At 36.1% G+C, this 57,671-nt stretch carries 63 protein-coding genes (2 of these 63 running past the window's edge); 37 read left to right on the top strand and 26 right to left on the bottom strand.

Going from position 1 to position 57,671, the window contains the following annotated elements; genetic code table 11:
- The 3 genes in view from D0T53_RS04190 to D0T53_RS04180 are tightly spaced (at most 53 nt apart) and all read left to right on the top strand, a layout consistent with a single transcriptional unit that may run on beyond the window.
- A protein-coding gene (locus D0T53_RS04190; RefSeq protein WP_255489386.1) for a site-specific integrase crosses the window boundary here: on the top strand, positions 1-310 show its end. Its footprint begins 878 nt before the window's first position; 310 of the gene's 1,188 nt are visible here — the last part of the coding sequence; its start codon lies off the left edge, out of view; its stop codon occupies positions 308-310.
- A 21-nt stretch (positions 311-331) separates the two neighbouring features.
- Positions 332-700, top strand: a complete 369-nt coding sequence (locus tag D0T53_RS04185) for a protein-tyrosine kinase (protein ID WP_185152970.1) — start codon at positions 332-334, stop codon at positions 698-700.
- A 53-nt stretch (positions 701-753) separates the two neighbouring features.
- A complete protein-coding gene (locus D0T53_RS04180; protein WP_163265378.1) occupies positions 754-1,560 on the top strand; it encodes a KilA-N domain-containing protein in 807 nt (268 codons plus the stop codon).
- 268 nt (positions 1,561-1,828) lie between these two features.
- Here D0T53_RS04180 and D0T53_RS04175 read toward each other — a convergent pair whose 3' ends face one another.
- The 5 genes from D0T53_RS04175 to D0T53_RS04155 form a co-directional block, all read right to left on the bottom strand.
- Positions 1,829-2,125 carry a helix-turn-helix domain-containing protein gene (locus tag D0T53_RS04175; protein ID WP_163265376.1) on the bottom strand — a complete coding sequence of 99 codons (297 nt, stop codon included), beginning with the start codon at positions 2,123-2,125 and terminating at the stop codon, positions 1,829-1,831.
- The gene (locus D0T53_RS04170; RefSeq protein ID WP_163265374.1) at positions 2,122-2,433 is read right to left on the bottom strand and encodes a helix-turn-helix domain-containing protein; all 312 of its coding nucleotides are present in this window, start codon (positions 2,431-2,433) and stop codon (positions 2,122-2,124) included. Before D0T53_RS04170 ends, D0T53_RS04175 begins: the two co-directional genes overlap by 4 nt.
- 213 nt (positions 2,434-2,646) lie before the next feature.
- Positions 2,647-3,237, bottom strand: coding sequence for a hypothetical protein (locus D0T53_RS04165; RefSeq protein ID WP_163265372.1), 591 nt, complete (start codon positions 3,235-3,237; stop codon positions 2,647-2,649).
- Entirely contained in the window at positions 3,237-3,656 is a 420-nt protein-coding gene (locus D0T53_RS04160; protein ID WP_163265370.1) for a DUF3408 domain-containing protein, read from the bottom strand. The genes D0T53_RS04165 and D0T53_RS04160 overlap by 1 nt, the downstream gene beginning before the upstream one ends.
- Positions 3,656-4,432: a ParA family protein gene (locus D0T53_RS04155; RefSeq protein ID WP_163265368.1), complete on the bottom strand. Its 777-nt coding sequence runs from the start codon at positions 4,430-4,432 to the stop codon at positions 3,656-3,658. The genes D0T53_RS04160 and D0T53_RS04155 overlap by 1 nt, the downstream gene beginning before the upstream one ends.
- 624 nt (positions 4,433-5,056) lie before the next feature.
- Here D0T53_RS04155 and D0T53_RS04150 point away from each other — a divergent pair.
- The 12 genes from D0T53_RS04150 (at position 5,057) to D0T53_RS04090 (ending at position 17,166) form a co-directional block, all read left to right on the top strand.
- Positions 5,057-5,431, top strand: a complete 375-nt coding sequence (locus tag D0T53_RS04150) for a hypothetical protein (protein ID WP_163265366.1) — start codon at positions 5,057-5,059, stop codon at positions 5,429-5,431.
- Positions 5,421-5,771: a MobC family plasmid mobilization relaxosome protein gene (locus tag D0T53_RS04145; protein ID WP_163265364.1), complete on the top strand. Its 351-nt coding sequence runs from the start codon at positions 5,421-5,423 to the stop codon at positions 5,769-5,771. The genes D0T53_RS04150 and D0T53_RS04145 overlap by 11 nt, the downstream gene beginning before the upstream one ends.
- A complete protein-coding gene (locus tag D0T53_RS04140; protein ID WP_163265362.1) occupies positions 5,761-7,065 on the top strand; it encodes a relaxase/mobilization nuclease domain-containing protein in 1,305 nt (434 codons plus the stop codon). Before D0T53_RS04145 ends, D0T53_RS04140 begins: the two co-directional genes overlap by 11 nt.
- Before the next feature lie 93 nt (positions 7,066-7,158).
- Positions 7,159-7,362, top strand: a complete 204-nt coding sequence (locus D0T53_RS04135) for a hypothetical protein (protein ID WP_163265360.1) — start codon at positions 7,159-7,161, stop codon at positions 7,360-7,362.
- A gap of 62 nt (positions 7,363-7,424) precedes the next feature.
- Positions 7,425-7,919: a 3'-5' exonuclease gene (locus tag D0T53_RS04130; RefSeq protein ID WP_163265358.1), complete on the top strand. Its 495-nt coding sequence runs from the start codon at positions 7,425-7,427 to the stop codon at positions 7,917-7,919.
- Between the two features lie 6 nt (positions 7,920-7,925).
- Positions 7,926-9,686, top strand: coding sequence for a DUF262 domain-containing protein (locus tag D0T53_RS04125; RefSeq protein WP_163265356.1), 1,761 nt, complete (start codon positions 7,926-7,928; stop codon positions 9,684-9,686).
- 15 nt (positions 9,687-9,701) lie between these two features.
- Positions 9,702-12,041: a DUF262 domain-containing protein gene (locus D0T53_RS04120; protein ID WP_163265354.1), complete on the top strand. Its 2,340-nt coding sequence runs from the start codon at positions 9,702-9,704 to the stop codon at positions 12,039-12,041.
- A gap of 8 nt (positions 12,042-12,049) precedes the next feature.
- Complete coding sequence (locus tag D0T53_RS04115; protein WP_163265352.1) at positions 12,050-12,655, top strand: metallophosphatase domain-containing protein; 606 nt, start codon at positions 12,050-12,052, stop codon at positions 12,653-12,655.
- Between the two features lie 10 nt (positions 12,656-12,665).
- Positions 12,666-12,881, top strand: coding sequence for a hypothetical protein (locus D0T53_RS04110; protein ID WP_163306589.1), 216 nt, complete (start codon positions 12,666-12,668; stop codon positions 12,879-12,881).
- A gap of 447 nt (positions 12,882-13,328) precedes the next feature.
- Entirely contained in the window at positions 13,329-15,029 is a 1,701-nt protein-coding gene (locus D0T53_RS04100; protein ID WP_163265346.1) for an ATP-binding protein, read from the top strand.
- Between the two features lies 1 nt (position 15,030).
- Positions 15,031-15,975: a YafY family protein gene (locus D0T53_RS04095; RefSeq protein WP_163265344.1), complete on the top strand. Its 945-nt coding sequence runs from the start codon at positions 15,031-15,033 to the stop codon at positions 15,973-15,975.
- Positions 15,976-16,308: 333 nt separating this feature from the next.
- On the top strand, positions 16,309-17,166 hold the full coding sequence (locus D0T53_RS04090; protein ID WP_255489385.1) for a site-specific integrase: 858 nt from the start codon (positions 16,309-16,311) through the stop codon (positions 17,164-17,166).
- Between the two features lie 413 nt (positions 17,167-17,579).
- On the opposite strand, the gene D0T53_RS04085 is transcribed toward D0T53_RS04090, so the two are convergent.
- The 8 genes from D0T53_RS04085 to D0T53_RS04050 form a co-directional block, all read right to left on the bottom strand.
- Positions 17,580-18,038, bottom strand: a complete 459-nt coding sequence (locus D0T53_RS04085; protein ID WP_163265342.1) for an AraC family transcriptional regulator — start codon at positions 18,036-18,038, stop codon at positions 17,580-17,582.
- A 124-nt stretch (positions 18,039-18,162) separates the two neighbouring features.
- The gene (locus tag D0T53_RS04080; protein WP_163265340.1) at positions 18,163-18,588 is read right to left on the bottom strand and encodes a KilA-N domain-containing protein; all 426 of its coding nucleotides are present in this window, start codon (positions 18,586-18,588) and stop codon (positions 18,163-18,165) included.
- Entirely contained in the window at positions 18,548-19,498 is a 951-nt protein-coding gene (locus tag D0T53_RS04075; RefSeq protein WP_370457785.1) for an IS1595 family transposase, read from the bottom strand. Before D0T53_RS04075 ends, D0T53_RS04080 begins: the two co-directional genes overlap by 41 nt.
- A gap of 56 nt (positions 19,499-19,554) precedes the next feature.
- Positions 19,555-20,418: an IS3 family transposase gene (locus D0T53_RS04070; protein ID WP_255489384.1), complete on the bottom strand. Its 864-nt coding sequence runs from the start codon at positions 20,416-20,418 to the stop codon at positions 19,555-19,557.
- A 20-nt stretch (positions 20,419-20,438) separates the two neighbouring features.
- Positions 20,439-20,735, bottom strand: coding sequence for a transposase (locus D0T53_RS04065; RefSeq protein WP_163265334.1), 297 nt, complete (start codon positions 20,733-20,735; stop codon positions 20,439-20,441).
- A gap of 422 nt (positions 20,736-21,157) precedes the next feature.
- Positions 21,158-23,062 (bottom strand): molecular chaperone DnaK, encoded by a 1,905-nt coding sequence (dnaK, locus tag D0T53_RS04060; protein WP_163265332.1) that lies wholly within the window; start codon positions 23,060-23,062, stop codon positions 21,158-21,160.
- Positions 23,063-23,211: 149 nt separating this feature from the next.
- Positions 23,212-24,351 carry an acyltransferase gene (locus tag D0T53_RS04055; RefSeq protein ID WP_163265330.1) on the bottom strand — a complete coding sequence of 380 codons (1,140 nt, stop codon included), beginning with the start codon at positions 24,349-24,351 and terminating at the stop codon, positions 23,212-23,214.
- A 103-nt stretch (positions 24,352-24,454) separates the two neighbouring features.
- Entirely contained in the window at positions 24,455-25,594 is a 1,140-nt protein-coding gene (locus tag D0T53_RS04050; protein ID WP_163265328.1) for an acyltransferase, read from the bottom strand.
- Positions 25,595-25,716: 122 nt separating this feature from the next.
- On the opposite strand from D0T53_RS04050, the gene D0T53_RS04045 reads away from it, so the two are divergent.
- From D0T53_RS04045 to D0T53_RS04030, 4 genes are all read left to right on the top strand, one after another.
- Positions 25,717-26,412 (top strand): YjjG family noncanonical pyrimidine nucleotidase, encoded by a 696-nt coding sequence (locus tag D0T53_RS04045; protein ID WP_163265326.1) that lies wholly within the window; start codon positions 25,717-25,719, stop codon positions 26,410-26,412.
- Between the two features lie 10 nt (positions 26,413-26,422).
- A complete protein-coding gene (locus D0T53_RS04040) occupies positions 26,423-26,980 on the top strand; it encodes a sugar O-acetyltransferase (protein ID WP_163265324.1) in 558 nt (185 codons plus the stop codon).
- Between the two features lie 18 nt (positions 26,981-26,998).
- The gene (locus D0T53_RS04035; protein ID WP_163265322.1) at positions 26,999-28,456 is read left to right on the top strand and encodes a sodium:solute symporter; all 1,458 of its coding nucleotides are present in this window, start codon (positions 26,999-27,001) and stop codon (positions 28,454-28,456) included.
- A gap of 112 nt (positions 28,457-28,568) precedes the next feature.
- Positions 28,569-28,859 (top strand): hypothetical protein, encoded by a 291-nt coding sequence (locus D0T53_RS04030; protein WP_163265320.1) that lies wholly within the window; start codon positions 28,569-28,571, stop codon positions 28,857-28,859.
- 72 nt (positions 28,860-28,931) lie between these two features.
- Here D0T53_RS04030 and D0T53_RS04025 read toward each other — a convergent pair whose 3' ends face one another.
- Positions 28,932-30,344, bottom strand: a complete 1,413-nt coding sequence (locus D0T53_RS04025) for a DHA2 family efflux MFS transporter permease subunit (RefSeq protein WP_185152969.1) — start codon at positions 30,342-30,344, stop codon at positions 28,932-28,934.
- A gap of 156 nt (positions 30,345-30,500) precedes the next feature.
- Here D0T53_RS04025 and D0T53_RS04020 point away from each other — a divergent pair, with 156 nt between their 5' ends.
- The 11 genes from D0T53_RS04020 to D0T53_RS03970 all read left to right on the top strand — a co-directional run bounded on the left by D0T53_RS04020 (position 30,501) and on the right by D0T53_RS03970 (position 38,138).
- Positions 30,501-30,923 (top strand): VanZ family protein, encoded by a 423-nt coding sequence (locus D0T53_RS04020; protein WP_163265318.1) that lies wholly within the window; start codon positions 30,501-30,503, stop codon positions 30,921-30,923.
- The gene (locus tag D0T53_RS04015; protein WP_163265316.1) at positions 30,920-31,447 is read left to right on the top strand and encodes a TlpA disulfide reductase family protein; all 528 of its coding nucleotides are present in this window, start codon (positions 30,920-30,922) and stop codon (positions 31,445-31,447) included. The genes D0T53_RS04020 and D0T53_RS04015 overlap by 4 nt, the downstream gene beginning before the upstream one ends.
- A 41-nt stretch (positions 31,448-31,488) precedes the next feature.
- The gene (hisH, locus tag D0T53_RS04010) at positions 31,489-32,079 is read left to right on the top strand and encodes an imidazole glycerol phosphate synthase subunit HisH (RefSeq protein WP_163265314.1); all 591 of its coding nucleotides are present in this window, start codon (positions 31,489-31,491) and stop codon (positions 32,077-32,079) included.
- Positions 32,076-32,801: a 1-(5-phosphoribosyl)-5-[(5-phosphoribosylamino)methylideneamino]imidazole-4-carboxamide isomerase gene (hisA, locus tag D0T53_RS04005; protein WP_163265312.1), complete on the top strand. Its 726-nt coding sequence runs from the start codon at positions 32,076-32,078 to the stop codon at positions 32,799-32,801. The genes hisH and hisA overlap by 4 nt, the downstream gene beginning before the upstream one ends.
- A gap of 1 nt (position 32,802) precedes the next feature.
- On the top strand, positions 32,803-33,555 hold the full coding sequence (gene hisF, locus D0T53_RS04000) for an imidazole glycerol phosphate synthase subunit HisF (protein ID WP_163265310.1): 753 nt from the start codon (positions 32,803-32,805) through the stop codon (positions 33,553-33,555).
- Entirely contained in the window at positions 33,555-34,151 is a 597-nt protein-coding gene (gene hisIE, locus D0T53_RS03995; RefSeq protein ID WP_163265416.1) for a bifunctional phosphoribosyl-AMP cyclohydrolase/phosphoribosyl-ATP diphosphatase HisIE, read from the top strand. The genes hisF and hisIE overlap by 1 nt, the downstream gene beginning before the upstream one ends.
- Before the next feature lie 17 nt (positions 34,152-34,168).
- Complete coding sequence (locus D0T53_RS03990) at positions 34,169-34,852, top strand: cell division ATP-binding protein FtsE (protein ID WP_163265308.1); 684 nt, start codon at positions 34,169-34,171, stop codon at positions 34,850-34,852.
- Positions 34,853-34,883: 31 nt separating this feature from the next.
- Positions 34,884-35,426 (top strand): GNAT family N-acetyltransferase, encoded by a 543-nt coding sequence (locus D0T53_RS03985; protein ID WP_163265306.1) that lies wholly within the window; start codon positions 34,884-34,886, stop codon positions 35,424-35,426.
- A 92-nt stretch (positions 35,427-35,518) separates the two neighbouring features.
- Positions 35,519-35,911, top strand: a complete 393-nt coding sequence (locus D0T53_RS03980; RefSeq protein WP_163265304.1) for a DUF1573 domain-containing protein — start codon at positions 35,519-35,521, stop codon at positions 35,909-35,911.
- A 106-nt stretch (positions 35,912-36,017) separates the two neighbouring features.
- On the top strand, positions 36,018-37,124 hold the full coding sequence (gene meaB, locus D0T53_RS03975; protein WP_163265302.1) for a methylmalonyl Co-A mutase-associated GTPase MeaB: 1,107 nt from the start codon (positions 36,018-36,020) through the stop codon (positions 37,122-37,124).
- A 54-nt stretch (positions 37,125-37,178) separates the two neighbouring features.
- Positions 37,179-38,138: an ROK family protein gene (locus tag D0T53_RS03970; RefSeq protein WP_163265414.1), complete on the top strand. Its 960-nt coding sequence runs from the start codon at positions 37,179-37,181 to the stop codon at positions 38,136-38,138.
- 65 nt (positions 38,139-38,203) lie between these two features.
- Here D0T53_RS03970 and D0T53_RS03965 read toward each other — a convergent pair whose 3' ends face one another.
- The gene (locus D0T53_RS03965) at positions 38,204-38,464 is read right to left on the bottom strand and encodes a hypothetical protein (RefSeq protein WP_163265300.1); all 261 of its coding nucleotides are present in this window, start codon (positions 38,462-38,464) and stop codon (positions 38,204-38,206) included.
- A 196-nt stretch (positions 38,465-38,660) separates the two neighbouring features.
- On the opposite strand from D0T53_RS03965, the gene D0T53_RS03960 reads away from it, so the two are divergent.
- The 7 genes from D0T53_RS03960 to rodA all read left to right on the top strand — a co-directional run bounded on the left by D0T53_RS03960 (position 38,661) and on the right by rodA (position 47,551).
- The gene (locus D0T53_RS03960; RefSeq protein ID WP_163265298.1) at positions 38,661-39,905 is read left to right on the top strand and encodes a hexokinase; all 1,245 of its coding nucleotides are present in this window, start codon (positions 38,661-38,663) and stop codon (positions 39,903-39,905) included.
- A 154-nt stretch (positions 39,906-40,059) separates the two neighbouring features.
- Positions 40,060-41,583: a bifunctional phosphoribosylaminoimidazolecarboxamide formyltransferase/IMP cyclohydrolase gene (gene purH, locus D0T53_RS03955; protein ID WP_163265296.1), complete on the top strand. Its 1,524-nt coding sequence runs from the start codon at positions 40,060-40,062 to the stop codon at positions 41,581-41,583.
- A gap of 35 nt (positions 41,584-41,618) precedes the next feature.
- On the top strand, positions 41,619-42,647 hold the full coding sequence (locus tag D0T53_RS03950) for a rod shape-determining protein (protein WP_163265294.1): 1,029 nt from the start codon (positions 41,619-41,621) through the stop codon (positions 42,645-42,647).
- Between the two features lie 131 nt (positions 42,648-42,778).
- Positions 42,779-43,633: a rod shape-determining protein MreC gene (gene mreC / locus D0T53_RS03945; protein ID WP_163265292.1), complete on the top strand. Its 855-nt coding sequence runs from the start codon at positions 42,779-42,781 to the stop codon at positions 43,631-43,633.
- The gene (gene mreD, locus D0T53_RS03940) at positions 43,623-44,138 is read left to right on the top strand and encodes a rod shape-determining protein MreD (protein ID WP_163265290.1); all 516 of its coding nucleotides are present in this window, start codon (positions 43,623-43,625) and stop codon (positions 44,136-44,138) included. Before mreC ends, mreD begins: the two co-directional genes overlap by 11 nt.
- Complete coding sequence (mrdA, locus tag D0T53_RS03935; protein WP_163265288.1) at positions 44,131-46,056, top strand: penicillin-binding protein 2; 1,926 nt, start codon at positions 44,131-44,133, stop codon at positions 46,054-46,056. Before mreD ends, mrdA begins: the two co-directional genes overlap by 8 nt.
- A gap of 37 nt (positions 46,057-46,093) precedes the next feature.
- Positions 46,094-47,551 (top strand): rod shape-determining protein RodA, encoded by a 1,458-nt coding sequence (gene rodA / locus D0T53_RS03930; protein WP_163265286.1) that lies wholly within the window; start codon positions 46,094-46,096, stop codon positions 47,549-47,551.
- A gap of 10 nt (positions 47,552-47,561) precedes the next feature.
- On the opposite strand, the gene D0T53_RS03925 is transcribed toward rodA, so the two are convergent.
- The 11 genes from D0T53_RS03925 to D0T53_RS03875 all read right to left on the bottom strand — a co-directional run.
- Positions 47,562-48,626, bottom strand: coding sequence for a glycosyltransferase family 1 protein (locus D0T53_RS03925; protein WP_163265284.1), 1,065 nt, complete (start codon positions 48,624-48,626; stop codon positions 47,562-47,564).
- Between the two features lie 45 nt (positions 48,627-48,671).
- A complete protein-coding gene (locus tag D0T53_RS03920; protein ID WP_163265282.1) occupies positions 48,672-49,505 on the bottom strand; it encodes a glycosyltransferase family 2 protein in 834 nt (277 codons plus the stop codon).
- Entirely contained in the window at positions 49,502-50,359 is an 858-nt protein-coding gene (locus tag D0T53_RS03915; RefSeq protein WP_163265280.1) for a beta-1,6-N-acetylglucosaminyltransferase, read from the bottom strand. Before D0T53_RS03915 ends, D0T53_RS03920 begins: the two co-directional genes overlap by 4 nt.
- Before the next feature lie 28 nt (positions 50,360-50,387).
- On the bottom strand, positions 50,388-51,416 hold the full coding sequence (locus D0T53_RS03910; RefSeq protein ID WP_163265278.1) for a dehydrogenase: 1,029 nt from the start codon (positions 51,414-51,416) through the stop codon (positions 50,388-50,390).
- Positions 51,417-51,421: 5 nt separating this feature from the next.
- Positions 51,422-52,000 carry an SIS domain-containing protein gene (locus D0T53_RS03905; protein WP_163265276.1) on the bottom strand — a complete coding sequence of 193 codons (579 nt, stop codon included), beginning with the start codon at positions 51,998-52,000 and terminating at the stop codon, positions 51,422-51,424.
- Between the two features lie 19 nt (positions 52,001-52,019).
- Positions 52,020-52,565, bottom strand: coding sequence for an HAD-IIIA family hydrolase (locus D0T53_RS03900; RefSeq protein ID WP_163265274.1), 546 nt, complete (start codon positions 52,563-52,565; stop codon positions 52,020-52,022).
- Complete coding sequence (locus D0T53_RS03895) at positions 52,556-53,257, bottom strand: nucleotidyltransferase family protein (protein ID WP_163265272.1); 702 nt, start codon at positions 53,255-53,257, stop codon at positions 52,556-52,558. The genes D0T53_RS03900 and D0T53_RS03895 overlap by 10 nt, the downstream gene beginning before the upstream one ends.
- A gap of 12 nt (positions 53,258-53,269) precedes the next feature.
- Positions 53,270-54,370: a glycosyltransferase gene (locus D0T53_RS03890; RefSeq protein WP_163265270.1), complete on the bottom strand. Its 1,101-nt coding sequence runs from the start codon at positions 54,368-54,370 to the stop codon at positions 53,270-53,272.
- 25 nt (positions 54,371-54,395) lie between these two features.
- Positions 54,396-55,325, bottom strand: a complete 930-nt coding sequence (locus D0T53_RS03885) for a glycosyltransferase family 4 protein (protein ID WP_255489383.1) — start codon at positions 55,323-55,325, stop codon at positions 54,396-54,398.
- A 79-nt stretch (positions 55,326-55,404) separates the two neighbouring features.
- On the bottom strand, positions 55,405-56,682 hold the full coding sequence (locus tag D0T53_RS03880) for a hypothetical protein (protein ID WP_163265266.1): 1,278 nt from the start codon (positions 56,680-56,682) through the stop codon (positions 55,405-55,407).
- Positions 56,683-56,684: 2 nt separating this feature from the next.
- Positions 56,685-57,671, bottom strand: the 3' portion of a protein-coding gene (locus tag D0T53_RS03875; protein WP_255489382.1) for a glycosyltransferase family 2 protein. The gene runs 123 nt beyond the window's last position; 987 of the gene's 1,110 nt are visible here — the last part of the coding sequence; its start codon lies beyond the right edge, outside the window; the stop codon is at positions 56,685-56,687.

Raw genomic sequence — 57,671 nt, 5'->3', positions numbered from 1 at the left:
GATGCCATCTCCCTCTTGCGTTCAGGTCAATTTGAACAAGGTCGCCAAATTATGCGGAATTGAAAAGCGGATTACCTACCATCAAAGCCGTCATAATTTCGGAACCCTTATTACGCTCTCCCGTGGAGTTCCATTGGAAACGGTCAGTCAGATGATGGGACACAAATGTATTCGCACCACCCAAATTTACGCAAAACTTACCCGGCAAAAAGTTAATGAGGACATGAAGAAAATTAGCGACCGCATCGGTCGGAAATACAAATTGCCAGTTCAAAGTAATGGCAAAACGAAGAAAAACAATGCAAAATAACGAAATTCAAACCGGACAATCATGAATAGAGAGATAATAACCATAGAAAACGGCACAGTATCCGTTCCGGCATCAACTGAAATCTGGATGACACAGCATCAGCTTGCCGATTTGTTCCAATGCTTTGTAGCCAAAATAAATACGAACGTTCGTGCCATCCTGAAAACCGGAGTATTCGATGAAAGCAAAGTTTGCCGGACTTATCATTATAAGAATGGCAATAGCGTAGAACAGTATAATCTGGAAATGATAATCGTTCTTTCGTTTCGGATTCAATCAAGAAATGCAGAGGTATTTCGGAAATATATAGTTGAAAAATCCATCAGAAATGAGGAAACAACAAGGCTTATACTTCCGTTACATATGATGGATATCAATAATTTAAACTAAATTTGTAGAACCAAGTTGTGGCTAATTTGACACAATTAAAAACAGGAATAATAATGGCTAAAATAAAAGTACAAGAAACAGAAGTTACAGTTGTTAGTATCAATAATGCCGATTATATCTCTCTGACGGATATTGCAAAATATAAGTCAGAAGAACCATTTATTGTGGTTGTAAACTGGATGCGCAATCGAAATACAATTGAGTATCTAGGAATATGGGAAAGTTTGTATAACCCGAATTTTAAACCTATCGAATTCGATAGGTTTAGAAAAGAAGCCGGATTAAATGCTTTTACCCTCTCTCCTCAAAAATGGATTGAATCGACAAATGCAATAGGCATTATTTCAAAATCTGGACGATACGGTGGGACTTTTGCGCATAAAGATATTGCCTTCAAATTTGCAAGCTGGATTTCGGTTGAATTTGAATTGTATATCATCAAAGAGTTCCAACGCCTTAAAGAGCATGAACAGCAACAACTTGGCTGGTCAGCCAAACGGGAACTGTCGAAAATCAACTATCATATTCACACGGATGCAGTAAAGCATAATCTTATACCGGAGGAACTTACCGCTCAACAAATATCAATCGTGTATGCCAGCGAAGCGGATGTATTAAACATGGCTCTTTTCGGTATTACCGCAAAGCAATGGCGCGATGCTAATCCTGATTTGAAAGGCAATATCCGCGATTATGCTACTATTAACGAACTGATATGCCTGTCTAATATGGAAAATATTAATGCTGTTCTGATAAATGAGCAAGTGCCGCAACCGGAACGACTGCAAAAGCTCAACCAGATAGCTATTCAACAGATGCGGGTATTGCAAGAAGTTGAAAATCGCAAATTGTTGAAATGACACATATTTCATCTAACCGGCGGCAGGCTTTTCATTTTTTAAGCCTGCCGTTTTTTATAGCCCTCTTTCATCTGAACACAAAGAAAAAAGAAGGAAATAAAACGACAAGGCTAAACCCTTCGGGTATTTTGCCAAATCTTCCTTTTTCACGGGACGAAAAAGAGTATTTACCAAAATAGCCTTGTCTTATTTATTCTCCTTCCATTAAGAGGTGTTTATCAGTCGAAAAAGGAAAAGATATTCAAGAGGATTAGTGTGTGCAAAACAGCTACCTGAACTTATCCTGACACCCATCCTCCAATAGCTTTTCAATATCCGATGACCGATACAGTATCTTGCCGCCCAGTTTGATATAGGGAATACGTCCTTCGTTCCTGTAATCCTGTAGACTCCTCCGGCTCAACTTTAATTTCTTGGAAAGTTCCTCATCCGTATAGAAACTTTCTCCGTTTAATGTCGGCTTGCGAGCTGTAAACAGCTTCTCTATCGCAGTAGATAGCCGTTCGAGTGAAAGGAAAAATGATTTTACCCTTTCGTTTTCTGATGTAATTAATTGATTGCTCATACCTGTTTTCCTTTATATTTAGCTTGTTTGCGTTTTTCTTCTACTACTGGAACGATTTTTTCCACGTCTTCCGGTTTGTAATAAGTTTTATGGCTGATTTGGGTATATGCCAATGTTCCGTTATCCCGTAACGTTTGAAGTGTCCGCTTCGAGATGTTCAAAAGCTGGCATACGTCCTGATTATCCAACCATTCTTTCATGTCCCTGTCTCCATGCAAGCGGCATAGATGCTCCATCCGACTTGCAAAATCTTCAAACTTGGAGAGCATTTTTTCGAAAGTTTGTGCTTCAATGTTTATTATTTCCATATCTTTATTTTTAAGTATTAATTTCAATCGAAGCACAAATATATATACAAAAAATCGGTTAAATAGCAAAGAATCAGACTGTGGCAGCATTTGTCCGGGGTTGTCCGGGGTTTCGAAGACAAACTCATTTCAGAAATGGAAAAATTTTGCTTTAAATAAGGAAAACAGCCTTCGAAAAATCAATCCGAAGGCTGCCCTGTTTTATACGTTCCATTACTCACGTATAAATTTTCGGAACTCCTCATTTCTGATAGAATCGTAAGGAGCGTTCCCTTCTGCCTGTTCAAAAGCCAAGAGGATACGTTCCTGTGCACGAGGTATCCGTGTTATTATCTGCTCGAAAAGATCTGTATCACAAAGTTCGAACGCTACATTTAAGGCAGCCTCCTTTTCCTCTCTGTCAACAGTTCTGCCTGATGCTAAACCTCCCAACATCTGGAGTTCCTCATAAGAAGTCCCACTCTTCCATCTTCCTATTTGCCGTGCCCTTGAAATAGCGGCTACGAAGTTTTTCTCTGTCAATTCTTCGAGCAGTTCTTTACTTACCAGCGAGCGGGCAACCTTGACACGCAATTCATAAGTACGATTCTCCACATAAAGCGTAGTATCCTTGAATCTTTTTGACATTGAGTCTATTACTCTCTTGTATGCTTTTACCACCTGTCCCCAAGTAGCATCATAGATTCTTTTCAATAGTCTACGGTGCATATCGCCAAAAGCCCTGCGTAGCGGACCACTCAGGAGCATCCCTGCCCAAAACCACAGGCTAACCAATACATAGGATTTTATAAATACTTCGTTCATTATTCTGTCGGGTTTATATTATTCGTATGGTAAATGGTATCTATCTCTTCTTTGAACGTATCCAGATGGTTCAGAATGATATTCTCCACATAGCTACTTATAGTCGCTTTTGATTCATCCATCAGGTGGACAATCCGCATCAACCGGCGGTGGGTCGTGGCAGTTATGTACAGCGGCTTCCGGTGAGTGAAGTCTATCCGGTTGAAGAACAAGCTTTGATAATCTGCCTGTGGTTTGCGCTTTCTTCTCTCTGGTGGTTTTGCAGGCGGTTCAGGAACTTTGGATACTGGTTCTGTAACTTCCGAATCCACGCTGGCGGACTTTACTTCTTCCGGTGTTGTATTCTCCATAGTCTTTTCCAACGGCACACCCTGATGTACCATTGAGCGGAGTTTATCGAATTTATTTTCTGTTGCCATTATAATTGAGGTTTAAAGTGAATAATCTCCATAATTTCATTAACCAGTAAATCCAAGTTGCTGCCTTTGAGTAAATTCCTATCAGCAGGAAAGATTGTGGATAGAAAAACAGCATCGCTACCCTCGATGGACTGTTCCTTGTCGTAGCGGACGGATTGCGGGATAACTGTCTGCATCAACGGTAATCCAAATTGCCTGATAACTCCCTGATAGTGTTCAAGCCAGTCTTTCTTGATACGTCCATCGACACGATTCCAAAACAGATGGATCGCTTTCAGGTTTAAATCCTTGTGTTCTGCCAGCAACTCACTAACAGGAATAATGAAAGAGAGGGTGCTCTCCATAGACATCCGTGAAGGAGCCATTGGCACGAAAACATAATCCATCGACATAAAGGTTGAAATTACCCCATCGTTGTTGATGGTTCCCGGCAGGTCGAAAAACACCACATCATAGTCGGCAGGTTCGCCAGCCAAAAACTCACGGGCTTTCAGGATTGCTTCTTCCGGTTTGGAGCATACGATGGGATAGGTCTGTTTACCCAGGGAATCAAACAGGGCAATAGCTTTAGACTGATAGTGCAGGTTGGTCTCCAACTGCCGGATTTCACGTTTACGCATGTCGTAGACACTGCATTGCGGATAGTCGCAATCCATTACAGCAACATTCAGTCCCTTGAGATAATGCAGATAGCTTGCCACGAGTACTGTAAATGTACTTTTACCGACACCTCCCTTTTGAGTGGAGAAGGCGATAAATAACGGTTCTTTTTTCATCTTGTTTTCAATTTTTAGAATTACACATATTGATATTTGTAAGTTTTTCAAGCTTTATTATTTTGTTGTTTTCAAGCTTCCTTGTTTTCAAATTACCAAACCGCCAAGTTTTCATGTTTGATATTTTTCAAGTTTTCAAAATGTAAAATCAACTTGAAAAACTTCTAATCAGAAAAACGGTAGAGATTGAAATTTGTATATTATCCTGTCTATAAAAACTGCCAATTTCAAACTTTCCAAACTTTCAGCAGCGAATGTATAACATTCTGTTTGTCAATATGCAATGTCGGTTTCTTATGCATTGAAAGGGTGCGTTTTGCACCAAGTACATGCTATTAGGAAGACTATTTGAATAATTGCAGGACAAGTATGGCTTTTTTATCTCTCAATGGTTTGTCGGAATTTACATTTGGCAAATCGGGGCAATTCGCACTGATTGCTTTCCGGTCAAACAAGCAATATATAGCAGAGTTATACATGTCAATCCGGCTTTGACATTAACCGGATATTATTAATTTTCTTCGTGGTCTGAAATATTAAAATGACAGACCGATGAATGAAGAAAATTATTTTAAGGCGACCTCCAATTTAAGTCGCATTAGAGAATCCGGGCTTCTACGTTTTATGCCCCGGATAGTGTATAACAGTTGCCGCCGAAGCAAAAAACAAAGAGCCTCTCGCCTCTTTATTTTTTTGCCGTCGTCAAAGGAGCAAGGTAATCACACAGGTAACCCGAAATTCGCCTTCGGCTCTTTCTTGTTCCTCCTGTGCATACCTTGCCCTGCGGGGCTGCGAACTCCTGCACCCACTCCCGATGGTCGACAGGTTTGGGTTCGCTGGACAACCTTTCCGTTATTCTCCCGATGGTCGCATGGTGGTCAGGTTGTCTTGCAAGCCTTCGCTTCATCTCCCGGTGGTCGCTTTCGTTTTGGCTTGCCCGGCTATCTGAATAGCCGGAAAGATTCCATAACCTTCAAATGTATATGTTATGGAAGATAAGAAAGAAGAGAAGCCCAAACGTGGTCGTCCGGCCAAGGAGAAAGAGAAGTTAAATTGCTCAATCAATCTCAAATTGACAGAGAAAGACTTCGGTTTAATCAAGGAGAAAGCGGAGAAAATAGGGATGAAAGCTACACGATATGCACGGGAAATGGTGCTTAAAGGAAGAGTGAAATCCCGTTTTACATTGGAGGAACTTGACCTTATGCGAAAACTTTCAGGTATAGCAAATAACCTGAACCAGATCGCTAAGAAAGCTAATCAGGCAGGATATATTGCGGAAAGCATTAATATAATGGGAATGATGATCAGAATTAAAAGGATACTGGATGATCGCTAAGAATATCAAGGGAAAGTCATTCAAGGGATGTGTATCATATGTGATGAACGATACTGCCAAGTTGCTTGAAGCCGAAGGAGTGCTAGCTTCAAGTAAACAGGATATTATCCGCAGTTTTGCCATGCAACGTTCCGGCAGAAAGGAAATCAAGCAGCCTGTCGGACACATTCCATTGTCATTTGCTCCCGAAGATAAGGATAGAATGACGAACGATTTTATGGTACAATTAGCTAAGGAATACATGGAAGAAATGGGCATTAAAAACACCCAATATATCATTGTCCGGCATCACAACACCGACAATGAACACATTCATATTGTCTATAACCGAATTGACAATAACCTGAAATTAATATCAGTCAACCACGATTACAAACGGAATATCAAAGCTTGCAAGAAACTAAAAGACAAATATGGATTGACTTATGGGAAGGATAAAGAAAGGGTTAAGCGAGAGAAATTAAGGAATCCGGATAAGGCAAAATATTATATCCATGATGCGATTAAAACCGTTCTACCGAATTGCAAAACACCTAATGACCTGCGATATAAGCTTCAAAAGTTCGGAATTGAGCTTGACTATAAACATAAAAGAACAACATCTGAAATTGAAGGAGTATCATTCCGATACGGAAATATCTCTTTCAAAGGCTCTGAGGTAGATAGAAAATACAGCTTTGGAAACATCAAAAAAGTATTAGAAAAAAATATCGAGGAATCGAAAAAACGAGGAGAGGAAGAACTTTTACGGGAACAGATGGCACAAAAAGTAAGGCAAGAGGCTATGTTAAAAGTCAAACAAGAAGACGAAGAAAATGCGAGGAAAGAAGACGAGGCAAAAGCACAAGTAGCCAAACGGAATATTATTATTAAAGGTGTGGTATTGAGTGATGAGCAAGAGAAAACGCTGCTGGGCAGTGGTCATATATTCCTTGAAAATATGACAGCTAAGGATGGAAAAACTCAATTCTCAGCTTATGCTTTCCTAAATGATGAGAAGAAACAGGTGTTGTTCTCCTATGACAATCCTGATGAGTTTGTGAAATACGGCAAGTATGAAATGCGTATCCGGGATAAGATTCTGATTGAAAATGGGTATATGACCAAGGCTAAAGTAAAATGGTTTGGAGGAGTAAATTATGCCTATCCATTTCTTTGGAAAACGAATAAGTCTGATGCCGAATATAAAGAGTCATGGAATGATCCAAGGTTGCCGAAAACTCAAAAGGAGGAACAGAAACAAAAGCCAAAGCAACCTATTATTCAACAGAAGAACAGAGGGAGGAAGAGGTAAATAAACAACATACGCAACGATTTGGCATACAGATAGATTATTTTTGTTGCAGCAAATAGCAACAGCCTGAACGTTACTCGCTTCTGAAAATAAATGTGTATATTTGCAACCAGCAACAACAGGTTGCTTATACATATTGAAGAAGCGTCAAGTTTCATCCTTTGTTTAGGAAATCGCCAATTGACTAATGTAGCAAGGATAAACATAGCGTTCCTGTTTGATGATTGTACATTTTGTGCAACATATCAGGCGTGGGCTGTTGTTTATTTGCTACAAGGTGTTTGGCGATACCTCTAACAAGATAAGCGTACAGTACCACGCTTTTTCTTTATGAGAATAGTAATTTAGAATATAGACGAATGTTAAATTTCGCATCAATAGATTTTGAAACGGCGAACTACAATCGCTCAAGTATATGTAGCTTGGGAATTGTAATTGTAAAAAATGGTGTCGTCGTAGATAAGATATATAGTCTTGTCCGCCCACGACCTAATTTCTATTGTTCATGGGCAACGGATATTCATGGGCTATCTTATTATGATACGCTAAATGAACCGGAGTTTCCTGAAGTATGGGAGGATATTAAACCTAAACTAAAGAGTCTCCCATTGGTTGCACACAATAGCTCTTTTGATGCAGGTTGTTTGAAAGCTGTACATGATTTATATGAGATCCAATATCCTAATTATGAATTTCATTGCACCTATCGAACGGCTAAAAGAGAGTTCCCCAACTTGGAAAATCATCAACTGCAGACAGTGGCAGTACATGTAGGATATGACTTGGAGAATCATCATCATGCGCTGGCAGATGCTGAAGCGTGTGCGAAGATAGCATTGCAAATTATAAAATGAGAGAATATGAGAGAAAATACTAACGAAAATCCAAATTTCAGATTAAAAGCTGTTGCCGATTTTTTAGATGGCAAGCATCATTTTTACATTCCTTCTTACCAACGTGGGTATCGGTGGGATAGAAAGCAGGTAGAAGACCTTTTGAAAGATATTACTGACTTTTCTAAAAAAGCCAAAGACGGAGAGTTCTATTGTTTGCAACCTGTTGTTGTGAAAGAAAAGCAATGGGAATTAAATGGAAATACAATCAACGGTTGGGAAGTTATTGACGGGCAACAACGACTGACCACTCTTCTATTATTGCTTAAATACCTGCAAAGCAAAAGTTGTGATTGCAAGAAGCCTCTTTACGACTTATATTACGAAACAAGACCCGAGGTGGATTTTGACAATTTGCACCCTCTAAATGACATTGACAGCTATTATGCTCAGCATGCCAAAGAGATTATTGATGAATGGTTTAATGAAAACACAATAAAAAAAAGTAAACTTGAAGAAGTCTTATTCGACCCATATAAGCCGGAAGATAAAGAACCACAAGTTAAATTTATCTGGTATGTAGTAGAAAATGCCGACAATCTAAATTCTATTAAAGTATTCAACAATCTGAATAAAGGTAAAATTCGCTTAACAAATGCCGAACTGATAAAAGCTCTGTTTATATTGAATGCAAAAAACACAATATCAAATATAAACGAAGTTGTACTAGAGTGGAATGTGATAGAAAGTTCTCTACACGATGACGAATTCTGGCTGTTTTTGGCAAACAAAGATTACAATCCTGCCACAAGAATTGATTTGATTTTTGATTTTCTCACCAACAAACCTCTCAAAAGCGATGACGACTTCTCGTATCGTAAATTTCAAGCCTTATATGATGGCGAAACAGAAGAATGCTGGGGAAATTGGGGTGTGAAAAATTTCGCTGAAGCTTGGGAGAAAGTAAAAACTGTATATCAACTATTTCTATATTGGTTCGAAGACAACAAACTATACCACTATATAGGCTTTTTGCTTAGCATTGGCATTTCTCACAAAGAAATATATAATAAAATACATGTTCTGCCTAAAAACAAAATGGAAGAGGAGGTAAAAGCTATCATTAGAGAAAAAATTAGGATTTCAAAAACAGAGCTTGACGAATTGACCTATAGCTCAGACAAAATATCATCAATATTATTATTGTTTAATATTGAAACCGGAGCAAAATCAAACTCGTATCGTTTCCCATTCGATTTATATAAAAAAGAAAACTGGGATATAGAGCACATAGCCTCTCAAACGGATAATAAACTGCAAAAGACAGGAGATAAGATCGTTTGGCTGACTTATCTTAAACAAGTTGTTTGTCATGAAGAAGGCTGGACTGAATTGCTTGCCAAAGCCATGCAGCTCTTAGAAAAGCTCAATAAAGAAGGGAAAGAAGCAGAAGGAGAGTTTAGCAGAATATATGAAGAAGTCTTTGCCATTATAGAACCGGAGGATGAACAATCGATAAATAAAGATTCTATTGTAAATTTAGCTTTGCTTGATGCTGGCACCAATCGCAGCTATGGAAACGCTCCTTTTCAAACCAAACGTCAACGGATTATAGAAAAAGACAAGAGTGGAGGATTTATTCCTCCGTGTACCCGCAACGTATTTTTAAAATACTACACTACTGAAAGCGAAAATGCTTCCCAATGGAAAAATGCATGGAAAGAAAATGATGGAAATGCTTATTTGGAAGCAATACACGCAACAATAGATGACCTGTTAAACAATTAAACAATGGAAAAACAAATGCAAAAAAATATATCTTTTTTGGATATGATAGAAAAGTATTCAATCTGCGTTCCAAAAATACAAAGAGACTATGCGCAAGGACGTGAAGATGATAAAACTGCAGAAATACGAGAATCTTTTCTCGAAGAAATGATAGAATCATTAATATCAAAAGAGAGCATGCCCTTAGTGCTTGATTTTGTCTATGGCTCTACCGACAACGACAACGTTTTTACACCGCTCGATGGACAACAGCGTTTAACGACTCTCTTTCTTTTGCATTGGTACCTTTTGCCAGCTGACAGACCACAACTATTTAAAGATGACACTAGCATGCCACGCTTCACTTACGAGACCAGAATATCCTCGAAAGACTTTTGCAAAAGCTTGGTTGCAACTTCTCCTCGGATTATAAAGGATAATACAGCAATGTCTGTATCAAAAAGAGAGAACGAAACAACAAAAAAAGAATGGACTTTATCTGAAAGCATACAAAACGAACCTTGGTTTTTGTGGTCGTGGCGAAAAGATCCGACTATAAAAGGAATGTTGGTAATGCTAGACGCAATGGACAAAAAGCTAAAAGCAATACCCGACAAGATTTCTTTATGGAATAGTTTGACCGAAAATCGTAAGATTGTTTTTCACATACTCCCTCTTGAACAGTTTAATCTGGCAGATGAACTTTATGTTAAAATGAATGCCCGTGGAAAAGAATTATCTTCTTTCGATATACTTAAATCGACGTTTGAAGAACAAATGAAGAAGAATGAGGTAAGCGAGTTATTGCAAGAAGAATGGCGAACGCACATTGATAGCAAATGGATGGATTTATTCTGGAACAAAAAAGCAATAGCATACCTTGATAGCTCAGACAGTAATAAAAATAAAGAAATAGTGAACGCTGTCGAAATGTCTTATTTGCGTTTTTTGAAACGAATGATGTACTTTCATTTGTTTATGATTGATGATTTCGAAAACCCCGAAGCTTTAGATAAAGATAAATTTGTGGAGGGTATTAAATCTGTTCGTATATATGTGAGAGACCATGATATTATTACGATTATTCCGCAACTAAGTAAGTGTGGATTCTTTAACGAAGCTTTCTACTCTTTTGTAATTGAGACAATGGAACAATTGCTATTTATAGAAGATGAGCGTGTAAAAGAAGGAAGCGATTTTATTACTATGCCGTTTTGGAAAATTGACAACCGAGATGTAAACAATCTTTTCGAAATGTTTATTGACAATAAGATTACTTATTTGGGGCGTGTATTATTCTTTGCCCAAATGCAGTTCTTCAAATACTACGGAGCAGAAGCTCTACAAGAGTCGGAAAAGTTGAGAAAAGAATTAAACAACTGGATGCGTATTATTCGCAATTTATCTTATAACACGAGTTATAACAATGAAGATGAATTTAGAAATACGATAAAGGCGTTAGATACGTTAGCTTTTTTTGTTTATGCCGAGAGCGATACGAAGTCTATTCTTGACTATTTTGCTAAGGATGGTGAAGTACTCCGTTTTGACGGAGAACAAGTAACGGAAGAAAGAGAAAAGGCACGTCAAATACTACAGGATACCAAATGGGAAAACAAAATTGAAGAAGCAGAATGTTATGCTTTCTGGCAAGGAACTATTCGTTTTTTATTTAGAACAAATGAGCATAAATACGATTGGACACTTTTTGACGATAGATGGTCTAAGTCAAAAAGATATTTTAATGTAGATGGAGTATCCGACGAGTATAAGAATAATAATATTCTCTTAAGGCTGTTAATTTGCAGCTTCACAAAATGGGAAAGCTTTTGGGGCATTACTTACGATAATAAAGCTTCCTCATGGGGAGATATTTTATCGAATAAAAAATGGATTTTACCATTAAATTCCTTGTTTATAGAAGATCCAACTACGTTTGATTATATGAACTTCAATATCTTTCATGAAAATCAAAATGAGCAATCAGCTCTTGTTCATTCTGACTTATGTAAAAGCGACCTTCTTAATTGCATTGTAGATGGCTGTTTCTTAAATTACAGAAATAATCAGCATGCTTTATACCCATACAATACAAGAGCTAAATGGAAAATTTATGTTATTGGTAATGCGAGGAATTCGATATTTTCAAGATTATTAGATCAAAATAAAATTGAATTAATAAACGGAGAATGCGGTAAATTAGGGAACTACCCGTATTTCTGGGGCTGGAATTTATACTTTAAACATAGTGATGTTACTTATTATTGGGGAACTGATGATAGATTACAAAAATATAATAATGAGTTACAAACGTGGGCTACAGAAAATATTTCTTTAGAAAATATCGAGGATTATTTTAGTACAGATAATATTTAGTAGCAATCATGCGCCTCCTCCACCTCTCTGACACTCACAACCTCCACCGGCAGTTAAATAATTTACCGACTGCCGATATTATTGTCCATTCCGGTGACATTTCGTATGCTGGCACTGGTAAGGAAGTTGTGGATTTTGTTGAATGGTTTGGAGCGTTAGATTATCAATACAAAATTTTCATTGCAGGTAATCACGACTATTGTTTAGAGGGAAAAGGGAAAGAAAAAATTCAGCGATTTTTGCCTGAAAACTGTTTTTACCTCTACAATAGTGGCATAACAATAAACAGCTTGAAATTTTGGGGTATTCCATTTTTCTTTTCTGATGACGTGAGTGGTCAATATCTCAATATGATTGCACAAATTCCGGCGGATACTGATGTTTTGATTTCGCATCGTCCACCACTTGGTATTTTGGATAACACCAATAATATTTCTTATGGTTGTCCTGATTTACTTCAAAAGATATTTGAGGTTCGTCCTCGTTATCATCTTTTCGGGCATATCCACGATGCTTATGGTATTGAAGAGTCTAAATATACAACCTTCGCCAATGCAGCATTAGTAGATGAAAATTATCGACTATTAAATAACCCTATCGTATTTGATATATAAATAGCGGCAAATGACACATACTGAGAAATGGATGGAAATAAGAGCGAGATATTTAGATAAAGAAATATCCGAGAGCGAATATTATAAAATTTGTGATGAAGCAGGTCTTGAAATGACTGCATGGGTAGATGAAGATTTTGCAAGAGAGCACGGTTTTATCGGTGATAGCATAGACCTAATAAGTTTTGCATCAGATAGAGAATGGCAAGAAAACGCAATCCATTAATTTTTGATTCAAATTAATGCTCTCTTTTGGCACAGGTGAGAAGTATTTTTGCAAAAATATATTAATCTCTAAAATTGAAATGTATGGCAAATTTTTATTGTGAGTATTGTGGAAATAAATATTCCAGCGTATCGTCATTGACTGCATCTACATGTTCACGACATCCTAACGGAGCTGGAAAGGGAAAACACAAATTGTATGAAGGAAGTGAAAAAAGTAAATACACATGCAAATATTGTGGTAATTCATATTCTTCTATTAGTTCATTAACTGCATCAACATGCTCAAGACATCCAAATGGAGCTGGAAAAGGGAAACATGCACCAGCTCTTTAATTTCTCATTGCATAAAGAAAACTGCTCATATGGGCAGTTTTTTTAGAGACATTTTACACCTGTGCTATTATTTGGCGCATGCCGTGCATATCTTTGCATAAAAACAATAGATATGAGACAGTTGAACATTACACAGAAAGACGAGAATGTCAACGAAAAAGTTGATAAAAAGGTTCTTAAAACCTCTTTAGACCATATAGAAAATATAGTGGAATTAGTTGAGAATTCCGGTTTGAATAAAGAGTTTTTCCAGAAAGCGAAGAAAAGCATCAACTTTGTGGCTAAGAAAATGGGACTTACAATAAATCAAACGGTTCTCTTTGCTATTTTTATAGAGAAAAGTGACGACAGTAGAATATATATCAGTGAATTTTCTAAGCTAATTGGCTGTCGTTTAGTTAGGATTATAAATTTAATGAGTGATATTGACGAATTAGAAAAACGGCGTTTGGTTCGTTGCAACAGAAGCAGCAATCAAAAAAGTTATCGTGTGCCTATGGATGTTGTTAATGCTTTAAAACAAGATATCGCATATACTCCTGAAAGCACTCAAAATCTGACCACCAAAGGATTGTTCAAGCATATCAATCGCTTGTTCAGTGAAAGAGAGGAAAGTGAGATTTCTTGTGACTTACTATTAGTAGAATTGCGTTCACTTTTTGAAGATAATTCTTCCTTAGCTTTCTGTCAGCAAATCAAGGAATATGAAAAAATAGGAATATGTGGAAATGAGTTCTTGTTACTTTTATTATTCTGTCATAGATTTATCAACTTGGATGATGATTGTGTTGGATTTCATGACTTTGATGATTTGTATGAGGAAAAATGGATATTCAAAGATATGAAATCCGAATTACAAAACGGAAATAGTGAGCTGCTTGAAAATAACATTTTGGAACATTCTAATGACAATGGTTTCGGAGACAGGGAATACTTTAGAATATCATCAACTGCAAAAGAGAAACTTTTTGTTGGATTGGATATTAAGACCACTCAGAGTAATAATAAAAAGGATCTTATGCTGCACGGTAGTATTTCTTCAAAAGAACTATTCTATAATAAACGGGAACAATCGCAGATAACACAACTTACATCACTTCTTCACAAGAATAATTTTCAGTCTATTCAAGAGAAACTGGAAAAAGGTGGAATGCGAAAAGGTTTTGCTTGCTTGTTTTATGGAGCACCCGGAACTGGAAAGACCGAGACTGTCTATCAAATAGCTCGTTCTACAGGTCGCGATATTATGATGGTGGATATTTCAGAAACGAAAAGTATGTGGTATGGTGAAAGCGAGAAGCGTATAAAAGGAATATTCGATAAGTATAAAAGCTTTCTGAAAACGTGTGAGGTTGCCCCCATTTTGTTATTTAACGAAGCTGATGCAGTTATTGGTAAGCGAAAAGATGCCGGACAAGGCTCGATTGATCAAACAGAAAATGCAATACAGAATATCCTATTACAAGAAATGGAGAATTTAGAGGGGATAATGATAGCGACAACTAATTTGACTCAGAATTTGGATAAAGCTTTTGAACGAAGATTCTTGTACAAGATTGAGTTTGAGAAGCCTTGTATTGAAGCTAAAGAAAAAATTTGGCAAACCATGTTGCCAACATTATCTGAGCAAGAGAGATTGGAATTAGCAAATAATTATAATTTCAGCGGTGGACAAATAGAAAATATCGTTCGCAAATATACTGTGGACTCCATCTTAAGCGGAGTAACACCGACATTGGAGACGGTACATAGCTACTGTCAAAGCGAGTTTTTGTATAAGAATGAAGAACGAAAAAGAATAGGATTTAATTGATATGGAAAAGAAAAAAAGTTCTAAGGATACCACATCCAATTTATTCAACCGATATGTTTGGTTGGTTGACATCATTTATCGAAGAGGGAAGATAACATTTGAAGAAATTAATGAATATTGGCAAAGATCATTATTAAATCTTGATGGAGAAGATCTTCCTTTGCGCACGTTCCATAACCATCGACAGGCTATTGAGCAGATGTTTGATATTAACATTGAGTGCGATAAGCGAAATGGATACAAATATTACATAGAGAATACCGATGATATGGAGCGTGGAGGCGTTCGAAGCTGGCTATTAAATACATTCGCAGTAAATAACCTGATAAATGAGAGTCACAAACTCAAACAACGCATTTTATTTGAAAAAATACCATCTGGGCAAATGCATTTGACATCTATTATTGAAGCAATGAGGGATAGCCTATCCATAGAAGTGACTTATCAGAGTTTTTGGCGAGATACACCTAATACTTTTGAGATTCATCCTTATTGTATAAAAGTATTTAAACAACGCTGGTATGTTATAGGGTACAGTCCATATAAAGAAAGTATCCTCATTTATGCTTTAGATAGAATCAAACATATCCACATCAATGAGAATAAATTCCAGTTACCAAAGAACTTTGATGGAGAGGCCTTTTTTATGGACAGCTTTGGAATTGTAGCCGGAGACGGACACAAAACAGAAAACGTTCTGATTAAGGTATATAAAATTCAAGATAGTTATATCAGGGCTTTGCCATTGCATCACTCGCAAAAGGAAGTTGAAAGTACATCCGACTATACCATATTCAGCTACCATATAAAACCAAGCTTTGATTTTCGACAGGAGTTGCTCTCTCATGGATCAGAGGTTGAAGTTTTATCTCCTAAATGGTTTCGGGATGAAATTGCAGAGATTATATCGGCTCAATATGATGTATATCAAAGTAGTAAAAAGTAACTCATGGAGGCGATATGCATCATCTATACCAAAAGGAATTTGTCAATAGAGAAAATTTACTTAATTTTGTGCCAAGCTAATCAACCTGCTCAAAGCGGGGCAAATTGATGAAGTTATCTCGTTACTTATCCGTTACCTATTCTGATTTACAGCCAAGACAAACGGCTGATTCAGAATGAAATAATCCAAAAGCATAGTTTTGTGTCCAAATCGTGGCCTATTCAAAGCAAAAAAAGAGTCCACGAATAAGAATCTTTCTCGTTGTATTACTGCATTTTACGTAGCAGGACTTGATGGCTTAAAAAGTATTTTTGAACCATTAAAATTGAAAAGATGAAACAGAAAACATTTAGCATTTTATTCTTCCTAAGAAAGAATAAAATAAAGAGTAATGGAGAGGCTCCCATTTGCGTGAGAATAACAATTAACGGTAAAGCCTGTGAAATCCTGATAAAACGTAGTGTAGATATAAGCCTTTGGGATCAGACAAAAGGTTGTGTGAAAGGGAAAGGCAGAATCGCTGCCGAGATTAACTCCTACATTGACATAATAAAGGCAAAACTACGCAATATATATCGTGAGTTAGAAGCCGAAGAACGCCAGGTAACGGCCGAAATTATCCGCAACAAATATTTTGGGGTAGAGGAAAAACACAAGACTCTATTACAGGTATTTTCCGAACACAACAAAGAAGCCCGCTCTTTAATTGGTAAAGGATATGTTGAGAAAACAGTTCAGCGTTTTGAAACAACAGCCCGCTATCTTGAAGAATTTATTAAGCTTGAATATAAGGTGTCTGATATCGGACTAAATGAGTTGGATTTATCTTTTATCCGGAAGTTTGACGTATATCTGAAAGTAGAGAAAAAGTGCGCTCAAAATTCGGCTATTACCCGTCTGAAAAATCTAAAGAAAGTTATTCGTTTAGCTTTTTTTAACGATTGGATGCAGAAAGATCCGTTTGCTTCTTATCGTTTCAAATTTGAAGATACAAATGTTGATTTTCTAACAAAAGAAGAATTGGAAGCTATAATAAAAAAGGATTTTCCTATTCAACGTTTGGATGTAGTAAGAGACGTATTTGTCTTTTGTTGCTACACCGGACTTGCCTTTGCTGATATTCAACAACTACAACCCGAGCATTTGGTAAAAGATAATGATGATTCTATGTGGATAAGGAAGAACAGATAAAAAACTAAAAATATGTGAAATATTCCTTTACTAAGCGTTGCGATACAGCTTATCGAAAAATATGAAAATCACCCCGAGTGTACAAGCAAAGGCTTATTGTTTCCTGTACCCAGTAATCAACGCATGAATTCATATTTGAAGGAAATTGCTGATTTGTGTGGTATTAAAAAGACGTTGACTACTCATGTGGCAAGACATAGAGAAACTTTCAACTACATGTATTTCAGTGTATTGTAAAACTGAATTTGCAGACAGGTAACGATTTAGAAACCAGCTATCATTATTCGCTGATTAGCTTCATTTTCAACAATACATTAAGAGCGACTTTATACTTCAAAGATACGAAATCTTCTCCATATTGCAATCTTCTCAAACATAATCTTCTCGCTTTTACACCTTGTGCCAAATTTGACCTACGTCTTATTTACATTTCTATATTCTTTTGGCGTCATCCCGGTTTGTTTTTTGAAGAATTTCACGAAAAATGATGAATTCGGAAAATTAAGTTCATCAGAAATCTGTGAAATGGTCAGATCAGTCGTAACAAGTAAAATTCGTATATTAGCAATGATATGTTCGTCTATACGATCCTTTGCGGTTATTCCAGTAATATCTTTACAAATAGAAGATAAATGTCTGGAAGAAATACACAATTTGTTAGCATAAAATTCAATACCTCTTTGCTTTCTATAATTTTTAGCAATTAACTCCATAAACTCAAAATATAATTTATTTTTCCTTGAGTAAGGTTGTTGATTTAGAGGCTCCCCCTTTTTGTAAATTCCAATTATTACATATACTACTGCGGATGCTAAATGTTTTGAAATATCATCTTTACAAGGGTGTTCTTCTTTTAAATCGTACTCTTTCAAATACTCACACATTTTGATAAGTTCTGACTGTTCCGTATTTGGTAATAACTAACCAGTTTACACCGATTATTGTTTGTGATTAATATACTTGATAAATCAAGTTAGTAGTTATTTTTTCTTTTTGTTAGGATTGTATTCTAAGGCTTTTTTTGATTTTTTCTTCAAAGTCTTTAGGTACTTCTTTGTTCGCATTTACACCTGAATCGAAATCATTTTCTAACATCCATTGGTATATCCAATCTAAAACTTGTGGATGAAAGTTAAGCCCGAACCATTTACCTATATTCAAAGCAATACTTGGATGAACCCAAACACTTTCTTTATTTTGCTCATCGGTAACTCTTCGGATATAAGTAGATAAAGGTAAATTAGTTTTTGTCGTTAGTTCTTTTAAGAACCTCTTTGTATCTTCTGAATTTAGATATTCTTCTACATTTTTCTTTTCCATTTCGCAAATAAGGGTTGCATTTAGATACCCATCTAACGAATGTTGTTTGATAGTATTATTATCAACCTGTTTGTTTAAAGTTTCTTTCGTTTTCTTGGACATAAACTAAGTCTTTATATTTCAACCTGCGATTTGAGTTCTGTAAAAGTAAATCAAATCTTGCATTTGTTGAAATTTCTCGTGTATTATATCTGAAACAAAATTCATCCACATACTTTTGAAGATGCTTTCGAGTGGTTTTATGGTATATGCCAATAATTCCACGTTTTAAGATGCTCCAAAATCCTTCAATAGTATTCGTATAAACATCTTCCATTGCATATATTTTAGCTGCATGAAAAACTTGTTTATGAATATATTTCTCATTCAAGTTTCCATAATTCCATTCATCTGTATTAATGATACTTCCTTCGGCTATGTACTTGTCGATTAGAGGTCGTAGAGTTTGAACTTTGGTATCTGTGACTACTTTAGCTATTACTTTTCCGTCCCTTTGAAGCATCCCAAAGACAGGGGTTTTGTCTTTGAAGGCTCTCCCCTGACTTTGTGGAACTTTTTTATCCCAATGTCGATTTTTGTTTTTGCCCCCGACAAAAGTTTCATCAATTTCAACTACTCCTTCCAAGACCTCATTCTCTTCTAAGTGGAAACAATTACGAATACGATGAGCCATGAACCAAGCTGTTTTTTGTGATACATTTATGAAATTTGCCAACTGATATGATGATATGCCTTTCTTGTGATCTGTTACATAATACATAGCCACAAACCATTTTTTTAAGCTTATTTTGGTATTATCATACATCGTATTGGTTTTCACATTAAAATACTTGCCTGTATTCTTGCATCTATACCTATTGTTTTTGCACTTATAGACTTTCGATGTCGGATCAAATGGACTTACAATATTCCCTTTCCATCTTATCTCTTCCAAATAGTCTATACAAGATTGTTCAGTAGGAAATCTTTCAAGCAATTCGATGATTGAATTGAATTTTTCAGCTATCATAATCTGCAGATTTACAGATAGATAAAAGTTGGATATGCAGCCTTATTCAGGATAAAAAGTTAAGGGGTAATGTTTAAATTGTTATTTTCATATTGTTCCCAGAACTCAGGTATTGTCCGATAATTTAAATATGAGTGTCTTCTTTTTTTATTATACCAAGTCTCCAGATACTCAAAGACAGCTGTTTTTGTATCTAATTTGGATAAAAGTTTATTTCCATATATCAATTCAGTCTTGAGCGTTTTAAAGAAACTTTCTGCCACAGCATTATCCCAGCAATTGCCTTTTCGACTCATCGATTGACTAAAATTGTATGATTTAAGATAGTTGACAGTTGTTTTACAAGCATATTGTACCCCTCTGTCAGAATGAAAAATCATATCTTTTTGTAAAGATCTGTTACGGGAAGCTTTCTCTAATGCTGGTATTATTGTTTGTTCGGCAGTCATCTTCTCACTAATATTCCAACCAATAGGCTGTCTGTCAAATAGATCAATAACAACAGTAAGGTATATAAATCCATGAGTTGTGGGTAGATAAGTAATATCAGAGACACATTTGATACCGGGATATTTAGATACAAAGTCCCGGTTGAGGATATTCTCAGCTACTGGTTCTTTATGTGAATAATTCATTGTTTGTCGGTGTTTTCGTGAAAGTTTACTTTTTAGCCCCATTTGTTTCATATATTTAGCTATAGTTCTGCGAGACACACTTAGCCCTGTATTTGTCATCTCTTTAGCTATACGTGGGCTGCCATAACGCCCTTTCGACTCAAAGTAGATTCGTTCAATATTTGAACGTATCAAACAACTCTGCTTGTGACGTTTTCCAAATGGCTCTTTTCGCCATGCATAATAAGCGCTGGGTGAAACTTCTAGTACTTTACACATCATCCCGATAGGCCATTTATCTTGGTGCATATTTATGAAATGATAAATAGTCAATCTTCTTCCCTGGAGATGATGCCTAAAGCCTTTTTTAATATCTCATTCTCCTTTCGTAGACGCTCCATCTCTTTTTTTAGAGACTGCTCGGCTTTTGCTTCTATTGTTACTGCCGAATTTCCTCTCCCCGGAAAACTTTCTGCTCCTTTCTTTCGTGCCTCACTGCGCCAACTATATAACAACTTGGTCGTTATCCCCAATTCTTTAGCCAAACTGGAGATGTCTTCTCGTTGGTTACTAAGGCGAACCGCGTTTTCTTTGAAATCCCGATCGTAAATTCTCTTTTTTTTCATCCGTATAAAGGTAATATTTTACCCCTTAACTTTTTATCCGAATAAAGGTAGCATATCCAATATTAAGATATATCTAAATTAGGATAAATAATCTGATTTAATAAAATAAAACATTGAAAAATTGTTTTTTAATGTTTTATTTTATTGTTGCTTATACTTCTTAATTACATATTATTCAATTCTGTAATTTCAAATCTAATAAATCAAAATTCATAGCATCTTCGTTGGTTAATAGCAAATTACTTTTTATATCAACATAACTTATATTTCGATTTTGTATGAAAACAATTATCCACCTGTTCTTTATATAACTCTCTAAAGATATATAAGAACGGATAATAAGAATCTCTTAAAAAAGAAAAACGCAGTAAGTCAACACTTACTGCGTTTTTCAATCATTGTTTATTATTCCTAATCGTCTTTTATTTCACTTCTTCGAAGTCAGAATAAGGAATGTCATCGTTGCCATTATTACTGTTGTCGCTGGCATTTCCTGCTTGTTGTTGTCCATCGTTTGGTTGTGCATCCGATTGATTGTACATATCTTGAGCCATGTTTTTGAATAATTCTTCCAATTCGGCTGTTGCAGCATCGATTGCAGGAATATCCTGAGCTTTATGGGCGTCTTTCAATCTGTTTAAAGCAGCTTCGATAGTCGCTTTTTTATCAGCAGGTAATTTGTCTCCCAATTCTTCCAGCTGTTTTTCAGTTTGGAATATCATTGAGTCTGCCTGATTCAATTTGTCTATTTTCTCTTTCTCTTTTTGGTCAGCTTCGGCATTTGCAGCAGCTTCATCTTTCATACGTTTTATTTCCTCATCACTTAAACCCGACGATGCTTCGATACGTATAGATTGCTCTTTACCTGTGTTTTTATCTTTAGCCGAGACCTTTAAGATACCATTTGCATCGATATCGAATGTTACTTCAATTTGTGGTTCTCCACGACGGGCAGCAGCAATACCATCCAAATTGAACAAACCTATTTGCTTATTGTCTTTCGACATAGGGCGTTCTCCTTGAAGTACTTTTATCTGAACAGATGGCTGATTATCTATTGCAGTTGTAAATATCTGACTTTTTCGGGCAGGAATAGTCGTGTTTGCTTCTATAAGTTTAGTCATAACCTCTCCCATAGTTTCGATACCAAGCGATAGAGGTGTAACATCTAGTAACAATACATCTTTTACTTCTCCTGTTAAAACAGCGCCTTGAATAGCAGCACCCACAGCAACTACTTCGTCGGGATTTACACCTTTTGAAGGAGCTTTTCCGAAGAATTTTTCAACTTCGGCTTGTATTGCAGGTATACGGGTTGAACCTCCAACTAGAATTACTTCATCGATATCTGATGTTGAGTATCCTGCGTCTTTTAATGATTGACGGCAAGGCTCGATACATGCACGGATTAATTGATCGGCTAATTGTTCGAATTTAGCACGGCTCAAAGTTTTTACCAAGTGTTTTGGAATACCGTTGACCGGCATTATATATGGCAAATTAATCTCGGTTGAGGTTGTGCTCGAAAGTTCTATTTTTGCTTTTTCGGCAGCCTCTTTTAAACGTTGAAGTGCCATTGGGTCTTTACGTAAATCAATGCCTTCTTCTTTCAAAAAGTCTTCAGCTAACCAGTCGATGATTACTTGGTCAAAATCGTCTCCTCCAAGATGAGTGTCTCCGTTTGTCGATTTTACTTCGAATACCCCATCACCTAATTCAAGGATAGATATATCGAATGTACCACCTCCAAGGTCGAACACTGCTATTTTCATATCTTCGTGCTTCTTATCTAGTCCGTAAGCCAATGCTGCCGCAGTTGGTTCGTTAACAATACGTTGAACCTTAAGACCGGCAATTTCTCCAGCTTCTTTTGTTGCCTGACGTTGCGAGTCGTTAAAATATGCAGGAACTGTAATTACAGCATCAGTTACTTCCTGACCAAGGTAATCTTCGGCAGTTTTTTTCATTTTCTGAAGAATCATTGCCGATATTTCCTGTGGAGTATAAAGACGCCCGTCAATATCAACACGAGGAGTGTTGTTATCGCCTTTTACAACTTTATAAGGAACACGTCCTACTTCTTTCTGAACTTCCTCCCAAGTCTCACCCATGAATCTCTTTATCGAGAAAATTGTTTTCTCGGGGTTAGTAATAGCCTGACGTTTAGCCGGATCTCCTACTTTACGTTCGCCTCCTTCGATGAAAGCTACAATTGAGGGTGTAGTTCTTTTACCTTCGTTGTTGGCAATAACTACAGGTTCGTTACCTTCCAATACGGCCACACATGAGTTTGTGGTACCTAAGTCTATTCCAATTATTTTTCCCATTTTGTTTTTATTTTGTTTTTTAGATTACTTATTTTCATTTTAGCTTTTCAGCTTCGATTAGTAATATATCAAATGCTGTGCCAAACTTTACTTTTGAAGTGAAATGACAAAATGACATAAATAGAATAAAATATACTTTTATTCTGCTTTTATCTGTTATAAATACTCTTGGGCGGGTTCTTCTTGGAAAAAACGTATGGGGTTATTGCATTATATATAAGATACATAATGTACGAAAATAGGATAACGACAATGAAGTGTCCGAATGATCCTATTAAAATAATGAGAGGATTCTTGTTTTCGAAATAAGGGAGAAAAAACAGATTTCGGATAGGAGACCGGAATAAAAATATAAACATACTTATCTTTCCAAGAAAGAGAAGTCCTTTCATTATTATTGGTGGACTATATGTGTAAACATAATAGCACAAAGTCATGATTAATATTGTTGCAGCCAAAAAGCTGAAAGGAAAAAGTCCTACAGTTAGATTTGACAAAATAAATATAACTAATGCTCCCCAAAAGATTTTAGGGGTAATAAAAAATCGAGGGAATAAGGCTATTGCCATTCCAAATAAAAATTCGGGAATGTGTCCTATGAAAAGGGCGAAGAACGATATTCGTGTATTTCGTAATTCAGGATATAGGGTAAATAATAAAATATAGAGTCCAACAGCTATATATAGCAATATATATGCTGCGGATGTTAGTTGAAAATAACCTTTTTCGGAATGTTTTTTTAGATATCTGAAAAAGAGAGGAAAAAGCAAGTATAATTGAATGATAAGCCCGAAGAACCACCAAGGCCCACAAATAACGAACATTGTATGGCTCGAAAAATTACGGAGAGTGGTTACTGTTAATAATACATTTTTCAGGTAAATCCAGTCTAATTGCTTTTCTTTTAATAGCAGGGCAAATATCAAAGTGAATACAACTATGCCGAATAGCATTAAAAAATATATTTTAGCTAACCTGTCTTTAAAAAAGGATTTATAAGAGATATCCGTATGGTTACAGTACTTTTTTGTCAAGCCATAACCGCTGATAAAAATAAATATTTGTACCCCAAAATGTCCGAAAAATGTAAAAAATGCATTAAATATCATTTCAGGATTATAAAAAATAACCTTCAAAAAATAGATGAAACGTTCCGAACCGAAATTCATTTCGTTGAACTCAATATCTGTTGTTGGATAAATTGTATTGTGAAATACAACAAAAAGGATAGCAATACCTTTTATTACTGATGTTTGTTGCTTTGTTATATTGTATAAGGATATATTCATTGTTTATAAAGGGTGCACTACCAGTTTAGTCCATCAAAGTTATAATAAACTCTTTTTGCGGCAAAAAGTTATATTTATGTCTTGGGTATACTTTTATTCTATTTTATCTGTTTGAAATACTCTCGGATAAGTTCTTTTTGGAAAAAACGTATGGTGTTATCGCATTATATATAAGATACATAATGTACGAGAATAGAATGACGACAATGAGGAGCCCAAACGATCCTGCTAAAATAATGAGGGGGGGCTTATCTTTGAAATAAGGGAGGAAAAACAGATTTCGGATAGGAGCATTGAATAAAAATATAAACATGCTTATTTTTCCTATAAATAAGAGTGTTTTCATAATTATAGGTGGACTATATGTGTAAATATAGTAGCACAAAGTCATAATTAATATTGTTACTGCTAAAAAACTGAAAGGAAAAAGTCTTTCAGTCAAATTTGACAAAATGAATATGATTAATGCACCTCCCAATATTTTAGGCGTAATAACAAACCTAGGGAATAAGGCTATTGCCATTCCAAATAAAAATTCGGGAATATGTCCTATGAAAAGGGAGAAGAACGATATTCGTGTTTTTTGTAAATCAGGATATAGGGTAAATAATAAAATATAGAATCCAATAGCTATATATAGCAATATATATGCTACGGTTGTTAGTTGAAAATAACCTTTTTCGGAGTTTTTTTTTAGATATTTGAAAAAGAGAGGAAAAAGCAAGTATAATTGAATGATAAGCCCAAAGAACCACCAAGGGCCACTAATAACGAACACTGTATAGCTCGAAAAATTGCGAAGAGTGGTTACTGTTAATAATATACTTTTCAGGTAAGTCCAATCTAACGGCCTTTCTTTTAGTAGCAGGGCAAATATCAAAGTGAATACAACTATGCCGAATAGCATTAAAAAATATATCTTAGCTAATCTGTCCTTTAAAAAGGATTTGTAAGAGATATCCGTATGGTTATAGTACTTTTTTGTCAAGCCATAACCGCTGATAAAAATGAATATTTGTATCCCAAAATGTCCGAAAAACGAAAAAAATGCATTAAGTGTCATTTGGGGATTATGAAAAGCTATCTTCAGAAAATAGACGAAACGTTCCGAATCGAAATTCATTTCGTTGAATCCAATATCTGTTGTCTGATAAATTGTGTTATGGAATACTATCAAAAGGATAGCCATACCTTTTATAACCGATGTTTGTTGCTTTGTTATGTTGTATAAGGATATATTCATTGCTTATAAAGGGTACATTGCCTGTTTTAATCAATCAAAGTTATAATAAACTTTTTTTGTGGCAAAAAATAGCTTGTGCCTGTAACAAACATTATTTACTTTTGTGTATCAAAACCTTCGCAATGAAATACGAAACAATATTCCTCGACCTAGATGATACATTAATAGATACTTCTTCAAATAATTATGAAGCGTTGACTGAAATTTTTACCGAATATGGATTCGATAACGATTACGAAACGTTCGATGATTTTTATGAGGTGTTTAAACCTTATAATTTGTCTCTTTGGAAATTATACGAACAAAATCGGATAAATAAAGAAGATCTTAAAAGTAGACGTTTCTATGAGCCATTTAAGCATATCGAAAAGATTTCTCAAAAAAGAGCGCTTGAAATAAATAATGATTTTATGTTTCGAAGCTCATCTAAAAGGCGACTGATTGATGGAGCTATTGAGTTGTTGGAAGCATTGAAACCAAAGTTCAAAATTATTATGCTTTCTAACGGGTTCGAAGAGGTGCAGTATAAAAAGTTGGAAATGGCAGGCTTAGAGGGTTATTTTGATAAAGTAATTCTTTCCGATCAGGCCGGGGTTAACAAACCAAATCCGCTTATATTTGAGTTTGCCCTGTCGGAAAGTAATGCGTCGAAGGAAAAGACTGTAATGATAGGGGATAATTGGATATCTGATATAACCGGAGCACGAAATTCGGGTATAGATCAGATGTGGTATGCACCGAATGAGTATAATAAGACAGATTTTGAGCCTACTTATGTGATAAAGGAATTGAGCGAAGCAATAGAAATTTTATTATAAGACCGTATATATGAAGACTGAAAAAGAGAAAATGATGGCGGGGGAGCCTTACGATGCTCATGGTGAAGAGTTGATTGCCGTAAGGACAAAGGTTAAGCGCATATTACATAAACTTAATGTAACGGAGTATTATACCGAGAATTTTCAGCGTGTAATAAACGAATTATGTCCTAATTCGGCGAAGAATTTGCATCTCGAACCTCCTTTTTATTGCGATTATGGCGAGAATATTTATGCTGCGGATAATGTTTTTGTAAACTTTGGTGCCGTTATTCTCGATGGAGCGAAGGTAACTATAGGGGCACATACACTTATTGCCCCCGGGGTACATATATATACAGCGGAGCACCCGCTTAATGCAGACGAACGTGCTGTGTGGGAGAACTGTAAACCTGTAACTATTGGCGAACGTTGCTGGATTGGCGGGCATGTTACAATTTGTCCGGGTGTAACTATTGGCGACAGGGCTGTTATTGGTGCGGGATCGGTTGTGACAAAAGATATTCCATCCGACTCGTTGGCAGTGGGTAATCCGGCAAAAGTAGTTCGTAAGCTAAATCAGGAATAAACAGAAACTTTATATTTGATGAATAATTTATCGATATTGGTAGTAATGGTAATTTATTTTGCCATTTTATATCTTATCTCTGTTATAACGAGCCGTAAAAGTTCGAATAATGATGCTTTTTTCTTAGGAAACCGAAAATCTCCGTGGTGGGTTGTAGCCATAGCAATGGTGGGTAGTTCTATCTCGGGGGTTACTTTTGTTTCTGTTCCCGGGTGGGTGCGCGAAAGCGACATGACATATATGCAGATGGTATTTGGGTTTACAGTTGGCTATATTGTAATTTCGTTTGTGTTGCTCCCTCTTTATTACAGGCTGAATCTTACAACAATATATAGTTATTTGGGACAAAGGTTTGGCCGAACTTCCCATAAAACAGGTTCTGCGTTTTTTATTCTGTCAAAACTTATTGGTGCAGCAGCCAGACTATATCTTGTAGCAATGATTTTGCAAGTATTGGTGTTTGCTCAATGGGGAGTGCCTTTTCCTGTTACAGTAGCAGGAATAATTGCTCTTATGTGGATATATACTCATAAAAGCGGGATAAAAACAATTATATGGACCGATACGCTTCAAACAATATGCCTTGTTACAGCATTAATTTTAATTATTTGCCAAATAGCAATAAAACTCGATTTTGATGCTATTGAAACAGTAAAGGCGGTTACAACAAACGAGCATTATCGTATTTTTGTGTTCGACGATTGGGGCAGTACCCAAAACTTTTTTAAGCAATTTTTTAACGGTATTTTTATTACTATTGTTATGACCGGCCTCGATCAGGATATGATGCAAAAAAACCTGACTTGTAAATCGTTGAAAGACGCCCGTAAAAATATGTTGACTTATGGTATTGCATTTATTCCTATCAACTTTCTTTTCTTATCGTTAGGTATACTTCTGCTTATATTCGCCAATACGTATCAAATAGACTTGCCTGCAATATCAGATCAGATATTGCCGATGCTTGCTTCCGATTATTTAGGCTTTTCGGTTCTCATATTTTTCACAATCGGGATTATTGCAGCTGCATTCTCCAGTGCCGATTCGGCTATAGCTTCACTTACAACCTCTGTCTGTATTGATCTTCTTAACATAGAAAAGGAAGATATGGGGCAGGCTAAAAAGACACGTGTAAAAGTACATATTATTGTAAGTCTCGTTTTCGGGTTGGTTATATTATTAATTGATATGCTTGGCGAGAAGAGTATTATAAGTGCTATTTACAAGATTGCATCTTATACTTACGGTCCTCTTTTGGGCTTGTTTACTTTTGGCTTATTTACTAAAATAAAAGTCAGAGACAGGCTTGTTCCCTATATTTGTATTTTATCGCCAGTGGTAAGTTACTTATTTGAAGTATATATGAAAAATATTTTCAACTATTCGGTAGGCAACGAAATACTGATGCTAAATGCTCTTGTTACGATAATAGGCCTACTTTTAATACAAAAAGGAAGGTTGAAACAACAGATATAAACTTTTCTTATTGGTAATTTCTATATCCTAAAATGTATACATCTTTTAAACAATATTGATCTGTGTGGTGTTATATACAGAAAGAAATAGTCAATATAAAAATTAAAAGGTAATGGAAAATTTAGTGAATAGGCTTCGGCAGGAAGCCGGATTGACCGAAGAGCAATCTTTAAAGGTTATTGCTATAATAAAGGATTTTATGGATAAGGAAAATATGGATATTGATTGGAATAAGTTCTTCAAAGGTAAATATCAGGATTTTATTGATCGTGCGAACGATTTATTTGATGATGTTTCAGATCAGGCGCAAGAATACTCTGAAAAGTTGACAGATAAAGTCGGCGATTTGGCTCATCAGGCAAAAGAAAAAGCTTCGCATTTGTTTAATAAAGGAGGCAAGTAATTTGCTAAGATTATAAGGTAGTTTTAATTAATGAATATAAGCCGTATCTTGAATGAGATGCGGCTTTTGCTTTTATTCGTTTTTGCTTTTTCTTCCTGATATTTTGTCACCGTCTCCTTTCTTTAAATTCAGGAATATAATAGATGCTAAAGTTGTTATAATTCCTAAAACAATAAATGTGTATTTGAATGCTAGTTCGGTATTTCCGTCAGTGAGGCATTCGGTATTTTCAATACCTCTTAAAATCATCATACTGACAGAAATTCCAAAACTCATCGATAATTGTTGCATAACAGTTTGTAGGCTGTTTCCTTCGCTGGCAGTATTATCATCAAGGTCGGCGAGAGTAATTGTATTCATCGATGTCATCTGGAATGAATTTATACAACCATATATAATAAGTAATGGAACAAGCAACAGCAGTGGTGTTGTTTTGTCGGGTAAGGCAAATAACGAAATAACTACGGCTAATGCCAGTGTGTTGGCTATTAAAAGTTTCTTATAACCAAACCGACGAACAAGAGGTACTATCCACGATTTTGCGACTATTGCAGTTATAGCCGCCGGCATAAGCATCATCCCTGATACTGAAGGCGAATGTAAAAATGCAACCTGAAGCATAAGCGGAAGAAGTAACGGCAGACCGCCAACTCCCAACCTTGTGAATAGATTTCCTAACAACCCTATTCGCAAGGTTCGTATTTTAAATAAGTCTAAACTGAACAGTGGATTTGTTTTCTTTTTTGCATAAAACACATAAACTGCGAAAAATACAGATGCAATAAAAACTAATACAAATAAAAACGTGAGAGATATAGCGCCTTCTCCTCCTAATTCCAATCCCATAGATAAAAGGATAAGCCCACAACTGATAAAAATAAAGCCAAGAATATCCAGAGATTTAGGTTCTCTTTTAAAATCAGGCATAACCTTCTGCGCAAAAACTATACCTGCTATACCAATAGGTATATTTACAAGGAATATCCAATGCCAACTTGCAATTTGTACTATCCATCCACCCAATAATGGACCAACCACGGGACCTACTAAGGCAGGCATAGTTACAAAGTTGATAACTTTCAGCAACTGATCTTTAGGATAGGCATATATCAGAGCCAAACGGGAGACTGGAACCATCATTGAGCCACCTATTGCTTGCAATATACGGGAGCATACCAATAAGTTAATGTCGTCAGACAAGGCACAAGCTAACGATCCTAAAGTAAATAGTCCTACTGCTAGCGAGAATATCCTGCGTGTGCCATATTTGTCGGCCAGCCATCCGCTTATAGGTATAAGCAGGGCAAGAGTAAGGGTATATGCTATAATGACCGATTGCATTGAAAGGGGCGATCTTCCTAAGTCGGCAGCCATAGCCGGCAAGGCAGTATTTAATATCGTCGAATCCAATGCTTGCATAAACATAGCCATTGCGGCTATCCATTGCAATTTGGGCGATATTATAATACTTTTGTTAGCTTCCATTTTTTTATATAAACCTATTCTACAAACGCATTTAGTGTTTATTTGTTCAATATTTCAAATAAAGGAATCTCTTTTATCTTAAAAAACTGACAAATTAGCTGCAAAAATGTCCGATTGTCGAATATTTGTCGCAAATTTGTATTTTATTTTTCAGTTATGCTACGAAATGTATTAACATCCTTTTTTAGATACGGATGGGTGCCACTTCTGATATCCTTAACTATACTGTATTTATGCTGTTTTATATCAGGGGATGATATTCCTGAGGTTGAAATGGATTTTTTCATTCCTTTCGATAAAATTGTACACTTCATAATGTATTTCGGTTTATCTGCAGCAACAGCTTTCTATTACATATATATCAACAATGGATATATTAGCAAATTATATCTTATTTTAGGTGTAATTATATATCCGATACTATATGGTGGCTTTATAGAGATAATTCAGAGCCTTTATTTTCCTCCCCGTTCGGGCGATTGGTTCGATTTTATTGCCGATGCTTTAGGGGTATTTGCCGCATTACCTGTGATATATTATTTTCGTAGAATATTTTATAAACGAAATCTTGCAATATGAAAAAGATATTATTTCTGTTCTGTTTCCTAGGATTGTCTTTTTACACTTTGGCTCAGGAGTCGGCTTATGAGAATCAGTATTTGGTAAAGGTTGGGGATCAGGCTCCTGATTTTGAAATGGCATTGCCGTCGGGCGAAAAAGTGAAATTGTCTTCATTAAAAGGAAAAGTTGTGATGCTGCAATTTACAGCAAGTTGGTGTGGTGTGTGCCGTAAAGAAATGCCCCATATCGAAAGCGAAATATGGCAAAAGTATAAAAGTAACAAGAATTTTGCTCTTTACGGTATAGATAGGGAAGAGCCTACAGAAACAGTATTGGCTTTTGCTGAAAAAACAGGAGTAACTTATCCTATAGGTTTAGATCCAGATGCATCAATATTCGGGTTGTATGCCGAGAAAAAAGCCGGAATAACTCGTAATATAATAATCGACAAAAAAGGGAAAATAGTAATGCTTACCCGTTTATTCGATATGGATGAGTTTAACCGTATGGTAAAACTGATAGATATGTTGTTGCAGGAGTGAGTGATTCGATAGTTATAGTTGTAAAATTAACTCATAAATAAATGGGTATTGTTATTATAAAATATAATGCCGGAAATGTGTTTTCGGTCGAGTCGGCAATAAAGCGCTTAGGTGCTGATGTTATTGTTACCGACGATAAAGATTTGATACGGAAAGCCGATAAAGTAATTTTTCCGGGAGTAGGAGAGGCAAGTTCAACCATGCAGCATCTTCGAAAAACTGGCTTTGACGAATTTATACCCAATCTTGTCCAACCGGTGTTAGGTATATGTTTGGGTATGCAGTTAATGTGTCATTATTCGGAAGAAGGAAATGCCGAATGCCTGAATATTTTTGACGTAGATGTAAAGCGCTTTCAGCCCCAAAGGCACGAAGATAAAGTTCCGCATATGGGTTGGAATACACTTGCTGATGTGAAAAGCCCTTTGTTCGATGAGTCGATCGAAAATCAGTATGTTTATTTTGTACACAGCTTTTATGTTCCTTTAAACGAAGGAACAATAGCAACTACCGATTATATATTACCTTTTAGCGCAGCATTAAACAAGGATAACTTTTATGCGACCCAGTTTCATCCCGAAAAAAGTGGAAGTGTGGGCGAACGTATTCTTCAAAACTTTTTGAAATTATGATAGAAATAATTCCGGCAATAGACATAATAGACGGGAAGTGCGTACGCTTGTCTCAAGGCGATTACGCAGTTAAAACTGTTTATAATGAAAATCCTGTTGAGGTGGCGAAACAATTTGAGGCTTATGGTTTACGCCGTCTGCATTTGGTCGATTTGGACGGAGCAAAAGCAAAGCATATTGTAAACAGGAAAGTGCTTGAAAATATAGCGTCTCAAACTTCTCTTATTATTGATTTTGGTGGAGGAATACAAAGTAATGAAGATGCCGAAATTGCGTTTTCATGCGGGGCTTCGATGATAACCGGAGGAAGTATTGCTGTGAAAAATAAAGATTTGTTTATAGGATGGATAGAAAAATATGGCAGCGATAAGGTTGTTTTGGGTGCTGACTGTAAAGATCGTAAAATAGCTGTTTCGGGATGGGAGGAGTCGACAAGTGTCGATTTATTCCCGTTTATTGGAGAATATAAGGAAAAGGGTATAAATAAGGTGGTATGTACAGATATCAGCAAGGATGGAATGTTACAAGGCCCTTCTGTCGATTTATATAAAGATATTTTAGCTCTCTACCCCGGTTTATATTTAATAGCAAGTGGTGGAGTTGGCTCTTATCAGGATTTACTTGATTTGCAAGCGGCAAAAGTACCTGCTGTAATATTGGGTAAAGCTATTTATGAAAACAGAGTAACTTTGGACGAACTAAGCCAATTAACAAATAATTGATATGCTGGCAAAAAGAATTATACCATGTCTTGATGTGAAAGACGGAATAACAGTGAAAGGCACAAACTTTGTGAATTTGCGTGAGGCCGGCGATGCTGTTGAGTTAGGTATCCGTTATAGTGAAGAGGGGGCAGACGAATTAGTTTTTCTTGACATAACGGCGTCGTACGAAGAACGTAAAACATTTACAGAGCTTGTAACCCGTATAGCGCAGAATATTAATATACCTTTCACTATTGGAGGAGGGATTAATGAACTGAAAGATGTTGACCGTCTGTTAAATGCCGGAGCCGATAAGGTGTCGGTAAACTCGGCTGCATTGCGTAATCCCATATTAATTGACCAAATAGCAAAAAATTTTGGTTCGCAGGTTTGTGTTTGCGCAATAGATGCTAACTTTGAAGATGGTGAATGGATTTGTTACACCAGTGGCGGACGAAATAGAACAAGTAAAGATTTGTATTCGTGGGCAAAAGAAGCTGAAGATCGTGGCGCAGGCGAGATATTATTTACCAGTATGAAACACGATGGAGTAAAAACCGGTTATGCGAATGAAGCGTTAAATTGTTTGTTCGAGAGTTTGAACATTCCGGTTATTGCCTCAGGTGGAGCAGGAGCTATGGAGCATTTCAGAGATGTGTTTACAATAGGACATGCCGATGCTGCATTAGCGGCCAGCGTATTTCACTTTGGTGAAATAAGCCTGAAAGATTTGAGAAATTATTTAAAAAGTGAAAATATAAACGTCAGATGATGAATCTTGATTTTGAAAAAGTAGATGGACTGATTCCTGCTATAATACAGGATGACGAAACAAACAAGGTATTAATGTTGGGCTATATGAACGCCGAAGCATTAAAAAAGACAGAAGAGACAGGTAAAGTCACTTTTTTTAGCCGTACAAAACAACGTTTGTGGACTAAGGGGGAGGAAAGCGGAAACTTTTTGAATGTAGTAAGTATTAAGGTAGACTGCGATCGTGATACATTACTTATTAAAGTAAATCCTGTGGGCCCTGTATGTCATACAGGAGCAGATACATGTTTTGAGGAAGAGAATAAAGAAGATATCCTATTCTTTAAATATTTGCAACAATTCATAGAGAAACGTTATAAGGAAATGCCTGAAGGTTCATACACAACATCGTTGTTTAAAGATGGTATAAACCGTATGGCTCAGAAAGTAGGGGAAGAGGCTATCGAAAGTGTGATTGAAGCATGTAACGGAACAGATGAACGTTTGGTTTATGAGTCGGCCGATATGATTTATCATCTGATAGTTCTTCTTACATCCAAGGGGCTGAGTATCGAGGATTTGGCTCGGGAATTACAAAAGCGGCATAAAAAATAACTTCCAAAAATAAAGCTATGGATATAATTGTTGAATACAAAGATGTAACTCTTAGTCGCGATAGGAATGTGATATTGCAACACGTGAATTTGCAAATAAATGAAGGCGATTTTGTTTATCTTATAGGTAAAGTAGGTGCCGGAAAAAGTACACTTCTGAAAAGCTTGTATGCCGAAATGCCGTTAGACGAAGGACGTGGGTTTGTAATGGATTATGAATTGCATAGCTTAAAAGCAAAAGATGTCCCTTTTTTAAGAAGAAAAATAGGTATCGTATTTCAGGATTTTCAATTGTTGATTGACCGTTCGGTTGACAAAAATCTGGAGTTTGTGTTACGGGCTACAGGTTGGAATAGTAAAGATTTGATGAAAGAGCGTATTCGCGAAGTGCTTGCTCAGGTTGGAATGCAAAATAAAGGTTATAAAATGCCTCATGAGCTTTCGGGGGGCGAACAACAACGTGTTGTAATAGCACGGGCTTTATTAAATTCTCCGGAATTGATTCTTGCAGATGAACCCACGGGGAATCTCGATCCGGAAACGAGTAATCAAATTGTTCAGCTTTTACAGGATATATCAAAAGCGGGAACAGCAGTAGTGATGTCGACACATAACTATGCAATTGTGCAAAAATTTCAGGGACGCATCTTGAAATGTGAAGATGGCGTTGTGAAAGAAATGCGTATAGCTACATCTATATAAGTAGTACAACTGACTATATTAGATAAATAGAGTGGAATTAGAATTAAAAAAAGTCTCAGTCTCTCATAAATCGGATATGGGATTTATAGAGAGAATTTACATAGAGAGTTTTCCTCCTGATGAGAGGCGCCCGGTAAATGAGTTCAGACAGTTAATAGCCGATGATAATGAATTTTCGGTGTATATGCTTTTGAACGAAGAGGAACGGATGGGCTTTTTAACATACTGGACTTTTGATACATTTATTTATGCCGAGCATTTTGCTATAGTTCCGGAACATAGAAACGGTGGCATTGGTAAAAGTGTAATGGAAGCTTTTATTGCAAGTACAAAATTACCTTTAATACTTGAAGTTGAAATGCCTGATACCGAAATGGCACAACGGCGTATAGGCTTTTACAAACGTGTGGGTTTTAAATTATGGGATATTTCTTATAAGCAACCTCCCTATCAGGAAGCATACGAAGCATTGCCTATGATGTTGATGACTTATCGGGATATTGACCTTGATAAAGACTTTGAGCATATAAAAAGAAAGATATATAAAACAGTTTATAATGTGTCGGATATATAAATCTAAGTGTAACAAATGTTAAATATATCTGTACTATTATATTTATTAATAACTTTGCAAAATAATTAAGGACAAATTAAAACTTATCACGAATGAAAAAATTAGGAGTTTTTTTAATGATGGCTATATTTAGTGTGTCATTTGCAGTGGCTCAAACAGCAGAAGCACCTAAGGCTGAATTTAAAGAAAAAACACACAATTTTGGCAAAATTGCAGAAGAATTAGGAAAGGCATCTTTCTCTTTCGAATTCACGAACACAGGTAATGCACCGTTAATCATCAATTCGGTAAGAGCAACATGTGGATGCACAACACCCTCTTATTCAAAGGAGCCTGTTTTGCCAGGTAAAAAAGGAGAAGTAACAGTTGCTTATTCAACTACAGGTAGGGTTGGAGCTTTTGATAAAACTATTACAGTTTTTACAAATGTTCCGGACACAACTTTTCGTTTGAATATAAAAGGAGAGGTTTTGCCTCGTAAGTAATAAATGTAAAGGAATATAAACCGGATAAAGAATTAATTCTTTATCCGGTTTTTTTATTGGGTACATATTTGTATTTTTACATGCAGTAAAAAAATAAGAAAAAACGATGGAGCATCCCGAAAATGATTCGCAATATACAGGGTTATCGGTAAATGAAGGAACCTCCGATAAACCTACGGTGAACCCTTATTTAAAAAATTTCAGCCGTTTTAAAAGAAAATCATATACCGTGTCGGAATATGTTGAGGGAATATTAAAGAGCGATGTTTCGCTTTTAGGGCAAGCTGTAACCTTGATCGAAAGTTCGAAACCCGAACATCAGGCAATAGCTCAGGAAGTTATAGATAAATGTCTGCCGTATTCGGGTAACTCTGTTCGCATAGGTATTACGGGAGTACCGGGTGCAGGAAAGAGCACATCGATAGATGCTTTTGGTATGCATGTGTTGGAAGAAGGTAAAAAATTGGCGGTATTAGCTATTGACCCATCCAGCGAGGTGTCGAAAGGTAGTATATTGGGCGACAAAACACGCATGGAGCGTTTAAGCGTTGCCGAGAATGCATTTATTCGACCTTCACCATCAGCAGGTTCATTAGGAGGAGTTGCCCGTAAAACACGGGAAACTATAATTTTATGCGAAGCGGCTGGTTTCGATCGGATTTTTATAGAAACAGTAGGTGTCGGACAGTCAGAGACCGCGGTTCATTCTATGGTCGATTTTTTTCTGCTTATACAACTTGCCGGTACGGGCGATGAATTACAGGGTATAAAAAGAGGAATTATGGAAATGGCCGACGGTATAATTATTAATAAGGCTGATGGCAATAATATAGAAAAAGCAAAACTTGCTCAAAGCCACTTTCGTAATGCATTACATTTGTTCCCTTTACCCGAATCGGGGTGGGCTCCAAAGGTTCTGACATATTCGGGATATTTCGAGATTGGAATCAAGGAGGTTTGGGATATGATAGACGAATATATTGCTTTTGTACGGAAGAATGGTTATTTCGAATATAGGCGTAACGAACAATCTAAATATTGGATGTACGAAACAATAAACGAACGGTTGAAGTCGGATTTTTATAATAATCCAACGATAAGTAACGAGTTGAAATTTTGTGAGCAGGATGTACTTCAGTCAAGAATGAGTTCATTCGCGGCTGCCGCAAAAATTTTGAATATGTATTTTGATGAATTGAAAAATTCGAAATAAATTTATTTATGCCCATTTGGAGAGGGGATTTTGTAAAAAAACAGTGTTAACATGATTGAAAAAAGTTATGCTATCGGTATAGATATTGGAGGAACAAACACTGTGTTTGGTGTAGTTGATAAAAGAGGTCATATCATCAACAAGGGCTCTATAAAGACAACAAATTATAAAGATGTTAATAGTTTTATAATTGGTCTGGCGGATGCAGTAATGGAAATGATTGATCAAGTTGGAGGTACATCTACTATCAGAGGAGTTGGAGTGGGTGCTCCCAATGGTAATATATATACAGGGTGTGTTGAGTTTGCGCCTAATCTTCCGTGGCGAGGAGTTATTCCTGTGGTTCAGATGCTGAAAGAAAAGCTATCTCTGCCTGTAGCTCTTACCAATGATGCAAATGCTGCCGCTATAGGCGAAATGACTTATGGTGCGGCTCGCGGAATGAAGGATTTTATAATAATAACACTAGGTACCGGTGTCGGAAGTGGTATCGTTATAAATAATCAGCTGGTATATGGTTACGATGGTTTTGCTGGAGAGTTAGGGCATACCACTGCTGTAAAAAACGGACGGCCTTGTGGCTGTGGAAAAAAGGGATGTCTCGAAACATATACTTCGGCTACAGGCGTTGCCCGTACTGCAAGAGAATATCTTGAGACAAGAAAAGATTCGAGTATTTTAAGAGATCTGAAGATTGACGAAATAACATCGAAAGATGTTGCAGAAGCGGCCAGGCAAGGAGATGTTCTCGCAAAAGAAATATTTGATGAAACGGGGCGTGTATTAGGAGAAGCTTTTGCTAATTTTGTAGCGTTTTCCAGTCCCGAAGCTATAATTCTTTTTGGTGGATTAACTAAAGCAGGTGATCTTATATTTGATCCTGTGCGTAAATATATGGAAGAAGATCTATTGCCTATTTTTAGAAATAAGGTTCAGCTTATTCCTTCAGAACTAAAAGAAAGTGATGCAGCTGTTCTTGGAGCCAGTGCATTAGGTTGGGAAGTTAAGATTTAAGAGGAAAATATATAGCCTCTTTATATATAAAAGGAAGCGCCATCATTTGATGGCGCTTTTTTAGTCTACTCGTCAGTTTCTTTATACCATTTGTTTAGATGTCCGTCTACAAAGACAAAATACCAATTGTTTTTGTATCTGTCCCGGTATTCGATAGTTTGATTCGAGTAATCTTTTTGTGCAACAACTGTATATTTGTCGCCCATTAAAGATACCACTTGTTCGGGAGTCATGCCTAATTCAATTTTTTTTAACGAATCATTATAAGCTGTTCCGCAGGAAGTTAGCATTGCTGCAATCGCAATAATAAATAATAACCTTTTCATAATACAATCTTTTAAATCTTTATATATTAAAACAAATAATAAAGAATATAGTTCGGAATTTGGAAAAGTTGACAAATGTCACAAGAAATGTGAAATTGCCGTCAAAAACAAAACAGATGTAATATCATCTTTTACAAATAAAGTTATCTTTGTAAAGAGTATTTTTAACAATATAATTTATTATAACAGGAACACCATGAAAAGAAACAATTTCAAATTAAAAACAATCCAATTAAAAGAAATTGCCCGCTCACTTCAGAACAATGTAAAAAAAGGTCTCGAAAATGATAATATGGAGATCCAATGTTTGCCTACTTACATAAACCCTAATGTGGGTATTAAAAACGGAAGAGCTTTAGTTCTGGATTTGGGTGGTACAAATTATAGGGCTGCAGTTGTTGAGTTTAAAAATGGAGTAGCCGATATTCATCCTAAAAACGGCTGGAAAAAGAATTTGTCGGTAGAAATGAAAAGGGTTGATCCTGCTTATACCGAATTGGAATTGTTTAAAGAGATTGCAGATCTTATAGACAAGCTTGATCTTACAGGGGTTGAACATATTGGTTATTGCTTTTCGTATCCGGCTGAATCGAAGGCTAAAGGAGAAGCTATATTATTGAGATGGACAAAAGGTGTTAATATTCCCGAGATGGTGCCCCATCTTATAGGTAAACCGTTAATGGATTATCTGAATAAGAATCTGAAAAAGGCGAATTTTAAAACCATAAAAGTAATAAACGATACAGTTGCCAGCTTATTTGCAGGACTAACACATAGTGGCTACGATGCTTATATTGGCTTAATAGTTGGTACCGGAACTAATATGGCTACATTTGTAAGTGCAGATAAAATTAAAAAGCTGGATACAAAATGGTTGAAAAAAGAAGATCCTAAATTCGATTTGAGTGGTCTGATTCCAATTAACCTTGAGTCTGGAAATTTTACGCCTCCTTATCTTACAATTATTGATGATTTAGTAGATGCTAATTCGGATAATGTAGGAGCACAGCGTTTCGAAAAAACAGTATCGGGTATGTATCTTGGCGAAGTGTTGAAAGCGGTATTTCCATGTACAGAGTTTGAGGAAAGCTTCGATGCTCAAAAGCTTACTCATATAATGAGCTATCCTGATATTCATAAAGAAAAATATGTGGAGGTGGCACGTAGTATTTATAAACGTTCGGCATATATGGTTGCTTCGTCATTGGCCGGATTGATTTTGGAGTTAATCTCGCATAATCCCGATCTTAAAAAAGTACAACTAACAGCAGAAGGTAGCTTATTCTGGAGCGAAGACCGTAAGGGTCGCAACTACAAAGATTTGGTGTTAGGTAAACTAAATAAATTATTATCAGAGTTTGGGCATGGTGAAGTACAAGTGCATATAACCAGTATGGAAAATGCAAATCTTATCGGATCGGCCATTGCTGCATTGTCTTAAATAAAAATATTAAGAACATATCAGAAACACCCTTGTAAATAATTAAATTATAAGGGTGTTTTTTTATAATAAAACTTATAAACGACGACCCGATATAGCAATAGATTTTATACCTTTGTATTCCTAAGACAAAAATTGATTAATCGCGTTATATATGCTTTTGGAAAAGAAAATTAAAACAGCCTTAGTTTCGGTTTACCATAAAGATGGATTAGACGAAATTATAAACAAATTAGCCTCTTTAGGCGTTAAATTTATTTCAACGGGAGGAACCCGTGAATTTATTGAATCGTTAGGTCATGAATGTATCGCGGTAGAGAGTCTTACCGGTTACCCATCTATTTTAGGCGGACGAGTAAAAACGTTACATCCTCATGTTTTTGGAGGAATACTAAATAGACGTGATCTTGAAGAGGATCAGAAACAAATAAAAGCATATGGAATTCAGGAGATAGATCTTGTTATTGTCGATCTGTATCCATTTAGAGAAACAGTTGCATCGGGAGCAAGCGAAGCCGATATAATAGAAAAAATAGATATAGGTGGTATTTCGCTTATAAGAGCGGGAGCCAAAAATTTTAAAGATGTGGTAATCGTTCCTTCAAAATCTCAATATCAGGCATTGTATACATTGCTTAATGAGAAAGACGGAATTACTACTATCGACGATCGCAAATGGTTTGCAAAGGAAGCTTTCGGTGTTTCGTCTTCTTACGATTCAGCTATCTTTACTTATATGGACGGAGGCGAAGAGTCGGCTTTCCGATATGCAGAAGATAATAAGCATGTGTTGCGTTATGGCGAAAATCCACACCAAAAAGGCATGTTCTTCGGGAAACTGGAAGATTTGTTCGATCAACTTCATGGCCGTGAAATTTCGTATAACAATTTATTAGATATAGACTCTGCCGTTTCGTTGATTAGCGAATTTGACGAAACTACAGTTGCAATATTAAAGCATAATAATGCTTGTGGTATAGCATCAAGGGCAACAGTAAAAGATGCTTGGGTAGATGCTTTGGCCGGTGATCCGGTTTCGGCTTTTGGTGGAATTATAGTTTCGAACCGTAAGATTGATAAAGCAGCTGCCGACGAGATAAACAATATTTTCTTTGAAATAATTATTGCACCAGCATACGATGATGATGCTTTGGATGTTTTAAAACAAAAAAAGAATCGTATTATATTGGTTCAGAAAAATTCGGTAAAAAGTACAATGCAGTTCCGTTCGCTATTGAACGGGGTATTGGTTCAGGATAAGGATGTAAGTGTTCAGACTGCTGAAGATATGAAACTGGTTACAAATCGCCAGCTTCAAGGCTCGGAACTCGAAGACTTAATTTTTGCGAATAAGCTTGTGAAACATACTAAATCGAATGCGATAATTTTGGTAAAAGGAAAACAATTATGTGCAGGAGGTACAGGACAAACATCAAGAGTTGATGCCTTAAGGCAAGCTATTGAAAAAGCAGATTCGTTTGGCTTCGACCTTAAAGGTGCAGTTATGGCTTCCGATGCATTTTTTCCATTCCCCGATTGTGTGGAAATAGCAGGAAATGCCGGAATAACAGCTGTGGTACAGCCGGGAGGATCGGTTAAAGATGAACTTTCGGTCGATTATTGTAACGAACATAATATATCGATGGTAATGACAGGAATACGTCATTTTAAACATTAAATTATTACAAACCTTTATAAAACAGTAAAATAATTATGGGGTTGTTCTCATTCACACAAGAAATAGCAATGGACCTTGGCACTGCCAATACCATTATTATTAGCAACGGGAAGATCGTTGTTGACGAACCTTCCATTGTTGCACTCGAAAGACGTTCTGATAAGGTTATAGCTGTGGGTGAAAAGGCTCGTCAGATGCACGGGAAAACCCACGAGGATATTCGTACTATTCGTCCGTTGCGCGATGGTGTTATAGCCGATTTTACAGCGGCCGAACAAATGATACGTGGTCTGATAAAGATGATCGGTAATAAAAACAGATTGTTTTCGCCATCATTACGTATTGTAGTTTGTATACCTTCGGGAAGCACCGAAGTTGAGCGCCGAGCTATTCGCGATTCGGCTGAACACGCAGGAGGACGTGATGTGTATTTGATATATGAGCCAATGGCTGCGGCTTTAGGTATAGGACTTGACGTTGAATTACCCGAGGGTAATATGATTGTAGATATAGGTGGTGGTACAACCGAAATTGCGGTTATATCGTTAGGTGGTATTGTTTCTAATAAATCAATAAAGATTGCAGGAGATGATCTTACTGAGGATATACAGGAATATATGGGACGTCAGCATAATATAAAAGTTGGGGAACGTACAGCCGAAATGATAAAAATAGCAGTAGGATCGGCATTAACAGAGTTGCCCGAGAATGAAATTCCGGAAGACTTTATTGTACATGGCCCGAATAGAATGACTTCGTTGCCAATGGATATTCCTATTTCGTATCAGGAGATAGCTCATTGTCTTGATAAATCTATATCGAAGATGGATTCTGCTATACTTAGCGCTTTGGAGCAAACACCACCCGAGTTGTATGCTGATATTGTGAAAAATGGTATATATCTGACTGGAGGAGGAGCTTTGTTGCGTGGCTTGAGCAAGCGTTTTTCTGACAAAATAGGAATTCCTTTCCACGTTGCGGAAGATCCTTTGCATGCGGTAGCAAAAGGTACAGGTATAGCTCTTAAAAACATAGAGAAGTTTAACTTCCTGATGAGGCAGTAAAGCTAAAAAAGGAAAAGCTTTTTCTGTAAATTATATAGTATATAGCGCTAGTCTTAACGGGCTAGTGCTTTAAAAGTTTTAACACGGTTGATTTTCGTGATAATATTTACATTGCCTATCGATAATCTTGTATGCGTAATCTGATTGCTTTTTTTATAAAAAACAGTTATTGGTTTCTTTTTATCTTTTTGGAGATAATATCTTTTTATTTAATATTCGAAAACAGTTCGTATCAAAGAAGTATTTTTCTTAAATCGTCAAATGAACTGGTTGGCAGAGTATATTCTTTGTCAGGAACAGTTACTTCTTTTTTTGGTTTAAGGAAAGAAAATGAAGATTTATTGATTCGCAATTCAGAACTGACAAGGCAATTGCATAATATGGAAGAGTATATTGCTACTCTTTCGGCAGATACAGCAACAACACAGGCTCTTTTAAAAGAGGTTCATTCGGCTACCAATTATGGATATACTAATGCTCGTGTAATACATAACAGTGTTACACGTGTCGATAATTATATATATATTGATAAAGGCGAGCGTGATGGTATAAAACCCGAAATGGGGGTTGTATCCGGTAACGGAATAGTTGGTATTGTGCGGTCGGTTTCGGCAAACTATTCTATTATACAATCGGTTTTAAACCCAAAAACAAAATTGAATTGTAAACTGAAAGACTCAAATATTCCGGCTACTTTGGTTTGGAACACAAAAGATTATCGATATGGAAGCCTTGTGGATTTTCCCCGATATGAAAAATTTGAAAATGGCGATACAATAATCACAAGTGGAATATCAGAATTCTTTCCGGAAGGATTTATGGTTGGCATTGTTGAAGATTATGTAAGTCAGCGTGATGATAATTTTTATACACTAAATGTAAGGTTGTCTACTGATTTTGGGAGTCTAAAAAACGTATTGATTATAAATAACTATCGGAGTGACGAAATTAGAGAACTGAAAAAGGAGGTTATTGATGGAAAATAATACTATTGCACGACCTATACTTTTGTTTATAGCTTTGGTACTGTTACAGGTATTGGTGCTTAATCATATTTTATTTTTCGGTTTGGCTACTCCGTTTTTGTATATCTATTACATTATGAAATTGCCGGTAGATATGAACCGCAATCTTGTAATTTTTCTGGGTTTTGTATTGGGTTTAACTATCGATGTTTTTTGTAATACTTTTGGCATAAATGCAGCGGCAACAACATTTATTGCATTTTTGAGGATGCCTTTGCAGAAATTATTTTTCGATCGGGAAGATTTTGAACATATTAGTCCTAAATTATCAGTATTAGGAGGAAGTTTTGTCCGTTACATGGTAACTTTCATTTTAATACATCATACAACACTTATATTTATCGAGGCTTTTTCGTATTCAGAATTGTTGATTATCGCCGCAAGGATAATGTCATCATCGGTTTTAACTTTTGTCTTGATATTTGCAATAGAAAGTTTATCTATAAAAAAGAAAGTTCGTGAGTAAGAATCTGGAGTTTGAAAAACGCCGTTATGTTATTGGAGGAGTAGTATGTGTTATTATTCTGATTATGGTTTTGCAATTGTTGAATTTGCAAATCTTTAATGACGATTATAAGGACTTTGCCGACAGTAATGCTTTCTTTAAAAAAACGTTATATCCAGCTCGTGGTACGATATCCGATCGTAACGATCGTTTGTTGGTGTATAATCAGGCAACTTACGATATTGTATATATACCCCGCGAGGTGTTACCTTTTGATACGCTTGATTTCTGCAACATATTGGGCATAACAAAAGAGCAATTTGTTAAGCGTATTGCAACAGTAAAAGACAGATCATTAAATCCCGGTTATTCGTCATATACATTTCAAACTTTTATGACGCAGCTTACTGTACAGGAATATGGTTTGTTACAGGAAAAAATGTATAAATTCCCCGGATTTTATATTCAGAACCGGACGTTGCGTCAATATAGCTATAGTAATGCAGGCCATTTATTAGGCTATGTAGCTGAGGTTGATAAGAAACAAATGGATGCTGACAAATATTATGCTCGTGGCGATTATGGAGGAAAGGCGGGAGTCGAGTCCTCATATGAAGCAGAGCTTAGAGGGGTAAAAGGTGTAGAAATACTTTTGAGAGATGCTCATGGACGTATTCAGGGGAAATATGAAGAAGGAAGACATGATAAACCTCCGGTATCGGGGCGAAATCTTAAATTAGCTATAGATATAGAGTTGCAAGCTTATGGCGAACATCTAATGCGTAATAAGATTGGCAGCATTGTTATGATAGAGCCTGCAACAGGCGAAATATTGTGTATGGTAACTGCTCCGTCGTACGATCCATCTATATTACGTGGACGCGAGTTCGGTCAGAATTATCTGAGCCTTCAGCAAGATGAAACTAAACCTTTGCTTAATAGGGCAATTCATGGAGCATATCCTCCGGGATCGACTTTTAAAACTACGCAAGGGCTTATATTTTTGCAAGAAGGTATAATTACGCCCGAAACATCATATTCGTGTGCTATGGGATACCCACCCGGAGGTGGACGGCCCAAGTGCCATTCACACTATTCTCCAATACCGTTAGAACCGGCGATTGCTACATCGTGTAACTCTTATTTCTGCTATGGTCTGAATGCGATGCTCAGTAATAGGCGGATATATCCGGATATATTGACTGCTTTTGATAAGTGGAAAGATTATTTAGTTGATATGGGGTTTGGTTATCCTTTAGGTGTCGATCTTCCGTCCGAGAAACGAGGGTTTATTCCTAATAGTAAATATTACAGCAAGGCATTTAAACGTACAAATTGGTCGGCTCCTAATGTTATTTCTATTGCCATAGGGCAGGGGGAGGTAACCGCTACGCCTTTACAGATAGCGAATTTGAGTGCTACTATTGCCAATAGGGGATTTTTTTATACTCCGCATATTGTGAAAGAAATTCAGGATACGGTTCTTAAATCGGATTATACAGAAAAGCGGGCACCTAAAATTGATGAAAAATATTACGAGTCGATAGTACGAGGCATGGCTGCAGCTGTGACCGGAGGAACATGCAGAGGAGCAAATATAGGGACGGATATTCAGGTTTGTGGAAAAACAGGTACAGCTCAGAATCCGCATGGGCGTGACCACTCTATTTTTATGGGATTTGCGCCAAAGGATAATCCTACAGTAGCAGTTGCTGTGTTGGTGGAAAACGGAGGATTTGGTGCAACTTATGCAGTGCCGATAGGGAGGTTGATGATGCAAAAATATTTACGGGGGGAGGTTCCTGCTGCCGATAAATATATAGAAGACAGAATAGTAAATGCAGTTATTATGCCTAATATGACAAATTTGTGGCTTAAGAATTTGTCGAATAGGGAAAAGGTGTCTTCTGCCAGTCAATCGGAAGATAGAGGACTATAAAATTACTTGCTAAATAAAATAGTGTACTTAAATAAACATGTATAGAGAAACTGACGGAAATATAAAAAACAGTGTAGATTGGTGGATAATATTAATTTATCTGGTGCTGGTTATTGCCGGTTGGTTCAGTATATATGCTGCCAGTTTCAATTACGAACATGCAACAAGTATGTTCGATCTTTCTACCCGGGCAGGTTCGCAGCTTATATGGATATGTTCATCGTGTGTGTTGGGTTTTATTCTTTTAAAACTAGATAGTAACATGTACGATATATTCGCTTATTTTATATATGCTTTTTTCATATTATTATTACTTGTAACTATTTTTGTTGCTCCCGATATAAAAGGTTCGCGGTCGTGGCTGGTTATAACAAGTACCGTAAGGCTACAACCTGCCGAGTTTGCTAAGTTTGCAGTGGCTTTGGCTCTTGCTCATTTTATGAATAGCTATGGTTTTAAGCTACTTAGTGCAAAAAATATATTAACTATAATATGCCTGATAGCAGTTCCGATGGCAATGATTCTGTTACAAAAAGAAACAGGTTCGGCGTTGGTGTACACAGCATTTCTTCTAGTATTGTACAGAGAGGGGTTACCCGGTATAGTTTTATTGTCGGGTTTATGTGCTATAGTTTTATTTGTTGTCGGGTTAAAGTATTCCGATATTAATCTAGGGCTGATTAGCTTAGGAGAGTTTGTGTCTATTTTGCTTATTATTATAGTTTGTGCGGGTTTTGTATTTAATTACGGAAAAAATCCTAAGGCATCCCGTTATATAATATTATTTCTGGTGGGTATATTTGGTGTGGCAGCACTTGTTTTTTATAGAGGTTATGAGGTAAATTGGGGACTAACAGCTATTATATGTATGGGAGCATTAATGGCTTTTTTGTGTTATTTAGCATGGAAGCATTGGAAACGGATTTATCTTTTTATAGCTTTTTTTGCTATAGCAGGTATGGGTTTTATAACATCAGTTAATTATGTGTTTGAAGATGTTTTACAGCCTCACCAACAAATGCGTATAAAAGTAGCCTTAGGTATGGAAGAGGACTTGATGGGTGCAGGGTACAATGTGAATCAATCGAAAATAGCGATAGGCTCCGGAGGTTTTACGGGGAAAGGCTTTTTAAATGGTACACAAACGAAACTAAAATATGTGCCGGAACAAGATACCGATTTTATTTTCTGTACAATAGGAGAGGAGATGGGCTTTGTGGGGTCAACTATTGTATTACTTTTATTTTTAGCGCTGATTTTACGACTTATTTTCTTAGCCGAACGTCAGGAAAATTCTTTCGGACGGGTATATGGATATAGTGTTGCTGCAATATTCCTTTTTCACCTTACTGTAAATATTGGTATGGTTATTGGCCTGATGCCTGTAATTGGTATTCCATTACCATTCTTTAGTTATGGAGGATCTTCTTTGTGGGGATTTACTATTTTACTATTTATATTCCTTCGTATTGATATGTCTCGTAAAACTCGGTAAGGAGTTGTGCTTAAGAATATTTTTGAGCTAGTTCTAATACTTGTTTTGCCGATTTATCCCACGAATATAGAGTTATCTGGTCAAGTCCTTTTTCTATAAGACTATCTCTAAGCTGTGGTGAATCTATCATAATTTTCATCTTGTCGGCCATATCTTCAATAGAATATGGGTCGGCATATAATACAGCATCGCCACTAACTTCACGCAGAGCCGGAATATCGGAAGCTATAACTGGGCATCCATAAGTCATGGATTCTAATGGCGGAAGCCCAAATCCTTCGTACAAAGATGGGTAGATAGAAAACAGAGCATTGCGGTACATTTCTTGGAGTGCATTATCGTCTATATATCCGGGTAAGACTACATTGTCGCCAACAAGCTCTTGTAGATCAGGAGTGTTGAAGGCTTTAAATTTCATGCCAATAATATATAGTTTTACCGACTTATCTTCTAATTTATTAAATGCTTGTACTAAACGGATAAAGTTCTTTCGGGGATCCATCGACGAAACGGTAAGAATATATTTCTCGATATTTTCAGGTCGTTTATAATTAATGATATCACTTTTGTTGGGTTTATTGTGAAAAGGTACATTACTGTGTACAACATGTATCTTCTCGCCACTAATTCCGAATGTATCAATAATCTCGTTTTTCGAAAATTCGCTAACAGTTAGTATTGCATGTGCTTTACGGGCAATACGTGGAAGCATAAAATGGTAATATCTGAAGTAGTTTTTTGAAAACCACTCCGGATAACGCTCGTGCGAAACATCGTGTATTGTTATAATCTGATTTTTGTAATTTAACGGACCACATCCCGAAAAGCTGATAAGCAAAGGGCTTCCTACACTTTTTAGATAACGAGGTAACGATATTTGTTCCCAAAGATGCGTTTTAAGATTACCGCATGTTACTGTTTTGAAATCAAATTTGTAATCTTTGTTATTTATTTCTTTCGGTATTGCAACATAGAAATCCACACCCATTTCGTGTAGTTTGTTGCATATTTCGAATGCGTAACGATGAACACCGGTTGGCTTTTGAGTAAGGAAACGTCCGTTTATAACAAACATATAAATTATGTGTATGTATAGTCTATCTCTTGACTATACAGGTTATTAATCTAAATTTTTATATACTTTTTTGCAGAACCAGCTTTTCTTAATAAAAAGTTTACTAAGTCCTATCCAGAATTTCATTTTATAGCGTTTCCACTTTTTCATATATACTTTCGTATCCTCAAAATAGTTTGTTTTGGCTACAATATTGAAATATCGTTTCTTCTGAGCCATCCCTTTCCTAAGAAATTCAATATGGTGTGTAACCATACGTGCTTTAGGGAAAACATAGAACCGTTTTTCTTTCCGATTATTAACATAAGGATAAATGAATACGTAACTGGGTACATGTACCGGCATGTTTTCGGTTATATATATATAATCGGCATTGGTGTCGCGTAAATAATTAGCTATGTAACATTCAGGGTAAAGTTCGAAATCGAAAAGTTTAGGATTTTCCTGTATATATTGGGTTCTGATAATTGCAAAATCGGTAGCCATCCCATATTGTTTGTCATACCAGTCGGCACTAGCCCACATGATATTTTTGTCGGATTTCATATCGTCAATATAATCTCTTATCAGAAGATCTTTGTACATCCAAGTATCGGCTTCCAGTATAATTGTATATTCACAATCGGAAGGAATATGTTTTATGCCTTCGAGCAATAATTGAGAATTACCTTTACGGTGTCCGGCATTGTTTTCGATAACAACAAGATCGTCTATTAGTTTAGCCGATTCATCATCGATTACGTATCCGTCATTATAGCCGTTACTAACAACAATTATATGGTAATCGAACCTACGCCATGTATTTACTATTATTTGTAAGTTATATTTTAAATCTTCTATTCGGTTATATACCCTGATAAGTATAGCTATTTTTTTCATATTCTGTTGTTTAAGAATGTTTGAATAATATTGCTATCAACTTTTTCGTCGAATTTACGAGCGAATAAACAATTTGTATTTCTGAATACTTCAATAATCGGTTCGTAATCGCCTCCTCTCAACGTTCGGGGATATTCGGGGCCATCAGTCCAGTTTACATGCGTACTTTGGTCATTAATAACTTTTACAGGCGAGTTCAGTACAATAGTACCCAGCCATATCTCGTCGATAAGTGTAGTGTATTTCATCCTTTTTACATATCCGGGATTTTTTTCAAGAAATTCGAGGACATATTTCACTGCATCATTATGCAGGGTAAGCCACATAGAATGGCCATAATAAGCAGGCATGGGGTATAATTTACGTTTTAGCCCGAAAATACGTTGAAATTTACGTACAACTTTCATTGCGAATTTGGCTATCGGGCTATTAAAATCGTGCTCCCAATAATAATACATACGGTCGAAACCTCCGCTTAGATCCCATTTTGCACGGGGTAGCTTTTGGTATTTTATAAGACTGGCTCCGTTTAGGTTGGTTAATACTTTCATAATATTTTCATTTGTCCGGATAGGTAAATCCTGACCGCTAATGAAAATAAAATAATCGTGTTGTTTTTGATAAGCAGCCTTTAATAGTTCTATTGTAGCAAGCATAATATTGGAACTGCCCCAAGATACATCGTATTTAGAAAAGAAATGAACATTGCCATATTTAGAGTTTAACTCATTGATGGGTATATTCCACTTTTTGTCAGCATGGACGTATATATCAAAATCAGACCTCAAACTATCGATAAGTAGTTCTAATTGATGGAGATTTTTATGTGCTAATATTAAAACGGCAACTTTCATTAATTCTATAAACTAAATCACATCATTTTTACTTGATACGCCATGTTTCCAGTCCTTTTTTTGTAAAAAAATAGGGCTGTACCCATCCTCCCAGCTTTTCCAAGGCTTTGGCAACTTCGAAACGAGTATTATTAGGACAGTAAAAGAAAACGTATCCTCCACCTCCGGCTCCCGATATTTTTCCACCGGTAGAACCTGCACTAATGGCTGTATTATACAATTCTTCGAAAAGCGGAGTTGTTATACCTTCTGCCATATTTCTTTTATGTGTCCATCCGGCATGCAATATATTACCAATATCGTCCAGATTCCCTTTTAGTATGGCTTCTTTTATTTCGTAAGCCTGTTCTTTAATTTTATGCATAGCATCAATTGAACTGGCTTTTTTGTCTTTTACATTTTTCTGTTGTTTTTCTATTATATCTCCCGAGTTACGGCTCGAGTTTGTATAATATAACAGCAAATTGTTAGATAATTCGTTCAAAACTTCCGATCTGACCCGTAATGGATTAACTATAACACGGTCGTTTTCGTAAAACTCCATAAAGTTAAAACCACCAAATGCAGCGGCATATTGGTCTTGCTTGCCTCCGGCTTGTTTCAGGTCTATACGTTCAATCTGATATGCCAAATATGCAAGATCATATTCGCCTAAGGGTAGCTTTAGCCATTCGGAATATGCACCAAGTATTGCAACTGCAAGTGTAGAAGAGGTTCCCAAACCGGAACCGAAAGGAACATCCATACTACAAGTCAGTGTGAATGATAAGGGCTGATGCACATAATCTTTTACTATACGGTTATATATTCCTTTCATTAAGTCGGCTTTATCGCCGGTTATTGGTAATTGTTCTACTGCATCAAAAACATATTTTTCTCCTTTCTCTGGCAATTGAAAGATGATTTTACCATCTTCCCGAGGCTGTATATTAGCATGAGCATAGAGGCTGACAGTAGCATTAAGTATACATCCTCCATATACATCGGAATAAGGGGAAACGTCTGTGCCTCCTCCTGCTAACCCTAATCTGAAAGGAGCTTTACTTCTAATAATCATGACCTTTATTTTTTAGAAAAAAGAGAACTTTCGATAATTTCACACATAATGTGTCCTATTGTAATATGCGATTCTTGTATACGAGGTGTATCGTCAGATGGTATGCAAATACAAATATCGGCCAGATTGCGAAGCTTTCCTCCCGATTTTCCTGTGAAGGCAATTGTATATATTCCTCGCTTTTTAGCTTCGTCAATAGCATTTACTATGTTTTTTGAATTGCCGGAAGTTGATAAACCAACCAGAACATCACCTTTGCGTCCTATCCCTTTTATAAGACGAGAGTATATATCGTCGAACGAATAATCGTTCCCTACAGCTGTCAGAAAAGAAGTATTACAATGTAAAGCATCGGAAGATAGCGGCTCTCGGTCGAAATAAAATCTGCCTGAAAGTTCTGCTGCCAGATGCTGGGCATCGGCGGCACTGCCACCATTTCCACAAAAATAGACAGATCCATTATTCTGAAAGCATTTTATTATAATATCTGATGATGCTTTAATCTGATTTATTAAATGCATATCCTGTACTATATCTTGTTTTACTTCAATTGAAGCTAATAGTCTGTTTCTGATAATATCCATTATTTTGCTAGTTTGTTTATTACAAAGATAATGAAAACTGATACAGATTGGGAAAGTATGCATTAATATTGTTGAAAACCGCATCAGATTTAGGATATTTATCACCAACCAAAATGGTATACATACCTAGTTTTTGTCCAAAATCGATGTCGGATCGGCTATTTCCCACCATTATTGATTTAGTGAAATCTATTTGGGGAAATTTTTCCAGAGCTTTAAATGCCATTCCTATATTTGGCTTCCGGTTTATTGATATAGGGTATAAATCGGTACACACATATATACCCGATATTTTACCGCTATGTTCTTCTATTTGTTGTAGCATATAATTATGCACACTCTCCAAATCGGATTCGGACATAATTCCTCGTCCTACCCCTCGTTGGTTTGTTACAATGATAATATTACTGAATTTTGACGATAAAATAGAGAGAGCATCCAGAGTTCCATCAATAAATAAGAATTCTGAAATATTTTTTGCATAGTCGTTTTTACGCTCAACGTTTATTACTCCATCTCTATCGAGAAATAGTGTATCGTATGTTTTATTATTTATTATTGCCATAGATTCTTAAAATCAGAATTTGCTTTTTCAAAGTCGGAAGGGATACCTATATCAATGAAATATTGATCTTCAACGTATCCATACATTTTCAGTCCGATATCTTTGTTTTCCAGAATATCTTTTTCGAACGAAAATTTATCGGGAAGTGATAATGAATTAAAGATTTTTTTGTTGATTAAATAAGTGCCTCCATTTATTAATCCTGTATTACAGAATGCCTTTTCGTTAAAATTTATTATTCTTTCCTCATAGTCAATATCAACCGATCCATAACGATCAAAATTAGTCATAGGTTTTAAGGATAAGCTTATATCTGCATTTTTTTTATTTCCAAATGATAACAATTCGGTCAGATTTACGGCGAAGAAAGTGTCTCCGTTCATAACAAATACTTGTTCTCCTTTAGCTTTTGTCATGGCATATTTTATTGCACCACCTGTACCTAAAGGTTTTTCTTCTATGACATAGGATATTTCAAATCTGAATTTATTGACGTTTAGCCACTCTAAAATGATATCAGCTTTATAGCCAAGAGATAAAATAATATGTGAGAATTGTTGTTCTTCCAGATACTTCAGTATGTATGTGAGGAAAGGTTTACCAGCAACTTCAGCCATGCATTTGGGTACATCTTTAACTACGGATTGTAACCGGGTTCCGAAACCTCCAGCTAGTATTATACATTCTTTCATTATTATCGGGCATTAGTTTGTTTTTGTCCAAAAATCGACGTATTGTTGTGCTACTTTGATGTAGTTATGATGCGTTTCCACAAATGCTCTGCTGTTTTCTTTAACCGAAGGCAGATTGCTTTTGGTCAGTATAATGTGTTCCAATTTTTCAAATATATCCTTGTCGGATGGCAATACGTTGATAATAGGCATATTTGATTTTTCATTCAGGAATTCATACATTTCGGGCTCAGCTCCTCCTACCAGAACTTTGCCCATTGCCATACTGATTAATCCATTCATAGCCGGAGTATATGAATATAACTGATCAAGTACTACATCGGAATTCTCTAACATTTTTATGTATTCGGAATATTCTACAGATTCGGCGACTGAGATATCTGTAATATCCGGGTATTTTTGAGAGACTTCTAATAAACCGGTAAGTAACTTGTCGGTTCCTTTAAATTGACTACGTGCTTTGTTTATTCCAATAAAAAAACTAACATTCTCGTTATTCGTACTTTCTGCTACTTTTATTTTATCAGTATTTATTGGCAGAGGTATATATGTGAGTTTTGAATTATGCTGAGCTTTATATGGTATGTAATATTCATATAAACAGGAAATTATGCCATCGCAAGTTTCGGCTATTTCTTTATTCAGCGATTCGTATGGTGAATTGAGCCATAAAGCTTTTAATGCTTCATTATCGCTTATGGGGTTTTCTTCTCCATTAATGAAGAACTCTGAATATCTGAAAGTCTTTTTATCCAGACAGGCTCTTAGCCAAAAAGAATCGACTCCGAATGCCCCTAGAAATACTTTTTGATTATTTTTTCTTATATAATTGTATAAGTACTTGTTTGCTCGTATATTTAATTGAGTGAAGCACGGATTTATAAGTTGTACAACATCATATCCTTTAAAGTTTTTCAGATTGCCAATAACCGATGCAATAGTAGATAGGGTATCTTTGATACTTGAACTTTTTCGAACTAAATCGATATCTCTTTTGTAGTTTTTAAACCCATCCCCGTCCGAAGCAACAGTAACTTTATGCCCTAATTGCCTTAAGCCTTCGGCTAAAGTCCAATGCAGGTTACTATATTCTCCTAATAACAGTATATTCATAACATGTAAGTTCAGTTAAACAACTCTAATCATTCAACAGTCTTTTGATTAGATTGTCCATTTTTTTTACCGATTCATCCCACGAAAAATTTTTCACATATTTGTTTCCCCTTGTTGCCAGATTTATACGATCCCTATCATTTTCTATTAGGAAACATATTTTTTCAGCCATTTCTTTCGAGTCTTCGGGTTTAACTAATAATGCAGTATTTTCGTCGAAAGCATATTCTCTATGTCCTGCTATATCTGTGCATATTAATGCGCATCCACAAGATAATGCTTCAACTGAAACCAACCCGAACCCTTCGGTTAAACTGTTTGATAGAAATATCGCATTACGGTTATAAAGTTCGTTCAGATTTTTAGGAGCCCGATAATAGGTCATCCAATCAGGTAGATCTTCAGGTTCAGGACATACACCAAATAGATCGACAGTTAGTTCGGGAAAACTGTTCTTTACTTGTTTGAGTGCTTCGATTCCGTATCTAGAACCTTTGATTTCCTGAGTTGAATATTGCATGCATATGCTTGTCTGTTTTCGACTTTCGATGGGATTTGATAGATAAAATTGCTTGTCGTCAATAGCATTTGATATCACTATTGTTTCATTTTCTGTGTGCTGGTCAACAATGTCTTTTAAGTACGATGCTACAACTACGTTTGTCGTATTGGGCATATTATACGATTTGAAAAGAAGGTCTTCGTGTCCTATCCAGTTTTCGAATCCTTGAATAAGATTTATTTTTTTTCCTTTTTCAGGAGACAATAGCCCAACTTCAGCAGCTGTAGACCACCATGTAACCAATACTATATCGGCATCTTTTATATATTCATCTTGAACCGAAGAAGCATATGACATTGTTATATGCGGGCCGAAATGGAACCACTTATTGGTGCGAAAACCTTCGATAAATGATAATATCCGCCGTATGAAGTAATGAAACCGATACTCCATAAATGAAGTTTTTATGGGGTATGTAATATGAACCGAGTATCCTAAGGCAGATAATCGATTGGCGTATTCGTACATGACTCTAAACCCGCCGGCTGGCCGGCGAGGTTTGAAAGGCATTACGAAGTTTAGTTTTATCTCTGTACCCAAGACTGTATAAATAAGGTTGATATATATGATATTTGTAATGTAGAAAATAGAATGTAACAAGTAGAAAGAAGTATGTCAAATCGGCTAACCCCTTCCAATTTAAAACTGCTACATATGCGTATGTAACTAAAAATGTATAGTTAAGAGCTTTGTTTTTCGATAATGCGAACTTCATTTGCATGTATAGGTAGTAGAAATAGAGTAATGTACCAGGTAAACCTACCCAAAAAAGTAAGCGTGTAAAGCCTATGTCAATACCAAAATATTCTCCAGTACCTTTTCCGAAGAACCAAGTGAAAATCGAAGTGGGAGTTACAATTCCTTGTTCCAAGCCTGTAGATGACTGGGTTGTAAACTTCCCTTTTTCCTGATAATTGATAAAGGCCTCAAAAGCCCAGTCTGCAAACTCTTCAAAATATATATAACATAATGAGTAGCCTATAATCATTAATATAACACTTGATATAATGTAGGTGTAAAATTGGTTTTTATGTTTAGCCCCAGTGATAAATAAGATGATAATTAAAGCCAAACTTGCGGCAGCACCAATCATTGTGGTTCGAGCCGAAAAAAGCCCTATATATGCAATGAATGTGTAAACTAAAGCTGCAAAAACAATCTGTAGGATGTTCATCTTTTGAGTCATTACAAGATATGCAATAAGGATAAGCCCTAATCCACAAGTTATTCCTGCTCCAAAAAAGGCAATGCCATATCCTAATAGTCTTGCTTCTTTTGTTTCTTCCCGTTTTATAATTGCAATGTAGTCCATCTTATGGATAGAGTTGAAAAAAGCTGCAACAGATTCATTAAAGTACATTACAACAGTTATTATGCACTGTAAAAGTATAGCACCAATGATATAATAAAACAGAGTATTTATGCTTCCTTTAGGGTGTGCTAGGAAAAATAAAATAATAATAAAGAAGGAAGAGAAAAACCATGCTATTTGGGTTTTAGTCATTGATAGTAGATAAGAGTCACCTCGTCCATTCATGAATACACTGAATATAGCCCATGCAGCAAATAGTCCATAAACAATAAGTATCCTTATCGCTTCATCGTATGGAAATTGATCTCTGACGTATAATGTTAAACCGATAGCTCCAGATAAAACAATAAATGTATATCCGAAAACAGGTAAGGCTTGAGGATATATATGGTAAAAAATAACAACAAGGACTAATAGAATTAATAGTATCTTTTTCATGTTTATCTGAAAACGATTTTATATATCATTGATTTTTTATATTTCAATTTGAATAAACACTTTGTATAAAGTATTATTTTATCTCGAAAGGAGTAGTATTCTTGTTGGAACAATACCGATCTTTTACATAATCCAATAACACCCAGTCCTATTTGTGAGTTTGCACAAAGTCTAATCCAATGCAAAGCTAACATGTTTTGCAGAAAATCCATAGAACAAAAAGGTGTTACTTTGTTTTTTTCTATCAATGAAGTCATAAATCGCTCACATTTAATTAGATACTCTTTCGAGTGTTGTGATGGGTTGGCTTCTGCGACCGAAGAGTATATGTCAAGCATTTTTTCAGAGTCTTCTATACCCAAGTGTTTACAATGAATTTTGAATACTTTCTTCTTGTTTTCAAGCTGAAGGTCTTCATACATTGTCGATACTTGTGTTTTATGTACGCGATATAGCAACAAAGGCTCTCCTTCTATATTACCTAGTTTTGTGGCATAAAGAGCTTTTGACCAAAGGGCATAATCTTCGACATGAAGATATTCTTTCTCAAATTTTAAGCCTAACTCGGAAAATACTCTTTTTCTGAACATTGATGCTGGATGGCATATTCCGGATTTAAATAATAAATAACTTTGAAGTTGTTCGTATTTAACCGGATTTGTGTACAAGTTTTTTTTGTTCGAGCTGTTCCGGAATGTATAAAATTGAGTGCTTACAATATCATGATCTTTATTTTTTTCCAGAAATTCAACTTCTTTTTCAATCCTTTTGGGTAAAGATATATCATCGGCATCCATTCGGGCTATATATTCGCCATTGCAAAGTGTTATACCTTTGTTTAGAGTGTCGATGAGCTTAAGATTACTCTCATTTTCGAAGACTTTTATACGTTGGTCTGTTTTTGCCAGATTGTATAGGATACTACTCGTATTGTCTGTCGAACAATCGTTTATTATTATAATTTCCAGATTTTTATATGTTTGGTTAAG

This window comes from Dysgonomonas sp. 216 (genome assembly GCF_010501065.1).
Lineage (GTDB): Bacteria > Bacteroidota > Bacteroidia > Bacteroidales > Dysgonomonadaceae > QVMM01.
The sequence above is the reverse complement of the archived record's forward strand: the minus strand, read 5'-3'. Positions and strand labels throughout refer to the sequence as shown.

Excerpts from the sequence above, each read along its gene's own strand:
- D0T53_RS04185 (WP_185152970.1), top strand. The coding sequence starts at position 332 with ATGAATAGAGAGATAATAACCATAGAAAACGGCACAGTATCCGTTCCG.
- D0T53_RS04180 (WP_163265378.1), top strand. The coding sequence starts at position 754 with ATGGCTAAAATAAAAGTACAAGAAACAGAAGTTACAGTTGTTAGTATC.
- D0T53_RS04175 (WP_163265376.1), bottom strand. The coding sequence starts at position 2,125 with ATGAGCAATCAATTAATTACATCAGAAAACGAAAGGGTAAAATCATTT.
- D0T53_RS04170 (WP_163265374.1), bottom strand. The coding sequence starts at position 2,433 with ATGGAAATAATAAACATTGAAGCACAAACTTTCGAAAAAATGCTCTCC.
- D0T53_RS04165 (WP_163265372.1), bottom strand. The coding sequence starts at position 3,237 with ATGAACGAAGTATTTATAAAATCCTATGTATTGGTTAGCCTGTGGTTT.
- D0T53_RS04160 (WP_163265370.1), bottom strand. The coding sequence starts at position 3,656 with ATGGCAACAGAAAATAAATTCGATAAACTCCGCTCAATGGTACATCAG.
- D0T53_RS04155 (WP_163265368.1), bottom strand. The coding sequence starts at position 4,432 with ATGAAAAAAGAACCGTTATTTATCGCCTTCTCCACTCAAAAGGGAGGT.
- D0T53_RS04150 (WP_163265366.1), top strand. The coding sequence starts at position 5,057 with ATGCCCCGGATAGTGTATAACAGTTGCCGCCGAAGCAAAAAACAAAGA.
- D0T53_RS04145 (WP_163265364.1), top strand. The coding sequence starts at position 5,421 with ATGGAAGATAAGAAAGAAGAGAAGCCCAAACGTGGTCGTCCGGCCAAG.
- D0T53_RS04140 (WP_163265362.1), top strand. The coding sequence starts at position 5,761 with ATGATCGCTAAGAATATCAAGGGAAAGTCATTCAAGGGATGTGTATCA.
- D0T53_RS04135 (WP_163265360.1), top strand. The coding sequence starts at position 7,159 with ATGTGTATATTTGCAACCAGCAACAACAGGTTGCTTATACATATTGAA.
- D0T53_RS04130 (WP_163265358.1), top strand. The coding sequence starts at position 7,425 with ATGTTAAATTTCGCATCAATAGATTTTGAAACGGCGAACTACAATCGC.
- D0T53_RS04125 (WP_163265356.1), top strand. The coding sequence starts at position 7,926 with ATGAGAGAAAATACTAACGAAAATCCAAATTTCAGATTAAAAGCTGTT.
- D0T53_RS04120 (WP_163265354.1), top strand. The coding sequence starts at position 9,702 with ATGCAAAAAAATATATCTTTTTTGGATATGATAGAAAAGTATTCAATC.
- D0T53_RS04115 (WP_163265352.1), top strand. The coding sequence starts at position 12,050 with ATGCGCCTCCTCCACCTCTCTGACACTCACAACCTCCACCGGCAGTTA.
- D0T53_RS04110 (WP_163306589.1), top strand. The coding sequence starts at position 12,666 with ATGACACATACTGAGAAATGGATGGAAATAAGAGCGAGATATTTAGAT.
- D0T53_RS04100 (WP_163265346.1), top strand. The coding sequence starts at position 13,329 with ATGAGACAGTTGAACATTACACAGAAAGACGAGAATGTCAACGAAAAA.
- D0T53_RS04095 (WP_163265344.1), top strand. The coding sequence starts at position 15,031 with ATGGAAAAGAAAAAAAGTTCTAAGGATACCACATCCAATTTATTCAAC.
- D0T53_RS04090 (WP_255489385.1), top strand. The coding sequence starts at position 16,309 with ATGAAACAGAAAACATTTAGCATTTTATTCTTCCTAAGAAAGAATAAA.
- D0T53_RS04080 (WP_163265340.1), bottom strand. The coding sequence starts at position 18,588 with ATGTCCAAGAAAACGAAAGAAACTTTAAACAAACAGGTTGATAATAAT.
- D0T53_RS04070 (WP_255489384.1), bottom strand. The coding sequence starts at position 20,418 with ATGCACCAAGATAAATGGCCTATCGGGATGATGTGTAAAGTACTAGAA.
- D0T53_RS04065 (WP_163265334.1), bottom strand. The coding sequence starts at position 20,735 with ATGAAAAAAAAGAGAATTTACGATCGGGATTTCAAAGAAAACGCGGTT.
- dnaK (WP_163265332.1), bottom strand. The coding sequence starts at position 23,062 with ATGGGAAAAATAATTGGAATAGACTTAGGTACCACAAACTCATGTGTG.
- D0T53_RS04055 (WP_163265330.1), bottom strand. The coding sequence starts at position 24,351 with ATGAATATATCCTTATACAATATAACAAAGCAACAAACATCAGTAATA.
- D0T53_RS04050 (WP_163265328.1), bottom strand. The coding sequence starts at position 25,594 with ATGAATATATCCTTATACAACATAACAAAGCAACAAACATCGGTTATA.
- D0T53_RS04045 (WP_163265326.1), top strand. The coding sequence starts at position 25,717 with ATGAAATACGAAACAATATTCCTCGACCTAGATGATACATTAATAGAT.
- D0T53_RS04040 (WP_163265324.1), top strand. The coding sequence starts at position 26,423 with ATGAAGACTGAAAAAGAGAAAATGATGGCGGGGGAGCCTTACGATGCT.
- D0T53_RS04035 (WP_163265322.1), top strand. The coding sequence starts at position 26,999 with ATGAATAATTTATCGATATTGGTAGTAATGGTAATTTATTTTGCCATT.
- D0T53_RS04030 (WP_163265320.1), top strand. The coding sequence starts at position 28,569 with ATGGAAAATTTAGTGAATAGGCTTCGGCAGGAAGCCGGATTGACCGAA.
- D0T53_RS04025 (WP_185152969.1), bottom strand. The coding sequence starts at position 30,344 with ATGGAAGCTAACAAAAGTATTATAATATCGCCCAAATTGCAATGGATA.
- D0T53_RS04020 (WP_163265318.1), top strand. The coding sequence starts at position 30,501 with ATGCTACGAAATGTATTAACATCCTTTTTTAGATACGGATGGGTGCCA.
- D0T53_RS04015 (WP_163265316.1), top strand. The coding sequence starts at position 30,920 with ATGAAAAAGATATTATTTCTGTTCTGTTTCCTAGGATTGTCTTTTTAC.
- hisH (WP_163265314.1), top strand. The coding sequence starts at position 31,489 with ATGGGTATTGTTATTATAAAATATAATGCCGGAAATGTGTTTTCGGTC.
- hisA (WP_163265312.1), top strand. The coding sequence starts at position 32,076 with ATGATAGAAATAATTCCGGCAATAGACATAATAGACGGGAAGTGCGTA.
- hisF (WP_163265310.1), top strand. The coding sequence starts at position 32,803 with ATGCTGGCAAAAAGAATTATACCATGTCTTGATGTGAAAGACGGAATA.
- hisIE (WP_163265416.1), top strand. The coding sequence starts at position 33,555 with ATGAATCTTGATTTTGAAAAAGTAGATGGACTGATTCCTGCTATAATA.
- D0T53_RS03990 (WP_163265308.1), top strand. The coding sequence starts at position 34,169 with ATGGATATAATTGTTGAATACAAAGATGTAACTCTTAGTCGCGATAGG.
- D0T53_RS03980 (WP_163265304.1), top strand. The coding sequence starts at position 35,519 with ATGAAAAAATTAGGAGTTTTTTTAATGATGGCTATATTTAGTGTGTCA.
- meaB (WP_163265302.1), top strand. The coding sequence starts at position 36,018 with ATGGAGCATCCCGAAAATGATTCGCAATATACAGGGTTATCGGTAAAT.
- D0T53_RS03965 (WP_163265300.1), bottom strand. The coding sequence starts at position 38,464 with ATGAAAAGGTTATTATTTATTATTGCGATTGCAGCAATGCTAACTTCC.
- D0T53_RS03960 (WP_163265298.1), top strand. The coding sequence starts at position 38,661 with ATGAAAAGAAACAATTTCAAATTAAAAACAATCCAATTAAAAGAAATT.
- purH (WP_163265296.1), top strand. The coding sequence starts at position 40,060 with ATGCTTTTGGAAAAGAAAATTAAAACAGCCTTAGTTTCGGTTTACCAT.
- D0T53_RS03950 (WP_163265294.1), top strand. The coding sequence starts at position 41,619 with ATGGGGTTGTTCTCATTCACACAAGAAATAGCAATGGACCTTGGCACT.
- mreC (WP_163265292.1), top strand. The coding sequence starts at position 42,779 with ATGCGTAATCTGATTGCTTTTTTTATAAAAAACAGTTATTGGTTTCTT.
- mreD (WP_163265290.1), top strand. The coding sequence starts at position 43,623 with ATGGAAAATAATACTATTGCACGACCTATACTTTTGTTTATAGCTTTG.
- rodA (WP_163265286.1), top strand. The coding sequence starts at position 46,094 with ATGTATAGAGAAACTGACGGAAATATAAAAAACAGTGTAGATTGGTGG.
- D0T53_RS03925 (WP_163265284.1), bottom strand. The coding sequence starts at position 48,626 with ATGTTTGTTATAAACGGACGTTTCCTTACTCAAAAGCCAACCGGTGTT.
- D0T53_RS03920 (WP_163265282.1), bottom strand. The coding sequence starts at position 49,505 with ATGAAAAAAATAGCTATACTTATCAGGGTATATAACCGAATAGAAGAT.
- D0T53_RS03915 (WP_163265280.1), bottom strand. The coding sequence starts at position 50,359 with ATGAAAGTTGCCGTTTTAATATTAGCACATAAAAATCTCCATCAATTA.
- D0T53_RS03910 (WP_163265278.1), bottom strand. The coding sequence starts at position 51,416 with ATGATTATTAGAAGTAAAGCTCCTTTCAGATTAGGGTTAGCAGGAGGA.
- D0T53_RS03905 (WP_163265276.1), bottom strand. The coding sequence starts at position 52,000 with ATGGATATTATCAGAAACAGACTATTAGCTTCAATTGAAGTAAAACAA.
- D0T53_RS03900 (WP_163265274.1), bottom strand. The coding sequence starts at position 52,565 with ATGGCAATAATAAATAATAAAACATACGATACACTATTTCTCGATAGA.
- D0T53_RS03895 (WP_163265272.1), bottom strand. The coding sequence starts at position 53,257 with ATGAAAGAATGTATAATACTAGCTGGAGGTTTCGGAACCCGGTTACAA.
- D0T53_RS03890 (WP_163265270.1), bottom strand. The coding sequence starts at position 54,370 with ATGAATATACTGTTATTAGGAGAATATAGTAACCTGCATTGGACTTTA.
- D0T53_RS03885 (WP_255489383.1), bottom strand. The coding sequence starts at position 55,325 with ATGGAGTATCGGTTTCATTACTTCATACGGCGGATATTATCATTTATC.
- D0T53_RS03880 (WP_163265266.1), bottom strand. The coding sequence starts at position 56,682 with ATGAAAAAGATACTATTAATTCTATTAGTCCTTGTTGTTATTTTTTAC.